This window comes from Maribacter polysaccharolyticus, from assembly GCF_028882255.1.
GTDB classification, from domain to species: Bacteria; Bacteroidota; Bacteroidia; order Flavobacteriales; family Flavobacteriaceae; genus Maribacter_A; species Maribacter_A polysaccharolyticus.
The window spans coordinates 239,317-296,987 of sequence record NZ_JARBUY010000001.1; the positions used below are offsets into that span (position 1 = coordinate 239,317).

The 57,671-nt window shown below is 41.2% G+C and carries 46 protein-coding genes and 2 pseudogenes (1 of these 48 running past the window's edge); 21 read left to right on the forward strand and 27 right to left on the reverse strand.

All coding sequences use genetic code 11. The annotated features are described in order from the left end of the window. Positions 1-261: 261 nt before the first annotated feature. From PHU20_RS01130 to PHU20_RS01185, 14 genes and pseudogenes are all read right to left on the reverse strand, one after another. Positions 262-1,053: a DUF6090 family protein gene (locus PHU20_RS01130; RefSeq protein WP_274823494.1), complete on the reverse strand. Its 792-nt coding sequence runs from the start codon at positions 1,051-1,053 to the stop codon at positions 262-264. A gap of 87 nt (positions 1,054-1,140) precedes the next feature. Further along, positions 1,141-1,767 carry a Pycsar system effector family protein gene (locus PHU20_RS01135; protein ID WP_274823495.1) on the reverse strand — a complete coding sequence of 209 codons (627 nt, stop codon included), beginning with the start codon at positions 1,765-1,767 and terminating at the stop codon, positions 1,141-1,143. A 28-nt stretch (positions 1,768-1,795) separates the two neighbouring features. Continuing rightward, positions 1,796-2,836 (reverse strand): adenylate/guanylate cyclase domain-containing response regulator, encoded by a 1,041-nt coding sequence (locus tag PHU20_RS01140; protein WP_274823496.1) that lies wholly within the window; start codon positions 2,834-2,836, stop codon positions 1,796-1,798. Then, positions 2,836-3,210: a response regulator gene (locus PHU20_RS01145; protein WP_274823497.1), complete on the reverse strand. Its 375-nt coding sequence runs from the start codon at positions 3,208-3,210 to the stop codon at positions 2,836-2,838. The genes PHU20_RS01140 and PHU20_RS01145 overlap by 1 nt, the downstream gene beginning before the upstream one ends. A 53-nt stretch (positions 3,211-3,263) precedes the next feature. After that, entirely contained in the window at positions 3,264-6,914 is a 3,651-nt protein-coding gene (locus tag PHU20_RS01150; protein WP_274823498.1) for a sensor histidine kinase, read from the reverse strand. Positions 6,915-6,920: 6 nt separating this feature from the next. Next, positions 6,921-9,095, reverse strand: coding sequence for an ATP-binding protein (locus tag PHU20_RS01155; RefSeq protein WP_274823499.1), 2,175 nt, complete (start codon positions 9,093-9,095; stop codon positions 6,921-6,923). Beyond that, positions 9,088-10,128 (reverse strand): sensor histidine kinase, encoded by a 1,041-nt coding sequence (locus PHU20_RS01160; protein ID WP_274823500.1) that lies wholly within the window; start codon positions 10,126-10,128, stop codon positions 9,088-9,090. The genes PHU20_RS01155 and PHU20_RS01160 overlap by 8 nt, the downstream gene beginning before the upstream one ends. After that, positions 10,129-11,268, reverse strand: coding sequence for an FIST signal transduction protein (locus PHU20_RS01165; RefSeq protein ID WP_274823501.1), 1,140 nt, complete (start codon positions 11,266-11,268; stop codon positions 10,129-10,131). It abuts the gene before it with no gap. Between the two features lie 10 nt (positions 11,269-11,278). Next, positions 11,279-17,173, reverse strand: a complete 5,895-nt coding sequence (locus PHU20_RS01170) for a sensor histidine kinase (RefSeq protein WP_274823502.1) — start codon at positions 17,171-17,173, stop codon at positions 11,279-11,281. Between the two features lie 174 nt (positions 17,174-17,347). Beyond that, a pseudogene (locus PHU20_RS20125) lies at positions 17,348-17,731 on the reverse strand (nuclear transport factor 2 family protein); the annotation flags it as partial. A gap of 143 nt (positions 17,732-17,874) precedes the next feature. Continuing rightward, positions 17,875-19,044 (reverse strand): FIST signal transduction protein, encoded by a 1,170-nt coding sequence (locus tag PHU20_RS01175; protein ID WP_274823503.1) that lies wholly within the window; start codon positions 19,042-19,044, stop codon positions 17,875-17,877. A 2-nt stretch (positions 19,045-19,046) separates the two neighbouring features. Beyond that, positions 19,047-19,196: a hypothetical protein gene (locus tag PHU20_RS20130; protein ID WP_420828657.1), complete on the reverse strand. Its 150-nt coding sequence runs from the start codon at positions 19,194-19,196 to the stop codon at positions 19,047-19,049. Positions 19,197-19,219: 23 nt separating this feature from the next. Continuing rightward, positions 19,220-20,164: an FIST N-terminal domain-containing protein gene (locus PHU20_RS01180; protein ID WP_274823504.1), complete on the reverse strand. Its 945-nt coding sequence runs from the start codon at positions 20,162-20,164 to the stop codon at positions 19,220-19,222. A 13-nt stretch (positions 20,165-20,177) separates the two neighbouring features. Then, a complete protein-coding gene (locus PHU20_RS01185) occupies positions 20,178-20,645 on the reverse strand; it encodes a nuclear transport factor 2 family protein (RefSeq protein ID WP_274823505.1) in 468 nt (155 codons plus the stop codon). A gap of 627 nt (positions 20,646-21,272) precedes the next feature. On the opposite strand from PHU20_RS01185, the gene PHU20_RS01190 reads away from it, so the two are divergent. Beyond that, positions 21,273-22,115, forward strand: coding sequence for a 1,4-dihydroxy-2-naphthoyl-CoA synthase (locus tag PHU20_RS01190; protein ID WP_274823506.1), 843 nt, complete (start codon positions 21,273-21,275; stop codon positions 22,113-22,115). Between the two features lie 353 nt (positions 22,116-22,468). Here PHU20_RS01190 and PHU20_RS01195 read toward each other — a convergent pair whose 3' ends face one another. Beyond that, positions 22,469-23,797 (reverse strand): serine hydrolase domain-containing protein, encoded by a 1,329-nt coding sequence (locus tag PHU20_RS01195; protein WP_274823507.1) that lies wholly within the window; start codon positions 23,795-23,797, stop codon positions 22,469-22,471. A gap of 124 nt (positions 23,798-23,921) precedes the next feature. On the opposite strand from PHU20_RS01195, the gene PHU20_RS01200 reads away from it, so the two are divergent. Genes PHU20_RS01200 through PHU20_RS01215 form a run of 4 tightly spaced genes read left to right on the forward strand, consistent with a single transcriptional unit; the run spans position 23,922 to position 27,594 of the window. Next, complete coding sequence (locus PHU20_RS01200) at positions 23,922-25,013, forward strand: Gfo/Idh/MocA family protein (RefSeq protein WP_274823508.1); 1,092 nt, start codon at positions 23,922-23,924, stop codon at positions 25,011-25,013. A 44-nt stretch (positions 25,014-25,057) separates the two neighbouring features. Beyond that, positions 25,058-25,456 (forward strand): 3D domain-containing protein, encoded by a 399-nt coding sequence (locus PHU20_RS01205; RefSeq protein ID WP_274823509.1) that lies wholly within the window; start codon positions 25,058-25,060, stop codon positions 25,454-25,456. Between the two features lie 4 nt (positions 25,457-25,460). Further along, positions 25,461-26,123: a peptidoglycan recognition protein family protein gene (locus tag PHU20_RS01210; RefSeq protein ID WP_274823510.1), complete on the forward strand. Its 663-nt coding sequence runs from the start codon at positions 25,461-25,463 to the stop codon at positions 26,121-26,123. Position 26,124: 1 nt separating this feature from the next. Next, positions 26,125-27,594, forward strand: a complete 1,470-nt coding sequence (locus PHU20_RS01215) for a M14 family metallopeptidase (protein WP_274823511.1) — start codon at positions 26,125-26,127, stop codon at positions 27,592-27,594. 92 nt (positions 27,595-27,686) lie between these two features. On the opposite strand, the gene PHU20_RS01220 is transcribed toward PHU20_RS01215, so the two are convergent. Together PHU20_RS01220 and PHU20_RS01225 are read right to left on the reverse strand one after the other, a co-directional pair. Further along, the gene (locus tag PHU20_RS01220) at positions 27,687-27,854 is read right to left on the reverse strand and encodes a hypothetical protein (protein WP_274823512.1); all 168 of its coding nucleotides are present in this window, start codon (positions 27,852-27,854) and stop codon (positions 27,687-27,689) included. Positions 27,855-28,022: 168 nt separating this feature from the next. Continuing rightward, the gene (locus PHU20_RS01225) at positions 28,023-29,114 is read right to left on the reverse strand and encodes a vWA domain-containing protein (RefSeq protein WP_274823513.1); all 1,092 of its coding nucleotides are present in this window, start codon (positions 29,112-29,114) and stop codon (positions 28,023-28,025) included. 225 nt (positions 29,115-29,339) lie between these two features. Here PHU20_RS01225 and PHU20_RS01230 point away from each other — a divergent pair, with 225 nt between their 5' ends. From PHU20_RS01230 to PHU20_RS01240, 3 genes are read left to right on the forward strand one after another with little or no spacing between them, the layout of a single operon-like run. After that, positions 29,340-30,350, forward strand: a complete 1,011-nt coding sequence (locus PHU20_RS01230; RefSeq protein ID WP_274823514.1) for an XdhC family protein — start codon at positions 29,340-29,342, stop codon at positions 30,348-30,350. After that, positions 30,350-30,958: a nucleotidyltransferase family protein gene (locus PHU20_RS01235; protein ID WP_274823515.1), complete on the forward strand. Its 609-nt coding sequence runs from the start codon at positions 30,350-30,352 to the stop codon at positions 30,956-30,958. Before PHU20_RS01230 ends, PHU20_RS01235 begins: the two co-directional genes overlap by 1 nt. Next, complete coding sequence (locus tag PHU20_RS01240) at positions 30,955-32,046, forward strand: amidohydrolase family protein (protein ID WP_274823516.1); 1,092 nt, start codon at positions 30,955-30,957, stop codon at positions 32,044-32,046. Before PHU20_RS01235 ends, PHU20_RS01240 begins: the two co-directional genes overlap by 4 nt. A gap of 13 nt (positions 32,047-32,059) precedes the next feature. On the opposite strand, the gene PHU20_RS01245 is transcribed toward PHU20_RS01240, so the two are convergent. After that, entirely contained in the window at positions 32,060-32,206 is a 147-nt protein-coding gene (locus tag PHU20_RS01245; RefSeq protein ID WP_274823517.1) for a hypothetical protein, read from the reverse strand. A gap of 148 nt (positions 32,207-32,354) precedes the next feature. Here PHU20_RS01245 and PHU20_RS01250 point away from each other — a divergent pair, with 148 nt between their 5' ends. Together PHU20_RS01250 and PHU20_RS01255 are read left to right on the forward strand one after the other, a co-directional pair. Next, on the forward strand, positions 32,355-32,843 hold the full coding sequence (locus PHU20_RS01250; protein WP_274823518.1) for an RNA polymerase sigma factor: 489 nt from the start codon (positions 32,355-32,357) through the stop codon (positions 32,841-32,843). Between the two features lie 3 nt (positions 32,844-32,846). Continuing rightward, entirely contained in the window at positions 32,847-33,446 is a 600-nt protein-coding gene (locus PHU20_RS01255; protein WP_274823519.1) for a hypothetical protein, read from the forward strand. A gap of 26 nt (positions 33,447-33,472) precedes the next feature. Here the strand turns inward: PHU20_RS01255 and PHU20_RS01260 are convergent, their stop codons facing one another. Next, the gene (locus PHU20_RS01260; RefSeq protein ID WP_274823520.1) at positions 33,473-34,105 is read right to left on the reverse strand and encodes a GntR family transcriptional regulator; all 633 of its coding nucleotides are present in this window, start codon (positions 34,103-34,105) and stop codon (positions 33,473-33,475) included. Positions 34,106-34,451: 346 nt separating this feature from the next. On the opposite strand from PHU20_RS01260, the gene PHU20_RS01265 reads away from it, so the two are divergent. The 5 genes from PHU20_RS01265 to PHU20_RS01285 all read left to right on the forward strand — a co-directional run bounded on the left by PHU20_RS01265 (position 34,452) and on the right by PHU20_RS01285 (position 40,309). Then, positions 34,452-36,557, forward strand: a complete 2,106-nt coding sequence (locus PHU20_RS01265) for an elongation factor G (protein WP_274823521.1) — start codon at positions 34,452-34,454, stop codon at positions 36,555-36,557. Positions 36,558-37,319: 762 nt separating this feature from the next. After that, on the forward strand, positions 37,320-37,823 hold the full coding sequence (locus PHU20_RS01270; protein ID WP_274823522.1) for a hypothetical protein: 504 nt from the start codon (positions 37,320-37,322) through the stop codon (positions 37,821-37,823). Positions 37,824-37,834: 11 nt separating this feature from the next. Further along, positions 37,835-38,203 carry a GerW family sporulation protein gene (locus tag PHU20_RS01275; RefSeq protein ID WP_274823523.1) on the forward strand — a complete coding sequence of 123 codons (369 nt, stop codon included), beginning with the start codon at positions 37,835-37,837 and terminating at the stop codon, positions 38,201-38,203. Between the two features lie 227 nt (positions 38,204-38,430). Beyond that, positions 38,431-38,886 carry a cold-shock protein gene (locus PHU20_RS01280; RefSeq protein WP_274823524.1) on the forward strand — a complete coding sequence of 152 codons (456 nt, stop codon included), beginning with the start codon at positions 38,431-38,433 and terminating at the stop codon, positions 38,884-38,886. A gap of 502 nt (positions 38,887-39,388) precedes the next feature. Continuing rightward, positions 39,389-40,309: an EamA family transporter gene (locus PHU20_RS01285; RefSeq protein ID WP_274823525.1), complete on the forward strand. Its 921-nt coding sequence runs from the start codon at positions 39,389-39,391 to the stop codon at positions 40,307-40,309. A gap of 31 nt (positions 40,310-40,340) precedes the next feature. On the opposite strand, the gene PHU20_RS01290 is transcribed toward PHU20_RS01285, so the two are convergent. From PHU20_RS01290 to PHU20_RS01320, 7 genes are read right to left on the reverse strand one after another with little or no spacing between them, the layout of a single operon-like run. Further along, on the reverse strand, positions 40,341-40,952 hold the full coding sequence (locus PHU20_RS01290) for a rhodanese-like domain-containing protein (RefSeq protein WP_274823526.1): 612 nt from the start codon (positions 40,950-40,952) through the stop codon (positions 40,341-40,343). Between the two features lie 13 nt (positions 40,953-40,965). After that, entirely contained in the window at positions 40,966-41,622 is a 657-nt protein-coding gene (locus PHU20_RS01295) for a rhodanese-like domain-containing protein (RefSeq protein WP_274823527.1), read from the reverse strand. A gap of 12 nt (positions 41,623-41,634) precedes the next feature. Continuing rightward, on the reverse strand, positions 41,635-42,225 hold the full coding sequence (locus PHU20_RS01300; RefSeq protein ID WP_274823528.1) for a YeeE/YedE thiosulfate transporter family protein: 591 nt from the start codon (positions 42,223-42,225) through the stop codon (positions 41,635-41,637). Between the two features lie 21 nt (positions 42,226-42,246). Beyond that, positions 42,247-42,777: a YeeE/YedE thiosulfate transporter family protein gene (locus tag PHU20_RS01305; RefSeq protein ID WP_274823529.1), complete on the reverse strand. Its 531-nt coding sequence runs from the start codon at positions 42,775-42,777 to the stop codon at positions 42,247-42,249. Between the two features lie 16 nt (positions 42,778-42,793). Then, on the reverse strand, positions 42,794-43,735 hold the full coding sequence (gene nrfD, locus PHU20_RS01310) for an NrfD/PsrC family molybdoenzyme membrane anchor subunit (RefSeq protein ID WP_274823530.1): 942 nt from the start codon (positions 43,733-43,735) through the stop codon (positions 42,794-42,796). Positions 43,736-43,744: 9 nt separating this feature from the next. Continuing rightward, positions 43,745-44,278: a 4Fe-4S dicluster domain-containing protein gene (locus PHU20_RS01315; protein ID WP_274823531.1), complete on the reverse strand. Its 534-nt coding sequence runs from the start codon at positions 44,276-44,278 to the stop codon at positions 43,745-43,747. After that, a complete protein-coding gene (locus tag PHU20_RS01320) occupies positions 44,275-46,518 on the reverse strand; it encodes a molybdopterin-containing oxidoreductase family protein (RefSeq protein ID WP_274823532.1) in 2,244 nt (747 codons plus the stop codon). The genes PHU20_RS01315 and PHU20_RS01320 overlap by 4 nt, the downstream gene beginning before the upstream one ends. A 184-nt stretch (positions 46,519-46,702) precedes the next feature. Here PHU20_RS01320 and PHU20_RS01325 point away from each other — a divergent pair, with 184 nt between their 5' ends. The 4 genes and pseudogenes from PHU20_RS01325 (at position 46,703) to feoB (ending at position 52,661) form a co-directional block, all read left to right on the forward strand. Beyond that, positions 46,703-48,604 (forward strand): hypothetical protein, encoded by a 1,902-nt coding sequence (locus PHU20_RS01325; protein ID WP_274823533.1) that lies wholly within the window; start codon positions 46,703-46,705, stop codon positions 48,602-48,604. A gap of 192 nt (positions 48,605-48,796) precedes the next feature. Beyond that, a complete protein-coding gene (locus tag PHU20_RS01330; RefSeq protein ID WP_274823534.1) occupies positions 48,797-49,453 on the forward strand; it encodes a metal-dependent transcriptional regulator in 657 nt (218 codons plus the stop codon). Then, on the forward strand, positions 49,450-50,469 hold the full coding sequence (locus PHU20_RS01335) for a metal-dependent transcriptional regulator (protein WP_274823535.1): 1,020 nt from the start codon (positions 49,450-49,452) through the stop codon (positions 50,467-50,469). Before PHU20_RS01330 ends, PHU20_RS01335 begins: the two co-directional genes overlap by 4 nt. Positions 50,470-50,472: 3 nt before the next feature. Further along, positions 50,473-52,661, forward strand: a pseudogene (gene feoB, locus PHU20_RS01340) (ferrous iron transport protein B). Positions 52,662-52,681: 20 nt separating this feature from the next. Here the strand turns inward: feoB and PHU20_RS01345 are convergent. After that, positions 52,682-54,874 carry an amino acid permease gene (locus PHU20_RS01345; RefSeq protein ID WP_274823536.1) on the reverse strand — a complete coding sequence of 731 codons (2,193 nt, stop codon included), beginning with the start codon at positions 54,872-54,874 and terminating at the stop codon, positions 52,682-52,684. Positions 54,875-55,291: 417 nt separating this feature from the next. Between PHU20_RS01345 and PHU20_RS01350 the strand changes: the two genes are divergently transcribed. Together PHU20_RS01350 and PHU20_RS01355 are read left to right on the forward strand one after the other, a co-directional pair. Then, positions 55,292-56,104, forward strand: coding sequence for an RICIN domain-containing protein (locus PHU20_RS01350; protein ID WP_274823537.1), 813 nt, complete (start codon positions 55,292-55,294; stop codon positions 56,102-56,104). A gap of 2 nt (positions 56,105-56,106) precedes the next feature. Then, on the forward strand, positions 56,107-57,671 hold the 5' portion of the coding sequence (locus PHU20_RS01355) for an adenylate/guanylate cyclase domain-containing protein (RefSeq protein WP_274823538.1). Its footprint extends 271 nt past the window's final position; 1,565 of the gene's 1,836 nt are visible here — the first part of the coding sequence; the start codon lies at positions 56,107-56,109; the stop codon falls past the right edge of the window.

Here is a 57,671-nt window from a genome sequence, read left to right on the forward strand (position 1 = left end):
TTCATTTAGCCATAGTTGGTTCAGCGAATTGCAACCCAATTCGTTGAAGCAAGTCCCAAAATCGTATATGGTCTGCCAAGTATCCGTACGTACTATTTGCACATCTTCATTTTCTTTGGAAGAAATTGTTTTCGCTGGTCCACCGATAACCCAAGTTTCTTATTCCATAGAGGTTACGACGGCTATTTTTGATTATGGACATATTTGTACTTACCGGTTTTACCTTCTTTGAGCCGGTTTTGGTGAATATTTCTAAAGAATTCAATAATTGCCGGTCAGTTGTTTTTTAATCTGCTTTAAAGCGAATATTCTTTGGTCTATTTTACCTATGGTGTTAGAGGTTCTGCCCATATCACCAATAAGATAGTTTTCGAAATTTGGGTTTTGCATTAAGCTTTCGTATGCTATGGTCAGGTTCCGAGTATCTTTAATAGCGGCTATTTTTTCATAAAAATCTTGTACATCCTCTTCTTGGACAACCAAACTTCCTGTTTTTAAAGTTATATAACTCTCTGGAATTGTAGCCATTATAGGTTCTAGCTGACTTTCAGTGAAAAGGCGCGATGAATCAAATTGTGCCTTCACTATAATAAAATCCGCATAATATTGCGCCAAGTGTTTAAGCAGATCTTTTTTACTGAACGTATTAAAGGCTCCCAAGGTTTTGGCAGACTCGAATGTCGCAGAATAGTTGGTCGCGTTTTCGTTATAGTAGAGCGGTTCTACATACATCCCGAATTTTTCGATACCCATTGTACGGTGCGGATTCCTTACATAGGTTAACAGCGTATCCAAACACATCATTCTGTTGCCAAGGAATTTTTTATAATAGTTGAGCTTCTGCTCATCTTTTTCTAGATCTAGAAGCACGTTTGTAAAAAAGTTGTTTTCCAATTGTGCGTCTTTTCTATTCTCATTCCATGTATTAATGCTTAAGGCTATCAAAATCCCAATGACCACGAGGATAATTTCACCAATAGCGTACTTGAAGTATTGGGTGGTTTTGCCTTCGTTAAGCAAGTTTTGTCGGATTTTACGGAAGAATTTCATCATAGCTATAAAATATTCCCCTCTTAGTATAGGGTCCAGAGGTGGGTTTTACTTTCATAATGCAGTCTTGTAGTTCTTCTAAAACTAAGGTTATACAATCCTAAGCAATCCAAAATACACTGCGGTCACAAACAATAAAACAAGACTGATTACCAAAAAACGTATAGATCGTTGTACGTTCCTAAATTTCCAAGCAGCTATTTTGGAATTGATATAGATCTGCTCCCCCAATTGCTCAAATACCTCTTTTTCATTAATACTGACCTCATAAAATTTCTTGGAAAACTCTTTGATCGTACCAAACTTTTTGATAACATCCCCAAAATAGAACACGTTATCATCATAATTGCCTTCCAATTTTGGGATAAAACAACGAACGCTATAAAAAATCGAAATTACGGTTGCTATGAACCATAAACTTGTAAGGACATACAATGGGATAGGGTTAGCTTCTGAACGCAATACGGTTTCGGCACTTTGATAAATGAAATTCAGGATTATCCCGTAAAAGGATAGAATAAGTCCGGCTTTTAGCTCAGAAGCCTTTATAAGGTTGGAAACATAGTTGATGGTACCCCAATAGTGATCCACCAATTCTTCAGCATGTCCTTTACTTTTAAGTTCATCAAGGAGCCCTTTTTCGAAAGTGGATAACGGATTTTGTCCTTCCTTGGATTCGGTGTTTTTCTGGTTTCCGGATTTTACTGGTTTGGTCATAGTTTGTAATTTAAAGACTCCAAAAGAATTATTCTAGAACATTATATACTGTAAGCGGTTTTGTTTTGTTTTTCATGGTAATACTGCCTAGATTCTCACATTTAAAAGCCTCTTTGACTTTTTCATAGCAATTTTCACAAATGATGATTTGGTTTTCCTTTGCTGCATCTTGTAACCTAGCGGCGGTATTTACGGTGTCCCCAATAACCGTATAATCCAACCGTTTAAGCGTTGCAGAACCTATGTTACCTGAAATCATTTCCCCACTTTTTATTCCTATGGAGACCTTGGGTTTGAAATTTTCCTTATCGGCTATATTGGGAAATCCGTTTACTTGATTTCTGATGGCAAGGGCGGCATCGATGGCACGGTCTAAATGATATTCCCCCCTAAAAACCGCCATTACGGCATCGCCTATAAATTTATCGATAATGCCATTGTGTTCCATAATTTCCTTGACCATGGCATCAAAATAGGTGTTCAACATGGTGACTACAACATCTGGACTTGTCGTTTCGCTAATTTTTGTGAATCCACATACATCAACGAACATAACCGTGCCTTCAATGCTTTCGTTTGCCATGATCTTGGACTCGTATTCCCTATTGCACATGAAATTAAGGACATTTTCATCTACATACATCTTAAGTATGTTATTTTCCTTGATCGCCTGTAAGGTTTCCTTGATTTCCCTGGCGTGTTTCAAGGTTTTTTCCATGGTAAGGGTAAGATCTTCAAAATTGATGGGTTTGGTAATAAAATCAAACGCCCCACGGTTCATGGCCGTGCGAATGTTATCCATATCCCCATAAGCCGATACGATGACCGATTTTATCAACGGACTCAACTCATTGAGTTTGGTCAACAGCGTAAGACCATCCATTTCGGGCATGTTGATATCGCTCAGAACAATATCCACCTCTGGGTCTTCATCGAGTTTTTCGAGCGCATCCCTACCATTTATGGCAAAAAGAAATTCGTATTCCTTTTCCCGTATTTTCTTCCTGAACTTTTGCTTGATGAGCGTTTCCAAGTCCGCCTCATCATCCACTACCAATATTTTTGCCATCACTTACTCTGTATTAATTTTTCCTTTAACAATTTAAAATCGATGGGTTTGGTCAAAAAATCATCGGCCCCCAAACGTTTGGCCGTATTGAAATTCTCTTCATCGCCATAGGCCGTCACCATCATGACTACCGGGGGAGGAGCGAGGTAGTTCTTTTTAATGGTCTCGAGCAATTCGAGGCCGCTCATTCCCGGCATATTTATATCCGACAGGATCAAAATCGCCTCCTGTTCCATTTTTTCCAAGGTTTTCAGGGCTTCCTCCCCAGAAAAGGCAAAAACAAATTCCAATTCTTCCTTGCGTATTTCCTTTCTAAAACGCTGCTGGAACAACACCTTTACATCTTGCTCATCGTCTACTACCAATATTTTCATAATCTAATCTTTTTTTAATTAATCAATCATATAATGGGGAACATTTGACGGTATCAACCCAGGGGTATCGAGATGGTAAAGGTGCTACCTTTCCCAGGAGCTGTTTCCACATTCAATTCCCCTCCGTGCACTTTTACTATATCATAGCTTAATGATAAACCGAGGCCTGTTCCTTCCCCAGACGGCTTTGTCGTGAAAAAGGGTTGGAAAATCTTATCCAATACATCCTTGGGTACCCCGTTCCCATTGTCCAAAACCGAAATCAATGCCATATTCCCTTGTTTTTTCGTTCGCACCGATACCGTGGGCTCATAACCATTCGGATGCTGTTCTTTTTTCTTTTTGACCACATAAAAAGCATTGGTGATCAAATTCAGTATGACCCTACCCATATCTTGGGGAACGATATTTATTTTACCAATGGAATCATCAAAATCGGTATCCAAAGTGGCATTGAAAGATTTGTCCTTGGCACGCAAACCATGATAGGCCAGTCGCAGGTATTCATCCGACAAGGTATTGATGTCGGTCGGTTCTTTTTGCCCGCTGCTGCTTCGGCTATGTTGCAACATCCCCTTAACGATCCCATCGGCACGTTTGCCATGAAAAATGATTTTGTCTTCGTTGTCCGCTACATCCTTTGCCAAAGCCTTTACTTCGTCATAATTGCCATTTTCAATTTCTTCTTCCAATTCTTCCAAAAGTTCTTTGTTCACTTCGGAAAAGTTATTGACGAAGTTTAGCGGATTTTGGATTTCATGGGCAATACCGGCGGTCAATTCTCCCAAGCTGGCCATTTTTTCGGATTGGATCAATTTGGACTGGGTAGATTTCAATTCATCGATTTTGGTTTTGAGCTGAATCGTTCTGTGTGAAACCCGTTCTTCAAGAATTCTATTCTCTTTGGTCAACTTTCGTGCCCTGAAGACAATATAGGCCCTCAAAATACTGGCTGCTATTAAACCGAATAACAAATATGCCCACCAGGTTTGCCACCAAGGGGGATTTATCTTGAAGGATAGGGTATCGGGAGGTGACCAGCTGCCATTTCCATTTCTAACAGCAACTTTGAAGGTATAATTACCGGGTTTTAAATTATAATAGTTTTTGGTCTTGGTGCCATGGGCAGCGTAACTCCAATCTTCATCTTCACCGTCTAACACAAAACGATAGTTTAATTTATCCCTGTTGAATATAACATTACTTCCATAGCTAAAACTAAGGCTGTTCTGGTCAAAGGGTAGGGTAAGCCCTTCGGGAATATTATAAGGGCTTTTCACAGAATCCCATTTTATATTGTTGGTATGGGCATATGATGAAGCTTGCTTCTTTGTTGAGTCGATCTCAATATTCAACCCGAACCCGGGGTTTTCATCCATGACGAACATATTGTTGATTTTAACATTGCCTATGGTACTATCCTGTTGAGGTTCGGAATTAAGAACAAGAAGTTTCCACTCATTGGAAACACTAGTGATGCCAGACCAAAATTGACCGTTTTTCAGAAATCTAGGTGAATTTTGTAAATAATCATTCGATTTAAAACCAAGTCCGCCATTAAAATTATAAAAGCCCTTGGAGGTCGTTTTCGCAGTTGCTTTTTCCAGGGGGATCAAACCATTACCACTGGCAGCATACATCCTATTCCCTTTTTCTGCCAGATCATACAAATCTGTAGGTTGTAGTCCGTTTTCCTTCTTTATCGTAGTCAGCGTATGTTGTTCTAAATTAAGTATACCAAGACCATTTGTGGTAGCCAACCACAGCTCACCTTCCTTTGAAAAGTAGGCAGCTGCCACATTATTGGCACAAAGACCTTGTTCTTCCCTAAGATAACTTATAGTGTTCGTCTTTAAATTTACTTTGGCCAAACCATTGGTGGTGGGGGTCCATAGTATTTCTTTGTCATAAGCCATTATAGATCCACTACCGGCCTTTAAAATATCAGGGTCGTTTTTGGAAACCGCTTTCTTAATGGTGTTGTTTTCAATATCAAAAATATACAGCCCAGAATTCGTGTAGTTGGCAAAAGTATGCTCATTCAAGATGGAAATTCCTGCAGCGAAAATATCGGAAGAATTGGCATATAAGGTAAGTTTGTTTTTTTTACGATCAAGTATGGAAAAGCCAGGTCTAGAACTTATATAATAAATATCCGGCGATATTTCTTTAATAAAATTGATTGTATTGGGCCTACCATTCATTTGCTCAGGACTAAGGGCTTTTATCGTTTTTTCCTTTAAATCGATAATATTGATTCCTCTAGCTGTTCCAAGCCATACCTCACCTCTGGAGTCTTCTTCTATTTCCCAGATTTCATTATTTACCAAGCCTCTTGTGGTATCAAAATATTCAGTTTTTAAGGTGAAATTATTGGCGATGAGCACACCTTTGTCCGTTGTAGCTATCCATAAAGAACCATCATTCCTTTTTAAAGGTCTGGGTATTTTAAGGGAACCTTGTAGCGTACTGTTTAGGGTTATCGTTTTGTGCTTTTTCAGGTTATTACTTAAAATGAACGCTTCTTCAGCTCCCAATATCCAAAAATTACCTTTGTTATCTTCTTCCATTTCGGAGCCCGTAACGTTATAGCCATTGACAGCTCCCAATACCTTTACCGTTTGTTCTTTTGGGGAGAGACGTAAAAGCGTAGGATGTGCTATGTTATTGGTGGCTGAAGGGTAAGGTAAACTGAGCCAAATGTTACCCGATTGATCTTCCGTAATATCCCAAACGATGGAATTCATTTCAATATCCGCAATACTTGGGAATGTTTTAAGTACTTGCCGATCTTTGTCTAGCACCCCAAGATGATTGGTAAAACCCAACCATAGGTTATCATTACTGTCCTCTAAAAGCCTCCACGGTTTAGAACTATTGACATTTGTAACTTTTTGCAAACTATTCAATTCCGAATCCATGGTGTAGAACCCTTCATTGAGTGAGGCGATGTACAAGGTGCCGGTATGGTCACATAGAATATCAAAAGGGGTGAAATTTTCGGTTTGGGTAATCGTGTATTCAATGTCATTGCTAAAATCCAATATGGTAATCATACGGTCCGCTGGCCTAACCAACCAAAGTTTGCCTTGGTTGTCGAATGCCATATTGTAGACGGCATTGTAATTAAATGTAAATGCATTTTCACCGTCATAAAGCGTTAATGATGATGAGGAGGAAGACGACCCTATCCAAATAGCACCATCCTCGGTTTCTACGAAAGAAGTGATATCATCGCTTATTAACCCCTCATTCGTAGAAAGTTGGAGTAAATTGACATTCGTACCACCCATCACCCCTGGTGGTTTCATTTTTTTAATGGTAGGCTTTTTAATGTTGGATTTGGTTACAGTAAATGGAACAGATTCCAATGTTATTTTTTCTGTTGGAAAATTATCCCAATCTAGCTCATATTCTTTCATTGGTGACTTTAGCGGTTTAAACGTGTTCAATTCAAAGGGTTTGCTAGGCAGGGCATCCACATCCAAATCGTAAGTTACCGGGGTTATCACCGAATCAATGGTAATGTTCTCCCATTCAAAGGGTTCCGGATCCGTAAATTGCAAAGGAATGGTTTCTGGGGCCTTATAATTCCCAACGGTGGTTTCGGATTCCGACTTGCTGTTTTTTTTACAGGAAACAATCAATAGGCAACACCCTAGGCCCATTAGAAGTAATTGCAGCACTAAATAAGTTTTTTTCATACCGATCTATTTGTTGGTTGTATTTGGCAATTCGATTATAAATGTGGTTCCCTTATTTTCTGTTGTTTCCACCATTAATTTCCCTCCATGCCCTTTGGTGACGATATCATAACTCATACTAAGTCCCAAGCCCGTACCTTGCCCAGTAGGTTTGGTGGTGAAAAAGGGCTGGAATATTTTCTCTTTGACTTTTTCAGGAATGCCATCACCATTATCAGAAACACTTATGGTGATATGTTCATTAGTTTTTTTAGTGCTGACAGCAACTATGGGCTTAAAATTAATAGCCCTTTGTTTTTTCTCGTTTACGGCATAAAAGGCATTCGTAATCAAATTTAGAATTACCCGCCCCATGTCTTGTGGTATCATATTTACTTTTCCAATGTTCTCGTCAAAATCGGTAATGAGTTCGGCATTAAATGATTTATCCTTGGCACGAAGACCATGATAGGCCAAGCGCAAATACTCATCGGCCAATACATTAATATCAGTTGGTTCTTTAGTACCGCTGCTGCTTCTAGAATGTTGAAGCATACCTTTTACAATATTGTCCGCACGTTTACCGTGATGGTTTATCTTTTCTAGATTTTGTTTAATATCCAATGAAATGGCCTTTACTTCTTCAAGATCTCCTTTATCCAATTCCTCGTTCATTTCATCAATAAGTTCATTACTTACTTCAGAAAAATTGTTGACGAAGTTTAACGGATTTTGAATTTCATGGGCAATGCCGGCAGTTAACTCTCCAAGGGAAGCCATTTTTTCAGATTGGATAAGTTGGGATTGGGTGGCTTTTAATTCTTCTAAAGATTGATTTAATTCTGATGTTCTTTCTTTTACTTTTAATTCTAACTTTTCATTTTGTGAAGTAATTAGCGCACCCTTTTCAGCTTCGACCTTTACAAGTTCCATTGCATTTTGACGCATATTCTCATTTTTCTCTCTCATGCGATAAGCAACAAATGCCAACATGCCTAAAAAGAGAATGGCTTTACCGATCGTATCACTATAAACCATTATTAACCTTAGACTAAAATCATCTGTTAAAGAGGATTGTCTTACCAAAAATCCAACAAGAGAAAAGACATAAGAAAATGTTAAACAATAAAGAAGTATTCTAGCAGATAAAACTTTATTCTTAGACTTTATGGATAGGTAGATTAAGAAAATGCCAATACTGATTTGAAATATAAAATATAGGAAACCCCCTATATCGTTGGTTGCAAAGAAGAAAAATAATGGTACAATCAAACTTGCCAAAATAAGCCATTTAGGAACTTTTCCGTAATAAATTTTATAGGCGAACAAAACGCAGAATAAGTAAAAACATAATTCTAAATAAAATCTGCAATAGGCAAACATTATCATGTAATGAGATGGTATAGTAAAGTACAAACTATCACCACCATAGAAAGCTGTGCTAATATTCGCTAATAACATTATAGTAGAAAAAAGAGCGATAAAGAGTAGTTCACTTTCCTCTTTAATAAGGAAATAAAGAAGCCAGAAAAGAATGAAGAAGATGAAAGAACTCAATAAGTCAAATAAATGTTTATACCCTATAAAACTCATGTAGTCAAAATAGTCATTGGTAACAAATCTGGTAGAGCCCAAAGGAAGCCATTTAGCAATGCCCCAATAGGTACTATAGTCAACATAATGTATGGCTAATGTATATGTAGTGTCAGGCTCTAAAAAAATAGGAGATCGTATCTCAAAATCTTGAATGTGTTCTTTAAATGAGGCTCTGTCATTCCCTTTTTCTCCAAATTGACGGAACAACTTTCCATTTATATAAATGTCTTCTGCTGCATGGTCTTCTTTATCCAAGTAGAGTGGAAGCTTTGCAAAAGCACTATCAATGGTAAATTGCAACCTAAACCAACCTTCAAATTTGCCAGAACTATCTGCCATATCATTGGTTATCTGAGAGGGGTTTAATCGTTCCCAACCAGCTAAATCAATGTCTATAGGAGACGCATCTTGCTTATTTCCTGATTTAAAAATCCAACCTGCTTTCCTTGTTAACCTTAAACCAAAAATTGAATCTAAATCTGCTTTCGTAAAATGCACGATTGTATCAAGGGCCAATCCATTTTTATCTACAGGGTTTTCTTGTCCTCTTACTGTAAATAGTATACAGAAAAATAGCGTGATGAATAGTAGGGATTGTTTAATCATTGATTCTTAGGTTAATTATGAAAGTTGTGCCTTCACCTTCTTTTGTTGTCACTTGTAATTCTCCTCCATGCCCCTTGGTTACAATGTCATAGCTCATACTTAAACCCAAGCCCGTACCTTGACCTGTTGGTTTGGTGGTAAAAAAGGGTTGAAATATTTTATCTTTTACCTTTTCGGGAATGCCATCACCATTATCAGAAACACTAATGCTAATATGGTTACCTAGGCTTTTAGTACTTACAGAAACTATAGGTTTAAAATTAATATCCCTTTGTTTTTTCTCGTTCACGGCATAAAAGGCATTCGTAATTAAATTGAGAATAACCCGCCCCATGTCTTGAGGTATCATGTTTACTTTGCCTATGCTCTTGTCAAAATCGGTAATGAGTTCGGCATTAAATGATTTATCCTTGGCCCGCAGACCATGATAGGCCAAGCGCAAATATTCATCGGCAAGGGCATTGATATCCGTAGGTTCTTTGGTACCACTGCTACTACGACTGTGCTGTAGCATCCCCTTTACAATATTGTCGGCCCGTTTACCGTGGTGGTTTATTTTTTCAAGGTTTTGTTTGATGTCCGACGCAATGAATTTTGCCTCCTCAAAATCCCCTTTATCCAGTTCCTCGTTCATTTCGTCAATGAGCTCGTTACTCACCTCACTGAAGTTGTTGACGAAGTTTAACGGATTTTGGATTTCATGGGCGATACCGGCGGTTAGTTCTCCCAAACTTGCCATTTTTTCGGATTGGATAAGCTGGGACTGCGTTGCCTTTAAATTTTCCAAGGATTGTTGTAAGGCTGCGTTGGTTTCCTCTATAGCTTTTCGTTTTTGTTCGAGCTCCTCAATGGTCTCTTCCAATAAAATAGCGGTAGTGCGCTTTACTTTTTCCGTTCTTTCCAGTTTGAATGCTGTTATGGTCAATTCATAATCCGCTTTCTTGACCGCATTTATGAGCACCTCCTTTTCTTCGATGGAAATATTTTCATTTCCTTCAATGGTTTTGAGTATCGTTTGAAGTTGTTGGTTCATTTATTTTTCTTTTAAAGCAATGGTACATGTCGTAAGGTTATGCATTTCCAAGTTGCCTCCCGTGGCCCTTCCCAATTCTGCATTGCTGAACATACCGACCATTGGCACCTTCCATACGTTTTTTATCCCTTCGATTTCCTGGTTCATCAATGGTCCTAGCGACAAAATCCTACCGGCACAACTGAATACGACCACAGCATCCGCAACCGGCATTTTCGTGGCCTTTAAATCCGCAACACCTTTAACCACTTTTTCCATCACATCAAAATCGGGGGGTAGTGAAAAACGGACTTTTGAACCTTGGGGTACCGCGCCGCTTGTATAATAAGAACGGTCGTTCCAGTCAACCACCAGTCCCGGTCGCATCACCGGATCTCCTTTTTCCCGCTGTAATTGCAACGGAAAATTGGCCGCTATTTCTATGAGTAAACCATTGTTTTCAGGTGTCACGTTTTGAATACCGCCATATTTGGCCGTAAGATCCAGTACTGGGAGATCATCTACGGTGTACACATGGTTTCCTTCGCTTTTGGTCACGGTCTTTTCGGTACCCACTGGTTTCCAGCCACAAGTTGCAATTCCATTTATTTCGACTTTTGATTCATCGATTGCAATACATAGTAGGGCATTGCAACTCTCTTTTGCATTTGTAAAGACAAAGGTTTCCGAAAATGAATAATCATCACCGGCACTGCCTCCAAAGGCGTTTACGGCTGCACCGGCTACTTCTTCGATTCCACGAAGTATTTCTTCCCCATCGGTCGAAGCATCACTTATCCCGATTAAGAAGGCAGGTTCAGCAAATTTTGATTTAGCTTTTTGTGCCATGTTTTTTGCTACATCACGGTAATTTTTTTCAGGATATTCTTCAAAATAGATATGAAAATAATCCTTGTTCATATCCATTAATAGAATGGCTGCAGAACCTTTTTCCGGATCTTCATCAATGAACTCCCCATTGGTCGTACAACCAAAAATACCGATGTCCGCTGCCCCCAATAAGTCACTGATCGCCTTCCTATCCATAATTTTTGAAATAAAACAAATCGCCAGGGTAGGGGTAAAACCGTCCGCCGCACTTTCTGCGAGGGCTGCCCTAATTTCCTCGGTGGACTTTCCTTTTATTGATTTCGCTTTCATACGTATCCTATTAATGGTTAATGGGTAAATGAATACTGAACCCGGTTCCTTCGTTTTCTTTTGACACTACTTCCAGTTTTCCGCCGTGTGCCTTAACAATGTCATAGCTCATGCTCAATCCCAAGCCCGTACCTTTGCCCGTGGGTTTGGTGGTGAAAAAGGGCTGGAATATCTTATCCACGATACCTTTGGGGATTCCGTTTCCATTATCGATGACTTTTATTTCCATGGTATCACCCTTTTTTTTGGTGTGAACAGAAACGGTTGGTCTATAGCCCTTCGGGTTTTGCAGTTTCTTTTCATTCACGGCATAAAAAGCATTGGTAATCAGGTTTAAAATTACCCGGCCCATATCCTGTGGAATAACATTGATGGGCCCAATGTTATCGTCAAATTCGGTTTTTAGTTCCGCATTGAAGCTTTTGTCCTTGGCGCGTAATCCATGATAGGCCAATCGCAGGTATTCGTCTGCAAGGGCATTTACGTCTGTCGGTTCCCTTCGGCCACTGTTATTACGGCTATGTTGTAGCATTCCCTTAACAATGGCATCGGCGCGTTTGCCATGGTGGTTTATTTTTTCAAGGTTTTGTTTGATGTCCGTAGCAATGAACCTTGCCTCCTCCAAATCGCCTTTATCCAGTTCCTCGTTCATTTCATCGATAAGTTCGTTACTGACTTCCGAGAAATTGTTGACGAAGTTGAGTGGATTCTGTATTTCATGGGCAATACCGGCTGTCAATTCTCCCAAGCTTGCCATCTTTTCAGCTTGGATGAGTTGCGTTTGGGTTTGCTGTAATTCGGATAAGGCATTCTCGGCACTTTTTTTCGCCAATTGCAGGTTTATTAAATCTTCCTCGGCTTTTTTGGCTTGCGCTTCAGCAACTTTTAAATCCTTAAACCGGGTGTAGGTCAAATTGAAAACGGAAGCAAAACGCTCTAACAAATCGATGGTTTCTTTTGGTTGTTCTTCTGGCGCAGCCATTCCAATTATACCTCCCGAAAAATAGGCTAGGGTCTGAACTCTTCGTTTTTGTTTCAAACCATCGGTAAAAGGAATCTTTAAATCATTGTTCAAGTAGTGGAAATAGGCTTCCAGTTCCTTTCCTTTCATATCAATGACAAGAGATTTTTTTTGCTGTTTCCAGCCATCCAACATTTTTTTTATGGTTTTGTTTTTTGATGCTTGTAGCGTGAATTGGCTGGCAATTTCACTGCCGTCTTCATTGGTAGCCCATGCTTCTATAGATGCTCCTTTTTCTTTGATAATCCCAATAAATAATCGGTTGGGTGCAATCCCCAATGCAACGAGTTGTTGAAAAACAACCATAGAGGTTTCTGCTAATTCTTCAGAGGATTGCATGGCAAGTGTTCTGCTTCGTACACGTTCCAATGCCATATCAATTTGAGTCTCTCGTGCCCTTTCTTCCGCTTTTTGTAAATCCATGAAACGGATATAAGCTTGTTCAAAAACCTTGGCAAAGCGTTTAATGATTTCGGCATCATTTTCCGAAGGGACGGCTTCTGTTAAGGAAGGGATGATAATTGCCGAATTTTTTGACCAAGCGGCCGAGAGATAGTGTTTGTCAGCTTTGAGTACAAACTGTTTATAATCTTCTGGCATGTGCTTATAATCACTATTTTCAAAGGCTTGTTTAAAAAAATCATTTTTAGCTGCTACAGGAAATTCCTTCGAGAAATAGGCATCGCCTCTCATTTTGGAATCCCAAGCATCATTAAAAATAGGATTATCGAAATAGGGTACTAAATATCTTCCCGAAGTTGAAAAATCATCAACCGTAATCCAGTGCACAACATCTTTGTTGTCTGGGAAGTAGGTGCAAAGAATTACACCTCCTGCATCGTATATAACGCCTAGTTCCTTTAGTTTTTCGGCAACTACAGCAACTACTTCCTGGAGTTCCTTTGGTTTGTGCATGGCGAGCGAACGTGAACGTACTCTTTCCAATGCTGCCTCAATCCGCGATTCCCGCGCTTGTGCTTCTGCTTTCTGTAAATCGAGAAAACGAGTGTAGGATTGTTCGAATACTTGTCCAAAACGTGCAATGATTTTGTTTTCAGCTTCTGTATATGGAATTGAGGCATAGTTTGCAAGAATCAACATAATATTAGGATTGATGGCTATGGAACGTGCCATTCCTTTACTTTGCATATACTCATTGTCTTCTTTCGAAAAAACATTGGCGCGTTTATCATTTTTAAGCAAATGTCCGTGCCATTGGTTATTCTCTTTTTGTGTTAGGATATCCGTAAAAAATGAAGAAGATCTTTTTTGAGCTGCTATTATATTGTTGAACATTGGTATGTCTTTATAAGGCACAACAAACCGCATAGGTTTTGCCATACCTTTTGCAGCGGTCCAAAATCTATACGTCTCATCAATATTGTTATGGGCAAAACTTACATGATGAAATCTAAAACCCAATGCAAGTAATTGTTCTGAAACCACGGTAATAACCTCCAGGAGTTCCTCGCTTTTATGCATGGCCATACTTTTGGCACGAACTCTTTCCAATGCTGCCTCAATCTGTGCTTCCCGCGCTTGTGCCTCTGCTTTTTGCAAATCCTCAAAGCGTTTGTAAGCCAAATCGAATGCCGCTCCCATTTTGGTGAGAATGGTTTCCATTTCCTCTGAAGGTGCATTTAAAGTATCAATGACCAGTTTGCCATTATTCAGTGTTTTTACGGCATGATGCAAATGTTCCAATTTTGTGGACCCAATAAATTCTTCAACTTCATCTGCAAATTTGTTTTCCTCATGTTCCCTAAGCCAAGCAATGATTCTTTTAAAGTCCTTGGTATTTTGTTTTTCCAAAAAGTAATCCTCCGGATTTTCCCAAATCCGTTTTATATAGAGATTTGGATCTCTTTTTTTAAGTTTGAACGTAATGTCGAAGGGGATTTGAAATCCATTATTATTTTCTTCAAGCGAGGAGAGGTCCCACATTCTTACGTTGTCTTCACCTTCATTTAAGAAAATACTGGCTGCAATCACATCCGGAATTTCCAATGACAAGACTTCTTCTTTCAGTTTAGCGACCACGGATAAGATGTCTTCTGACTTGTGCATGGCCAACGCTTTGGCCCTAACACGCTCCACGGCTAAATTTATTTGTGCAGTCCTGGTTTGTGCTTCAGCTTTTTGAAGATCTAAGAAACGTGTGTATGCCTGATTGAATGCTGAAGCTATTTTAGTTACGATCTTTTTTGTGTCTTCATTTGGTGGTGCTATAAGATCAATAGAAAAAAGGCCATTATTGTGTCGAGCAAAAGGATTCCATTGCTGTGAAAGTCTACCTGTTGTTATGGCATCTTTAATATCATTGCCAACAGCCTTATCTGCCAAAGACCATTCTTTAACTGCTTTATGTAATTTTTCCAAAGGATAATCCAATACAAAATAATCCTCCTTTAAATTTTTTAGAATTCGTACCGGTTCGCCGAGTATATCATATTTTGAAGCATCGTAAGCAACACTGTAGCTATTTGGATTACTTATGTTTCCTGGACTAGAGAGATCCCAGATTTTTACGTAATTATTTTTATCGACTAACCAAATACTCACTCCAGTTAAGCCGTTAATATCTAAAAGTTGTAACTGCTTATAAATTTCAGAATTTACATTTTTAAGATCATCTGGATGATGCATGGCCATAGATTGCGCCCTAATACGCTCAACCGCAACTTCAATTTGCGATTCTCTCGCTTGTGCTTCTGCTTTTTCAAGATCGAGGAAACGTGTATAGGTTTGCTGAAACACTTTGGTGAAACGCAACATCACTTCAATTTGTGTATTGGCGAGCTTTTCGCCACCAATAATCAATAAATAACCTTGCTTAAAGTTGAACGCATGAATGACAATTTCTTTTGGTGAAATTTCAACAAGTTCTTTTGCGGAAAAAGGGAAATTAATACCTTTTTCTGCCACAAAAGTTTGATGTGCAATGGTTTGTTTTTTCGTCAATTCGATAACGGATAACGGTTCTTCTTTTTTCCATCCAGCAAGAATTTTTCGCATCGGAGGAGTTTGTTGGTGTGGAATACCAATGGCTTGATCTAGAATTTTACCGGTTGAAGGATTAGGTGTGTAATTCCAGCCAATATCTTCATTCTCATCCATTAAAACATAACCACTTGTAAAGCATTCGATGCCTAATTTTGTAATTTCATTCCAAAGCAATTCTCCTGCTTCTAAAAGCTCACTACTTTTTTGCATGGCCATAGTACGCGAACGTACTTTTTCCAGAGACATTTCTATTTGTGCTTCCCTTGCTTGTGCTTCTGCTTTTTGAAGGTCTAAAAATCGCGTATAGGTTTGCTCGAAAACCTTGGCGAAACGCTTGAATATATCATAGGCATCGGGTACCGGTTCCCGGGTGATGAATAACAAATACCCATATTTGAAATACACGACATGGTCTATTTGATAGGTCGGGAAACCGTTATTGGTTTTCTTTAATTGTTTTAAAACATCGCCAATAACAGGGAGGGAGCTCATATATTCATAATGGGCCACACATTCATCACCTGAAAATTCTTGAATACATAGTGTTTCCCCATTTTGACCTCTGTCGTAATACTTTTTAAATATGCCGGCCCTTGGAACCGTGTAGGTGTGTAAAACCCCTGCTTCATTCCCGAACCATTCGGTAGATTCGTTTTCCCCATAAATATTAAAAGCACAACCCCAGGTTTTAATGCCAAGTCCTCTTACTTGTTCATCTAACAAGTAAGAAGCTTCTTGTAATTCATCGCTATGTTGCATGGCCATGGTTCTTGCCCGAACACGTTCTAAGGCGAGTTCAATCTCTGATTCTCTGGCTTGTGCTTCTGCTTTTTGTAAATCTAAAAATCTGGTATACGTTTGTTCAAAAACTTTAGCGAAACGTATAAAAATATCGTGTGCATCTGGTACAGGTTCATGTGTAATAAACATGAGATACCCTTTTTTAAAATAGGCACAATGAATAATTTGAAAAGTTGGAAACGAAAGTCCAGCTTTAGCTAATGCTTTCACCTCAGGTATAGATACCAAGTACTTGTAATGTTCTTCTAGTTCTTTTCCTTCCTGCTCTAAAACAAATAAAGCGTCTCCTCTTTTTTCTGCTTCGCGAAAAAGTAGATATACGTCTTCACTAGAATTTGTTCTAAATGGTGGTTGAAGTCTATCTTTACCTGCCATCCAAGCCGTAGCAAATTTCTTGTCTTTATCCCAAATGTTAAAACCACAAGCAAAGGAATTTATGCCTAGTTCCTCAACTTGTTGAAATAGAAGCAAAGCGGTATCTCTTAATTCATCACTTCGTTGCATACCCATAGTTCGGCTTCTCACTTTTTCAAGGGCGAGTTCAATTTGAACTTCCCTAGACTGCTTTTCAGCTTTTTGAAGGTCGAGGAAACGTTGATGGGCCAAATCGAATGCACTTGCGAATTTTACTAATATATCAACATCTTCTTTTGGCGGATTTTTAACGCTTCCGGGCAAGCTATACCCGATTTCCCCATGGCTGGTACGTGCCATGATAAATGTGAGTCCCCCAATATGCCGAATATCATCATGGGTAGGCGCTTGGGGATCGATATTTTTGAAATCACCCAAATTGACCATTTTATCTACATAGTCTATGGCCTCCCGTGCATCCATAGCATACACAACGGTTGGTTCTTTACTTTTTTCCCACTTAGCCAACAGTGGAATATCACCATGGATGTGCCTTGGCAATTCCATTACGAAACCAATGCGGGTCCCATCACCGGAAGTCATGGCTTTTTCATATTTATCGGGCAACCACATCATATGCCAGAAGTAGTGTGCCTCATGCCCCAATTTTGTGAATTCATTGCGCATGGCCACTACAATATCAAGCAAATCCATTGATTCTTTCATGGCAACGGCTTGTGCCCGAATGCGCTCTAAAGCTGTTTCAACTTCTAGTTCGCGATTTTTTTGTTCGAGTTCAAAGGTTCTTCGCTTTATGGCTTCCCGAAGCTCTTGGTTTTCCTCATTGATTTTTTCAAACCCTATGGTTTCCCCCTCATCCGTTTTGCCATCGGGGGTAGAGAAATGTTGGTAAATAAAGCGCCAACCGTTCTTGGTTTCTTTTAAGGTATTGGCAAACCGGAAACGGCCGTAATATGTATAATCATCCCCATTTTTAAACCACGCATCGAACAAGTGTGTTATGAAGACCAATTCACCAAATTTTTCTATGATTCTGTTCTCATTTCTTAAGGCGCATTTTCCTGCCAATTGGTCTGCTGTTTCCCTAAAGAAATTGGTCGTGTCTTTTTTACTTAGGAATTCTTCATTATTGGTAGAACCTATAAAATGATAGTCTTTTTCCAAATAGTTGTCATAGGTTTGAACATCGCCGTTAAGGTAAGCGTCTAACCAGGTATTATAGACTTGCCAAATTTCATTTTCTTGTTTTTTGGTCAGTTTCATGCCTTAGGATATTGGTAATGTTATCATGAATGTTAAGCTTTCATTTCATCAAGGGAAAAGTGATTTGGGCTTTCGATAAAACCGAAACTATGGTTGAGGGGTTGATTCATATTTATTTCTCGAAAAAGCGAGCATCTTATTTGTTAGTTATTCGTTTCTTTTTCTTTTAATGTGACCCAACAACAGGCTCCTGAATGAAAATTTTGTTTGCCGTTGAGTACACGGCCAAATTCTCCATACGTAAAAAAACCAGCCATAGGTGAATTCCAAACCCTCGCAAGACCTTCGTTTTCTTCAGTTGCCAATGGTCCAAGAATGGGTTGTCGGCCTGCACAGGAAAAGACCAATAAGGCATCTGCTTGTTCTCCTGTGTCTTGTTTTAACTGGTTCGCTTTGTCTATGACTTCTTCAACAATATCGAATTCCGGAGGGTTGGTAAACCAAAAATTCAAACCTTCAGACATTGGTATGTCCATCACTAAAGCTTTCTCCTTAACGTCAATCCTCATAGGTGTTTTTAGCACTGTTTCGTTCGCGTCCCTTTCAACAATAAATGGATACTCCATTGATACTTCTTCAAAAATGTTATAATTGTTTTCGGTCATTTTATCTTCCTTGCCCAAATATTTCAAATAAAGTTCCAAGGCTGGTTTTCCATCAATTTCATACAATAAATTGCCTTTACTTTTGGTAACCGTTCTTTTAATTCCCAACGGTTTCCAACCGGTGACCGCCATTCCTTTTAAATTGATTTTATCCCCGTCAAGAACTAAAGCGACCAGGCCATCGTCTGTTTCTTTCGAATTGGTAAATACAAAACTTCCTTTAAGCGTCCAATCATCCCCAGCCATACCCCCAAAGAATAATTTATCAGGTCCAAGCTGTTCTTTTAAATAGTTCACCATTTCTTCACCTTTAAAGAATTCTTGTTTTTGGTTGATCCCTGTACTACAAACAATAAGTGAAGGATTGGTAAATTGCTTTAATGCAGTATGGGCAAGTGTAGCAGTTGCGGTTTCTAAAGTTCTCTCTCCAATAGCTTCAAAAAGAATGGTGTAATGCGTTTTTGGCAATTCTAAAAGCAGTATGGCGATTTCACCTGTGGTTTGGATACCATTAATGAATTCGCCTGAGGATGTTGCGCCAAAAACATCTATATCTTTAGCGGCTAACCATTGACAGATTGCTTTTCTATCTTGTTTTATCGAGATGAATATTATGGCCAAGGTTGGTTTGAACCCATCACTGATGGTGCGATCCAAAGTTTTTTGAATGTCATTGACAGATGTACCATGAATTGATTTAGCTTTCATTTCTATTTTTCTTTAATTGCCACCCAACTTATGGTAGTACCATGAAATTGGGTAGTACCCGCTTTTGTCTTTCCAAATTCTCCCATGCTGAAAAATCCTGCCATGGGCTTATTCCAAATTTTCTGTATGCCCAATACTTCTTCGAAAGCCATGGGGCCCAATGAAACTTTTCTGCCTATACATGAAAAACAAGTACAGCATCGGCATCCGACAATTCATTTTGTTTTATTTCCTGTGCACTTTCCACAACCGCATCAACGACTTCGAAGTCGGGTGGGAGTGAAAACCTGAAACGTGATCCTTTTATTAAATTACCGCCACATAAAACCGCATCAGTTTTTGGGTCATACTTTAAGAATGGACGCATAACCGGAGCCCCTTTTTCCTGTTGGATCTGTATGGGGAACGTAGTGCCTAAATTAGAGTAACCATCATCCAATACATGTTCATCGATTTCCAATCCGGTGAATTTTTTAACGACTTCCATAGCCGGTTTATCGTCGATGGTTTGAATCCATGGACCCTCACATTGCGTTATTATTTTTTCAGTACCAACTGCTTTCCAGCCCGACACGGCCTCTCCTGCCAGCGTGACTTTTGTTTCATCGATAATCAGTGCCAAAACAGCCTGTTTACTTTCTTTGGCATTGGTAAAAACAGCATCACCGGCCATTCCGCCTATGACTGTTGTTTTTTCATCCAATTCATTGCGTATGCCCTGCATTATAAGTTCCCCTGGCCCTTCCATATTGGAACCGGAAATAATAAAGGCAGGTTGTTTGAAGGTGGATTTTCCGAAATTTCCGATATAGCGACCAGAGTTAAGTGCTTCCCCATACGGATAATCCTTAATAACTATTTTGAAGTACTCCGGATTCATGTCAAGTAGCATGATTACAATATGCTTGGAAGTAACTCCCTCTTCAGTAAATTCACCAATGGTTGTAGCACCAAAAACGGCTATTCCATTCTTATCCAAAAAGGAGGATATGGTGTGTTTGTCAAGTTCTGCCGATATAAAAACAAAAGCCAAGGTCGGTTTAAAACCATCGGATGTTGCCTTATCCATTTCTTTGATGATGGCTTCGGTGGAACTGGCTTTTATTGTTTTTGAAATCATTTATGTCAATTGATTATATATCATTGGATGTTGCTTCTGCTTCTGGTGAGCACATGGTTTGTTTCAAACCCAAGGGTTTCCCCTTCTTCAGTTTTGGTATCGGGCGTAGCGAAATATCGGTAAATGAAGTACCAGCCTTTCTTTTTACTTCCAAGGCACTTATCAACCTGAACCTGGTGTCGAAATTCCTATCCCTGTACAGGTTGAACCTTGGATCGAACAAAGGGGTGATGAAAATAGAATTCCCTAACTGTTCCATGGTCAAGGTTTTATTTCTTAATTCACATTTTACGGCAAATTGGTCAGCCGTATCGGCCAAAAATTGGGTGGTAGCCGCTCTATCTAGAAAATCTGCATTTTGGGTAGTACCTATAGAATGACAGGCATCATCAAAATAGGAGTCATAGGTTTCAACATCCCCAATTAAATAACGGTATAACCATTTATCATAAACTTGTATTACCTGTTTGGTTGGTTTCATAGGATGTTTTCTATAGTACTACAATGATGAACGTAGATCCTCGGTTATCTTTAGCGTTTAGAAGACCGTACCATTGGTTGGCATCGGGTCAAGATCCATAAGGCCTACCATAGTTTCTTCTTAACGGGAAAACAATGGTACTACCTGTACAAACCCAAAAATCCCAATACTCCTAAAATTGGTTTACAATCTTTTATTTAGTGCTAAGGCTTCCACGAATAACAGGCACGGCTTTTATTCGCTCGGATACTTCTTTAACAAAGGATTTTAAAATGGGGGAGGTACTCAAATATAAAAAAAATTGGCACACATAGCACGATCATCCATTGATTCCTGATTTTTAATGTGCTGAACCGGAAATACATAAAGAAACCCATACGCTGGGGACTATCGAAAACAGCCATGGTTGACAAGCCTTTTGGGTGCTGGCGACCTTCAACCGATTACCTACACTTTCCCAATATGGAAAATTAGAGCGGTTCTAGGGATTACGATAGCTAGCCATGGTTATCACCCAGTGGGCATAAAGCCGATTTCCCGTATAAGGAAGCTCTCGGGTAGTCCATATTTTTCCAAATTGTGTTACTTTGCAGTCGTTAATCATGATGCAAATCAAAAATCGGAAAAATGTCAAAAGCCAATTGGGAAACCGCTATAGAATTTGAGGATATCACCTATAAAAAATGTAACGGGGTAGCCCGTATCGCCTTTAACAGGCCCAATGTACGCAATGCTTTTCGGCCCAAGACCACCAGTGAGCTGTACAAGGCTTTTTATGATGCCCAAGAGGATACCTCGATAGGGGTGGTCCTGCTTTCAGCGGAAGGCCCCTCAACCAAAGACGGGGTGTATTCTTTTTGTAGTGGAGGCGACCAAAAGGCACGCGGACATAAAGGTTATGTAGGGGAAGACGGTATGCACCGCCTCAATATCCTTGAAGTGCAACGTTTGATCCGTTTTATGCCCAAAGTGGTCATCGCGGTTGTTCCCGGTTGGGCCGTAGGGGGCGGACATAGTCTGCACGTAGTGTGTGATTTGACCTTGGCCAGTAAGGAACATGCCCTTTTTAAACAAACCGATGCCGATGTCACGAGTTTTGATGGGGGATATGGCTCTGCCTACTTGGCCAAAATGGTTGGACAGAAGAAAGCTCGGGAAATCTTCTTCTTAGGACGTAATTATACGGCCCAGGATGCTTATGAAATGGGCATGGTAAACGCTGTGATCCCCCATGATGAACTGGAGGATACCGCTTACGAATGGGCCCAGGAAATCTTGGAAAAATCACCCACCTCGATAAAAATGCTGAAGTTTGCCATGAACCTTACCGATGACGGCATGGTCGGACAGCAGGTTTTTGCCGGGGAAGCCACCCGTTTGGCCTATATGACCGAAGAGGCCAAAGAAGGTCGCAATGCTTTCTTGGAAAAACGCAAACCCAATTTTGACAAGAATAGTTGGATCCCTTGATGGAAACGGACCAAGGTAGGAGAGAACGCATCCTGATCGGTTTAACGAACCCATGGGCGATATAATGGCCTATCGCCATTACCCACGGTTTCTCTTATTTGAAATAGCGATATTTCAAACAATAAACCCTTAAACTAAAAAGAGCCCTATCGAAGACCGACAAGACTCTTTTACGAGAACACTATATGAAAATGAAAAAAATTATTTACTTGATTATTACGATGTAAATGTAAAACGTTCTTGCAGTACTTGCCAATTATTGTTGTGTACCAAGGCAGAAATGTGGTAAACTCCCCATAATAGGTTTTTTGACATAAAACCAATCCTTTAAAAAGGTCAAAAAGGTCCGATAGCTACTTGATCGCTGCTACGATTCCGCTTAAGAAGGTATTTACATCAAATTCCGGAGACTCTGCCAGGCCGGTACGTACGACTACCAAATCCTTGCTAGGTATGACAAACACATATTGCCCTTGATAGCCATTGGCGGAATATAGGTCTTTGGGTACATCAGGGTAGTTGCCTTCGGCATTTAACCAAAAATGGGGCCCATAGGTGCCATCGGACAATTTGGTCGGAGTGGTGATATAATCGACCCATGAAGCATCAAAAAGCTGCTCCCCGTTCCAGTGCCCCTTATTAAGATACAACAGCCCGAATTTCGCCCAATCCCTCGTGGTAGCCCAACCATAGGACGAACCTACGTAATTTCCCTTCATATCGGTTTCGATAAGCATGGAGTGCATGCCGATCCTATCGATTAAGGCCTTGTAAGGAAAATCGAGGTATTCCTGATGGGTTTTGAAACGATCCCTTAAAATGCCCGAGAGAAGGTTGGTCGTACCTGAAGAATAGTTCCATACCTCCGTAGGTTCGGCAATGGCTTTTTTAGTGACTTGGGTCAACGTCATATCCTCTTCCAAAAACAACATACGGGTAACATCCGAAATTTTCCCATAATCCTCTTCCCAGGCCAATCCGCTCTGCATTCTCAGTAAATGGTTCAACGTAATGTTTTTACGTTCATCATTTTGCCATGGTTTTATAGGGGCCGGGTCGTTCAAATCGATTTTTCCTTCATGTTCAAGGATCCCAAACAGGGTAGCCAAAACACTTTTGGTCATCGACCAACCTAAAATGGGGGTTTCCGCACTAAATCCGTCGACATATTTTTCCCCTATTATATGGTTTTTATAGGCTATTAGGACGGTCCTTGTTTTTTGTACCTCGGCATTCGCAAAAGCACCTTCAATGGCCCCTTCCAATCGATCGTAATCAACATCTTCAAAAATAGTATCCTTGGGTTCCAAATTCCCAAAGGGAAAAGGCAAAGCTATTTCCTCCTTATCGCGTCGAGGTAAAAAACCAAATGATCCCGTATCGTAATCGTCATTTACCAGTACGCAACCAACTCCTTCATTGCAAATGGCCTTTCGTTCCATAAAACCATAAACGGTGGCTGTTGCTCCATCGTTGTATGCCTCGGCCTCGGCCAATTCGATCATCGGGACCTTATGGTCGTTCGCTGCAATCGATTCCGGACTGCGATGGGCAACAAAATGGTTCGAGGCCATGCTTTTTGCGGTAAAGCCGGAAATAATGTTCAATTTAGGGTAGTTGATATACACTACAACGCTCAGGATGACCAACGCTGCAATTGAAAGGCGCTTTACTATTTTCATGGGGTTAAATAACTTCAAATATATAAATTGAAATGGATTCCGTTATGGATTTCCGAGAACAATTACTTAGGACTCATGAAAATTCTTTAAATTACGTAAAGTAAGTCGCTTAAAATTCACTGCCATGGAAAATAGACGGTCATTTTTAAAGAAATCGGGAATGCTGCTTGCCGCCAGCACATTGCCGACCCCCATATTTTCGACACCATCGACAAAAGATAAACTTGGCGTTGCCCTAGTGGGATTGGGGTATTACAGCAGGGATTTGTTGGCACCGGCACTTCAATTGACCAAACATTGCGAATTAAAGGGAATCGTAACCGGTAGCCCCGAAAAAATACCTATTTGGAAACGAAAGTATGGTCTAAAGGACCGCAATATCTACAATTACGGGAACATGCACGCCTTGGCCAACAATGATGAAATAGATGTGGTATACATCGTAACGCCCAATACCCTCCATAAACCTTATGCGGTAATCGCGGCAGCGGCAGGAAAGCATGTTTGGTGTGAGAAACCCATGGCAACTACCGTTGCCGATTGTCAGGAAATGATCAACGTATGTGCAAAAAACAAAGTGCAATTGACGATAGGGTATAGGATGCAGCACGAACCGGTCACCCAAAAAATAATCCGATGGGCAAAAGAAAAACCCTACGGTACGATTACCGATTTGTATGCCGAAGCCGGATTTAGACATGGGGGTCATGATCGTAGTCATTGGAAATTATATAAGGAACTGGGTGGGGGCGCCATGTTCGATATGGGGGTTTATCCCCTAAACGCCGTAAGGTATGCCACTGGCATGGAACCTTTGGCGGTAAGCGCAACCCAGCCCAATTCCAGGCCCCATATTTTCAAAGCTGATGAAACCACTCTTTTCGATCTAGAATTTCCGGAAGGAATCACAGCACAGTGTAAAACGACCTTTGCGGAAAGTATCAACACCCTTAAAGTAAATTGTGGGGAAGGCTGGTACCAATTGCGCCCTTTCCAATCCTATGGCGGGGTTCAAGGCATCACCAGTGATGGTCAACGGTTACAGCCATTTCAAGGAAACCAGCAGTCGAAACAAATGGATGATGATGCCCTTGCGATCAAAAACAAAAGACCATTTGACGTATTGGTGCCCGGAACCGAAGGAATGAAGGATATTAAGGTCGTGGAGGCCATATTTGAGTCGGCAGCACAAAACGGAAAACGGATGATCCTATAATGAAGTTCCGCTTTATTTCAATGGTTTTTATAACCTTCCTTTCGATGGCTTGCAAGGAAACTACCACCGAGAAAATCGATCCTTATATATGGGTGCCTTTAGAAGTTACGGCAACGGCCTACAATTCAATCCATGATCAAACTACGGATAATCCCCATATCACGGCTTGGGGCGATACCTTGGTCCCCGGAATGAAATCCATTGCGGTTTCCAGGGATTTGATAGCAAAAGGATTGTCCTATGGCACATTGGTGCGGATAGCCACTTTTCCCGACACCTTCCATATTAATGATAAAATGCATCGAAGATGGACCAATAGGATCGACATTTATATGGGGGAAAATACCAAGAAGGCAAAAGAATGGGGAAGAAAAAAGATATTAATTGAATATGCCGTTAAAAAGAAAGAATTCGATTCTTTAACTTTATCCCTACAAAACTGAAAAAATGAAAAAATCCTTACCACTGCTTTTGGTGGTGCTCTTTACTGCTTGTTCTACCTCAAAAAACATTGTGGACAAACCGATTATTTTCAATGATGAACGCAATGAACTGACTTTGGAATATTTAAAAGACCGGTACGGCCTGGACCGGGAAATGACTACCATTGTACCCAGGATGATTGTCTTGCACTGGACGGCCATTCCAACATTCAAAGGGTCTTTCGATGCCTTTTACAATGCCAAATTACCAAATTGGCGACCTGATATTGAAAATGTCAGTGGTTTGAATGTTTCCACCCATTTCTTGGTAGACCGGGATGGTACCATCTATCGGTTAATGCCGGAAACAACCATGGGAAGGCATGTGATAGGGCTCAACCATTGTGCCATAGGCGTTGAGAATGTAGGTGGTACGAAAGAAACCCCTTTGACCAATGCACAACTGAAATCGAATATTTGGTTGGTAAAGTATTTAGCCGAAAAATATGATATCGAATATGTCATAGGACATCATGAATACACCCTGTTCGAAGGTCATGACCTTTGGTTGGAGCAGGACGAAGGATACCGGACAACAAAGACCGACCCTGGGGAAGAATTTATGTCCAAAGTCCGTAAAGCCACAACACAATTTGAATTTAAACCCCTACCCAAAACCAGCAAATAACATGAACATAAAGTTGACCTCCCTTTTTCTTTTGCTATCGATAGCCCATTTTGGATTTTCCCAAGATTCGGAACTTACCTCAGAACTCTATGAGACCTATGAAAAATATAAGGAAGAAAAACTAGATCATCGCCGTATAAAGCATCATGAACTGCAGCCTTTGATAAAAAAACATGCCGTAAATCCCCTTTTTACGGTTAAAAAGGTAGGGGAATCCATAGAAGGGCGCGATTTGAATTTGATCAGTATGGGTACGGGAAAGACCAATGTGTTCCTTTGGTCACAGATGCACGGCGATGAACCCACGGCCACCCAGGCTATTTTCGACATCCTTAATTTTTTCGAAAGTGATGATTTTAAGGACGAAAAAATCGAGATCCTGAATAACCTTACGCTTCATTTTTTACCCATGCTGAATCCCGATGGGGCCGAGCGCTATCAACGAAGGAATGTATTGGGGGTCGATATAAATCGGGATGCCCTTCGGCTACAATCCCCGGAAAGCAAAACCTTAAAACGGGTAAGGGACAGTCTGAATGCCGATTTTGGCTTTAACCTACATGACCAAAGTACGTATTACAATGCGGAACGCACCGATAAACCCGCCACTATTTCCTATTTGGCCCCTGCCTATAATTATGAAAAGGAAATCAATGAAACCCGGGGAGATGCGATGAAAATCATCGTCTATATGAACAATATCATTCAAAAATACGCTCCGGGACAGGTAGGGCGTTACAATGACGATTTTGAACCCAGGGCTTTTGGGGACAATATACAAAAGTGGGGTACAAGTACTATTCTAATTGAATCCGGAGGATATGCCAATGATGTGGAAAAACAGGAAATCAGGAAATTGAATTATGTATCCATACTTTCCGCCATTTATACCATAGCGGAACAAAATTACAAAGGGATCCCCCTAGCCGAATATGAGAAAATTCCTGAAAACGACCGGAAATTGTTCGACTTGAAAATAAAGAATGCCACTTATGGAATTTTAGGCACCGATTACATTATCGACCTGGGCATCAACAGGTTGGAAGTCAATAAGGAAGATAATAATGATTTTTGGTACAGCAGCCGTATATTGGACCAAGGTGACCTATCGACCTATTACGGATACAAAACCTTCGATGCCGAAGGCTACACCATAAAGCAAGGCAAAATCTATCCAAAGGGGTTTTCAACCCTAGAAGACCTAAAAAACATCGATCCCTTGGAATTGTTAAAGCAAGGATATACGTATATACGTATGGCCAAGATACCGATGGAGATGTTGGAATCGCCGATTCCCATGAATATCTTGGGCAGTACGTATGAATTGCCCGAGTTTCAGCTGCAAGTCGGTATCAACCCTACATTTCTCTTGGAAAAAAATGGGAAACCGGAATTTGCCGTAATCAATGGGTTTTTATTGGATTTGACATCAGGTAAAGGGCAATTTAAGAACGCGATGATCTACCGATGATTTCAGGGGTAGTCGTTACGACGGTGCATTGGGGGGAAGAACCGCATCCCGATCGAAATAAACAACGGTCATTTCGTTTCCGTTTTTTATGTTCAATACCCAAACTGTATCCTCATATACGGACTATAGGTGAATAGCATCACAAGCATGACCAACAATACCGATACAATAGTGGAAAACAATAGTAAAACAAGGTTTTTATACACTTTGGATAATTGACCGGCCGCACTGTTCTGGATAATTTCGTTGATTACATCCATAATTCTACATCTTTAAAAAATTCGTTTCCATGGTTTGGGATGTGGGGCATTCCTTCATTGGGTGTTCCTTGATAATAAAACAACTTGAAAAACAATAACCCTACTTGTAAAGGCAAAAAAAAGCACCCTTCGAAGGGTGCTCTTAAAAACGATATATGGTTTTGCCTTTTATTCGCAACCACCTGTGAATCCATCGGCACTGAATTTGGTTTGTACCGCACCCTGTAGGTTGCCATCAACCACTTGGATCACTAAATTGTTATCCCCGCTACCATCGCGTTTTGGACTGCAATATTCAAAGAGGTAAAAGCTATTTGCCCTTTCGGATATCTTTAAGGAGATATCGTTAAAGGTATTTTCCAATTCCTCGGCATTCCCGGCGAAAACACTATAGGTCTTCCCGATTTCGGATAATACCTCCGTGTCGATTTCAGTTCCCAAACCAATCGTAAAAAACGATATATTGGCACTGGCATCATCGACCTTATCCAAGGCTGCATCCTTGGTATACCGGGAAGCTTGATCCGTACCATCGGTGAAAATGACCACGGAAGCGGCCCCGATGATATCTTCCTTTATACTTTCCTCCAAAAGGTCCTCCGCAATATCCGTAGATTTTATCACCGCCCCATAAAGGTCTGTTGATGGATCATCGCTAATATCGTCAGAAATGGAATTGATGGCATCGATCAAATCCTGTTTAACACTTGTCAGGTCGTTCAACAGATGTAATTCATCTTCCCCATCGAACCAATAAATCGCCATTTTATATGACTCATCGGTGGTCGTTGGCATCACATTGTTCACAAAACTCACCGATGCCGTTTTCAATTCGTCAAGGCTACTGCTCAATACACTATTACTCAAATCCAAGACCAAAAGGGTATTTGCATTGAAAATCTGTGAATTCGGGGAAATCCGTGCATAAGATTCCGATGCGGAAATGGTATTAAAGCATTCATCATTCCGGCCTTGTTCATAAATCGTAAATTGATCTGCCGTCAGTCCGGATACAGGGTTTCCATCGGTATCGGAGACCTTGAAAAAAATGGATACTTTTCCGGGAAGGGTAGTGTATTGCTCCTGAATGGAAAGTACTAAATCGCTCTCGGGAAAATCGAGGCAATCGTCAACCGTTTCCCCTAATCCAAGTCCGTCCCCGAAATCCAAATCGAGTTCAACATCATCATCGGCATTACCGCATGAAAAGGACAATAAAAGAAAACTAAAAATACCAAAATAAGTAGCTAATGATTTCATTTTCGTTGTTTAGAGGTTCAACTCACAGAACGTACTTTTTGCTCATAAATTATGCCACAAAAATAAAAGTTTGTTAAATCTTGTTAAAGTAAAAATCAATATATTAATATCCTTTAAATTAGAAGGAATTAAAGCTTGGATACCAACATATGGAACTTGACCTTAAGTCCTTATAATTCCCGATCTTGGAACAGCGATGAATTGCTTTAATGAAAAACACACCGAATGACCCATGAGTTCAAGCACATTGTAAAGGCCTATATCCAGGCCAGGAAAGCACATCATAAAACCGTTTTGGCAACCGTAGTGGCCCTAGACGGTTCTTCTTACAGAAGGCCCGGGGTTCGTATGCTGATTTTTGAAGATGGCAGGGCGATCGGTGCCGTAAGTGGCGGTTGTGTGGAAAAGGAGGTAATCCGACAAGCGCAAAGTGTTTTTAAGGAAGATACGCCTAAAATGATGACCTATGACGGTAGGTATCGCTTGGGTTGCGAAGGGTTGCTTTATCTATTGATCGAACCTTTTCGACCTACCGATATGTTTTTAACGGCTTTTGAAAAGCAATTGAAAACCAGGCAGCGATTCGCCATACATTCGTATTATACAAAAACCCAAGGCTCCAATAAGGACTTTGGATCCATCATACGTATCGGGAATACTGATTTTTCCTTTGGTCCGGGATTTCCTTCCAAGGCGGGTACGCTGGTCTTTACCCAAGAACTGGAACCTTGTTTTAAACTACTGATCATCGGTGCAGAACATGATGCGGTGCAATTGTGCAAATTTGCGTCATTGACCGGATGGGAAGTCACTATAGTGGCACCCCCTTCGGCACATAAGGTAGTGACCGATTTTCCTGGGGCCCAAGAAATGCTTTATGTTGATGCAGGGAATTTGAAGGTCAACCAAATCGACAATCAAACCGCAGTTCTTATAATGACCCATAATTATGTAAAAGATCTAAAATTCCTATTGAGGATCAAGGAGGCCCAACCGGCATATCTAGGTGTTTTGGGTCCTATGAACCGCCGAGAAAAATTGTTGGGAGATCTGATCGAACATCATCCCGAAATCGATGATTCCTTTTTCGATTCCATAAATGGTCCGGCAGGCTTGAATATAGGCGCAGAAACCCCACAGGAAATCAGTATTGCCATTTTAGCGGAAATCCTAACCGTGGTGCGCCGTAAAAAGCCGATCATGTTGAAACATAAATCGAACCCCATACACTTCTAATGGGTAGCTATTCGCACATTGCCATAATCATTTTGGCTGCCGGGGGATCCTCCCGTATGAAACAGCCAAAACAACTGCTGTCATGGGGCGAAAATACCCTTTTGGGCCATACAATGAATGTTGCCCTAGAAAGTGAAGCTGGCCAGGTTTATGTGGTCTTAGGGGCCCATATGGAACAAATCAAACCAAAAATCGACAATCCAAAAACCATTTTTATATCCCATAACGGTTGGAAGCAGGGGATAGGATCATCAATTTCCTGTGCGGCCCATTACATTTTAAATGCCCAAAAAGGGTACAAGGCCCTCCTTTTCATGCTTTGTGACCAACCCTTGATCGATGCTGAATACCTTAACGATATGTTGTGTGCATTTGATACGGGAAATAAAAAAATCATTGCCACGGCCTATAAACAGGGAAATGGGGTACCCGTCCTGTTCCATAAGAAGTACATCCCTGAATTAGCCGCCTTAGGGGGTGATTCCGGTGCCAAGGAAGTCATTGTGAACAACATTGAAGAAGTTTTGTCCCTTAAACCGAACGGAAAACAGATCGATCTTGATACTTTTGAAGAATACCAACACTTAAAAAACCAAACCAACCTATGAAAGTCAAAAACCTGACCCTCTGTATCACCCTATTATTCATGGCATTTTATGATATAACGGCCCAAAATATGGATTTTGAGGCCTATAATCCCCAATCGACCTTGGTAGTCCCCACCAATGAGATCAAAAAAGCCAAATTCCCCTTTATCGATGTGCACAGCCATCAAAGGGATATGTCTCCGGAAGCCCTAACGGCATTGATCAAGGATATGGATGCCCTCAACGAGGGTATCATGGTGAACTTAAGTGGAGGTTCGGGAGAACGCTTAAACGCCATGCTAAAAAGTATAGCGGAAAACCATCCTGACCGCTTCGCTGTTTTTGCAAACGTCGATTTTGAAGGGGTAGGTACCGAGGACTGGTCCGAAAAGGCGGTCGCACAATTGGAAACCGATATAAAAAATGGGGCCAAAGGACTTAAAATATTCAAGAGTCTCGGTTTGCGTTATACCGATATCCAAGGAAACCGATTAGCGATCGATGACCCCCGATTAGATGCCATTTGGCAAAAATGTGGAGAAATGGGGGTACCCGTATTGATCCATGCTGCAGACCCCAAATCGTTTTGGGCACCTATGGATTCTGGAAATGAACGCTGGCTTGAACTAAAGACCCATCCCCGAAGACAAAGGTCGGATACCGATCCCGCACCTTGGGAACAGATCATTAAGGAGCAGCATACTGTATTCAAAAAACATCCGAACACGAAATTCATTAATGCCCATATGGGCTGGTATGCCAATGATCTGAATAAATTGTCCGGGCTATTGGACGCCATGCCGAATATGTACGTGGGCATAGGTGCGGTTATTGCCGAATTGGGAAGGCAACCCCAAAATGCACGTGCCTTCTTTATAAAATACCAAGACCGAATCCTTTTTGGCAAGGACAGTTGGAAGCCTGAAGAGTTTCCTACGTATTTCAGGGTATTGGAAACCAATGATGAATATTTTCCCTATTACAAGAAATACCATGCATTTTGGGCCATGTATGGCCTTAACCTACCTGATGAAGTATTACGGAAAGTATACTACAAGAATGCGTTGAAACTCATTCCCGGACTGGACAAAGGACTTTTCAAGGAGTAAGTCCATTAAACCCCTAAGGTCTTTTATCCGGGTTTTCATCTGTATTATCATGGTCATATTCCTGAAAAATGCCACAAGAATATACTTTTTTCACCAAAGGTGCTTTTTTCTTGATTTTCCGTTTCGACAAGGCTTCAATTTGTGGAGACAAATAGTTCATGGTATAATGCTTAGTGTTTAATACTATAACAAATAACGTATAAAAAGTGAAATTAATATAAGTTTTCACGCTATCATAATATTTTTTTAACAAATGGTGTGATTTTTTCGATAAATGGACCACTAATAAATCAAACCAAAACCAGTACATGGATCGAGAAGGTGAATTTATACAGGTCATCAAGGAAAACGAAGGGGTTATTTTTAAGATAACCACGATTTATACCGATAACAGGGAGGATCAGCAGGATCTATACCAAGATATCGTCTATCAACTTTGGAAGTCTTTCGAGTCTTTCCGTGGAGAGGCAAAATTCAGTACTTGGATGTACCGTATTGCCTTGAACACCGCACTTACACATATAAAACGGAATAAACGCAAAGGACATTCCGTTGCTATTGAAGAGGTGGTATTGCAACAAACCGAACTCTACGATACGGCATTCGAACAGCGTATTAAAATACTCTATAAGCACATCCATCAATTGAATGTTCTCGAAAAAGGACTGATGTTATTACTGCTGGAAGGAAAAAGCTATTCGGAAATTTCGGAAATAACGGGGTTGACCCCATCCAATGTTGGCACACGTCTATCCCGTATCAAATTAAAATTAAGGTCAAAAATCGAAAAAAAATAAGTCATGGAAATAGAAGAACTACAAGCCACATGGACAGCAATGAGCCAAGAACTTGATAAACAAAAGCGATTAACCGATAAAATCATTTTGGAAATGACACAACAGAAATATAAAAGTAAATTTCACGGGATAACCCTTTATGAAACGATGGGCTCGGTCATATGTTTTGCGACCGCCCTATTCTTGGTCTTCAATTTTTATAAATTGGACACTTGGTATCTAATGCTTTGCGGGATTATCACCTTGGCATTTCTAGTGATGCTTCCTATTCTTACGTTAAGCACGCTTGGGAAGTTAAAAAACCTGGAGATTTCCGAATACAATTATAAAGAAACCCTCCAAAAATATACCAAGGTAAAGAACAGGCTATTGTTGGTCCAACAATTTGGGGTCTATGCCAGTTTTCTTTTGTTGTTCACTACCTTACCGGTGGCTTCCAAGGTATTATCGGATAAAGACTTTTTTCTTATGGAAAAAGATGTTTGGCTATATGTTTTTATCGGGGTGGTAGTCGTATTCCTGGTTTTCTTCGCAAGATGGGGGTATGGCTGTTATAAAAATATCACCGATTCTGCAGAGGATATTCTCAAGGAAATGGAGTAGGGGTGAATTAAAAACCACCGCTGTACTTAAATAAAACGAAGTTGTTTTTGAATATAATCCAAGATCAACATCCAATTCATCTTTAAGATAAGGGCGGCCGTTGGTACGTTATCATCCTCAATGGCAGAAATAATCCCATCGTGCTGGTTGTCGGATTTCGCATAGATGGAATCGTCTGACATAAAAGCCCTTTCGTAAAAAATGATCCTTGTTTTTAAATCGATCAATATTTGCTGTGCAAGTGCATTTTTATAATGCTGGGTAAGTATTTTATGAAATTCGAGTTTATGGTGAATGCGGGACAAAGTGTCCGTTGCATTCTTGAATTTGATCTGGGTCTGTTTCAAACCTACGATGGATGCCTCGTCGAAAACGGAATTTTCCAAAGCCAAAACTTCAAGATCAGCCACCAATTCATAAAGATCCTTAGCCTCGGAATAATTCAATTCCGAAATAATGAACCCCCTATTAGGAATGGCTTTGATCAACTTGGATTGCTGCAATTGGGTCAAAGCCTCCCGAATTGGGGTAACACTGACGCCCAGTTTACGGGCCAAGGCAGCCAAGTTGATCGTCTTACCAGGCTCCAATTTCCCATGGGTCATTTCATTCAATAAATGTTCCCGTACCTGATCGCGTAATATAATTTTTGAAATCATCCCACTAATATACTATATCGTATACGATTTAACGTATAATAACGCGGCTTCGTATCCCAACCCCCTTAAAAACAAACAGGAATAGGCGTGAGACCCTATCCCATTAGGCCGATCCATTACCCAATAACCCCATCACGAAAGATCATTTCGCAAGGCCACGAAAATGGGCCTTGGAACTTCGTGGAAAACTTTAGGAACAAAGAAGGTATACTGCTATGAATCAAGGGGTCTTAAGACAAAACCAACTGTTATAATACGACAATTTTCACATATAAAAGCTAACAAAAATCATGTTATTGAAGATCGTGTACGATTAGCTTTGTAATACATCCAAAACCAAAACTCCATGAAGATTTACGACGACAAACATATAAAGAATGTTGTTCTTGTAGGGGCTCACAACTCCGGTAAAACAACACTGGCAGAGACCATGCTCTTCGAGGCGGGATTGATCAATAGAAGAGGTACCATTGAAGGTTTGAATACGGTATCGGATTATCATGAGATAGAACATGAAAGGGGCAATTCGGTTTTTGCGACCCCGATGCATACCGAATGGCGGCAGTACAAGATCAACATCATGGATACGCCTGGTTTGGACGATTTTATAGGGGAGATCATCTCCTCCATTCGTGTGGCCGATACCATTGTTACGGTCATAAACGGACAGTATGGTGCTGAAGTAGGCACAGAGATCATTTGGAATTATATTGATAAATACCAAAAACCGACCTTGTTTGTCATCAACCAAATAGACCATCTGGGCCTTAAATATGATGAAAGTTATAACAGCCTAAAGAATTTGGTGGGCAATAACTTGGTCAAGGTACAATATCCCCTAAGGCTCGATGGCGCCCAATGCATTATCGACGTGCTAAAGATGAAGATGTACAAATTCGGTCCTGAAGGAGGAAAACCGGAAAAACTCCCAATCCCTGAGGATCAAAAGGAAATTGCGGCCCAATTGCACAATGAATTGGTCGAGAAAGCCGCGGAAAATGATGAGGAATTAATGGAGTTGTTCTTTGAAAAAGGAACCTTGAACGAAGATGAGATGCGGCAGGGAATCAAGGCCGGAATGCTTAACCAGGAAGTATTCCCCGTATTCTGCACATCGGGCATCAACGATATGGGCAGTGGTCGCTTAATGGGCTTTATAGACAATGTTGCCCCTTCTGCCATTGATGTAAAACCGGAACAAAGTGTTGAGGGCCAAACCATAACCCCCACGAAAGATGCCCCGACCTCACTTTTCGTATTCAAGACCATACACCAACCCAATCTGGGCCAGATTACGTTTTTCAAAGTGATGTCCGGTGAAATCAACCAAAATGATAAATTGGTGAATTCGAGCAATGGGGAAACCGAGATATTGAATCAATTATTCATCATGGACGGTAAAAAAAGGGAACCGGTTCCAAAACTTACCGTTGGGGATATCGGTGCCACCTTAAAATTAAAATATACCGAGACCAATGACACCCTGTACGAAGCGGGTCACCCCATCACGATTCGACCCATTCAATTTCCCGAACCAAGAACAAGAAAATCCATTTCGGCCGTAAATAAGAAAGAAGAGGAAAAATTAAGTGAGGCGTTGAAGAAAATCCATAGCCAAGACCCTACGGTCGTGGTATCGTACTCCAAAGAACTAAAACAATTGATCCTAGGCTGCCAGGGAGAACTCCACCTGGCTACGATCGATTGGACCCTAAAGAACGTTTATGGTATAGAAGCCAAATTTGAACGACCTAAAATTGCCTATCGGGAAACCATACAGCGGTCTGCCAATGCCAATTATAGACATAAAAAACAATCGGGTGGGGCAGGACAGTTTGCCCAGGTACATTTAAAAATAGAACCTTGGTACGAGGGCATGGCCGAGCCTGAAGGTTTCAATATCCGGGGAAAAGAAGAGGTGGATCTGCCCTGGGGCGGCAAACTGGTATTTTATAATTGTATTGTAGGAGGTGTCATCGATTTACGATACTTACCTTCCATCATGAAAGGAATCCTGGAAGTTATGGAGTCGGGACCACTGACAAAATCCTACATCCGTGACGTTAGGGTAATGGTGTACGACGGTAAAATGCATTCCGTTGACTCCAATGACATTTCCTTTAAAATTGCTGGTGCCCATGCGTTTAAAGAGGCCTTCTTAAATGCCGATCCCAATCTATTGGAGCCGGTGCAGGAAGTTACGGTCAGGGTTCCCGAAGAAATGGTGGGCAATGTCATGACCGACCTGCAATCAAGACGTGCGATCATCCAAGGAATCGAACCCAAAGATCAGTTTCAGGTTTTAAAATGTATGGTGCCCGCTGCGGAATTGTATGGGTATTCAACCAATCTAAGATCAATGACCCAAGGTAGGGCAACTTTCAATGCCGTATTCTCTTCCTTTCAGCCCGTACCAAAGAACGTTCAAAAAGAATTGGTTCAACAGCCTTAACGTTAAATCACTAACCATCCAAAAAGAGGACGCACTTTTGACAAGTACGTCCTCTTTGATTATTTAGATACGGGATCAAAATTATTTGAAGTGTCTAAATGTCGCCCATTGCACCCTTTTACTATTTTTAAAATTGGAAAAATAAGTATGTGTACGGGCTTCTGTTGGTGTTTCTAAGTGAATTGTTGTTCTCATGATGTTTTGTTTTTGAGTCCTGAAATGAATTCAGGAAATGATTGATGATGATTTTATCCTTATCGCTTATCTGTTGAAGCTTCTGTATTCGGCCCAACGGACGCGCTTAGTGTTCTTTAAACTAGAAAAAAATGTATGTTTTCTTGCTTCTGTCGGTGATTTACTTAATGTTGCTTTCATGTTGTTCGTTTTTAGTTATTGTTGTTGTTTTCAATGTTAATGTGATAAAGTCTATCCGTTTGCCAACCGCTACCCATCTCATAATATATTTTAGGCCTTAATTGATGTGGATGTAATGTTTCCATTTTTTGGTTCTTTTTAATTGACTTACACAGAATAGACGAGGAGGGTATTATTTTGTTACAGTACTATGTATAAAAAGGTACTATTTTATATAATATTTAACAGAATCCATTGCCCAGAATTGGGACATATACCACGTAACTAATTGATTTTAATATATTTACATAATTTATATTGAAAATATTAGAAAAGTGTTAAAATATGTATCGGTGATCCAAATCATTGTAAAAAGATATTCTGATAGCTTCTTTTGCACTAAAACAAATGATGTGGTTCTTCATTGGCTCCTTACTTATCGCTGTGATCATCGTATACCTGTTGTTCCTAAAAATGAAGCTATATATCAATACGGATACGCGGCAGTATTATCTCCAGGTCGTAGGCATTGTAAAAGCCAGTGTTGAAGCCGACAAAGAGCGATTGGTTCGTATACATATCAGAACCTTTTTCATGAACTTCTATGTTTATCCGTTAGAAGCCGGAAGAAGACCTAAAAAGAAAAAGAAAATTTCAAAACCAAAAGTAAGCAAGGGCAAATCTTTCAATTACAACAGGATTTTGCGAATCATCCGCACCTTTAAGGTCAACCGATTGGTTCTTGACATAGATACCGGTAATTGTATTACCAATGCCAAACTATATCCTCTTTGCGGCTTATCCCATCTGACCAATGGGCAGTTCAATATTAATTTTCAAGGAAGGAACCAACTGATACTTCAATTGGATAATAGACCCATACGGATCATAAAAGCATTTATTAACAATTAAATAAATTTACCATGGAACTACATTTGGAAGAATTATTGGGAAAGATCACAGACTTTATGAAGTCCGAAGCCAATACGGAAACGGTTGTTGGCAAACAATTTGACCTTGGGGAGTTTAAATGTGTACCGGTTATCAAGGTAGGTATGGGATTTGGTTCCGGAGGTGGCGAAGGTACCGATTCAAAAATCAAAAAAGGTCAAGGTATGGGGGCCGGAGCTGGAGTGGGCATTGAACCCATAGGTTTCTTGGTTACAAAAGGTGATCGAATTTCTTTTTTGGAAGCCGGAAAATCCCACGGATTGGCCGCAGTTTTTGAAAAAATACCGGAGTTGATTGAAAAAATCTCCGTTAACAAGAAAAAAGAAGAGGCAAGTGTTTAAACCATCAAAGTGGGAAAGCCCCCAAGAAGCATCCCCACCTTGTTGTGAAAATCACATCGATGGCTTATCCCATTTAAAAGCAATATCTTATATTTGCTAAAATTTTGGAATTAGGGATTACTTCTCAAAGATGTAATAACAGGTTTTCTTCTAGATTGTTTTCTTATAGCACGATTTATTTAACCCCTTTTTCTTAAATTAGCAACAATAATATACGGTAATAAAATATGGCGAAGTCGCAACAGACATTTAACAAAAGTGAAAAAGAAAAAAAGCGTTTAAAAAAGCGTGAAGAAAAGCAAAAGAAAAAATTAGCCCGAAAAGCTGCTTCAAAAGAGAGTGGTGGAGGTATCCAGTTTGCGTATGTCGATTATAATGGTAATTTGACAGACACACCACCGGATCCATCGCAAAAGATTGAAATAGACGCTGAGGATATTGTTTTGGGAATACCGAAAAAAGAAGAGGGTGATGAAGAAAAATTCGATCCGGTAAGAAACGGTAAGGTTTCTTTCTATGACTCATCCAAAGGGTTCGGTTTTATCATCGATAGCGTTGATCAAGAAAAGTACTTCACCCATGTAAGTGGTTTGATCGATGAAATCGCCGAAAACGATAAGGTATCCTTTGAGTTGGAAAAAGGACAACGGGGAATGAATGCCGTAAGGGTAAAGAAGATCTAGGATTTTAATTCCCGTAAATTTGATAGTGAAGACCGCAATGTTATTGCGGTCTTTTTTTTTACTTTTTTTTTGGCACCATTTACTTGGATAAATAAATACATGGTTTGGGATGTAAAAAATGCCCACTCGTCCTTTTTTATCCCACACAATACCGATAAATCACTTAATTACCTGAAATTGGTGATTCTACCCCCTTTTTCCAATAGGTAGATTCATGATTTAAGCGAAATAGACGATTTAAATTTCCTGTAGTACCTGAAGAAATAAAAAGAATTTAGACTCAAGTTAAAAGAGTTTGAATTAGTAGAAGGAAGAGGGCCCATGGCCCTCTTCTTTATTGGTATAGTGGCAGTTAGTCGTAACCCCATCCTAAAAATCGAATTCAAAAAACATGTACAATACGATTTTAGTTGCAAAAAAATCATCAATATTGATTATTCCTTATAGATAATTCAAGGCATATGATTAATATTGACACTTAATTGATTTTTTTTGAATATCCATGACAAAAGACCAAAATCCATTATTGATCATCCTGGCTTTTTTCGCTATCTATGTGATTTGGGGATCTACCTATTTGCTGAATAAGATTGCCGTAACGGACCTACCACCTTTTATGTTGGCTGGCATACGTTTTATCATAGCAGGTGTTCTTATTTTCATTATTGCCAAAATAATGGGAAAGAACATAAAAATAAGCTGGCGCCAAATCAAAAACACCACCATTGCGGGTTTCTTGTTTTTAACGATCGGGAATGGGGTAGTGGTTTGGGCACTGAAATTCGTGGATAGTGGGTTCGCTGCTTTGGAAATATCGGCCCAGCCTTTGATCGTGCTACTCCTTATGCGGATTATCCAAGGGAAGAAAATACAAATGATGTCCGTTGTGGGGGTCATCTTAGGTTTGATCGGTATTTACTTGTTGGTGAGCCAAGAGCAAGTCCTTGACCAAGAAAATTCCATAGTGGGTATGGTAATGATTTTTGCTTGTATGTTAAGTTGGGGATATGGCAGCCTTTTTGTCGGCAAAGCCGAATTGCCCAGAAATTATTTTGTGAATACCGGGTATCAAATGCTTTTCGGGGGTATCATGTTGATGGTCATGAGTCTGCTCTTTGGGGAAACATGGAGTTCCCCTTTGACTTGGACCCGCCCTGTCCAATATGCCGTGATTTTACTAATTGTATTCGGGAGTATCGTTGCTTTTACGGCATTCAATTATTTGTTACAGGTCGTTTCTCCTGAAAAAGTGGCTACCTCAACCTATGTAAACCCGATTATAGCGATCCTTTTGGGGTGGCAATTCTTAGACGAAAAAGTAACGGTTCAATCCATCATTGCTGCCGTAATATTGCTTACCGGAGTATATTTTATCAATACCAAGCGAAAATTCACGGTCATACCCCGTTTTTTTAAATCTTGAGCCGATTTTACCAGTTTACAAAGGCTACTTACTAACAGCCCCCTTCTGGTTTTCGTTTTTTCTTTTTCTGGATGACCATTACCTTTTTAGGTGTTTCGGGTACCGTACTTTGAACGGAATTGGAATCTCCCGTCTTTCCTTTTTGGAAAATATCGAGATAATCGGGAATCGGTTTTTCAACCTCATAACCGGTGATTTGAAAGTCATTGTCGACCAACCGTGTTTCGTTTTCAAGGATTTTTATGTTCCCATATCCCAATTGATATAAGATCATCCAGGCCCTGTTCGCCTCATGTGGATTTTTTCCGTACAAAACAATGGTCTTCCCACTGTCCCTTAATTCATTGAATATGGATATACCCGTATCCTTTAGAATCTCCACTGTGGGAATATTAAGGGCATTATCCAGATGGCCTTGGGAATAATCGAATTTATCCCGAATATCGATCATAACCGATTGGGAACGGTCAATTTCGGACAAAGGAACCAGATAATCCCGGGTTGTTAGGGCCTTCAAGGTCTCCGCAGTGGTTTTTTCATATACATTGGAGGGTTTTTTGAATGTCAATATGCCAATGACCAAGACCAATATAAATACGACCGTGGATATTGAGATGCGTTTTGTTCTTTCCAATTCTTTCATATCAAACAGATTTTTAGCATCCCCCTTCGGGTTTACGTTTTTTCTTTTTCATAACAGGAACCACTAACTTTCTCGATCCTTCTTCCTCTGCGTCCTTATCTTGCAAGGTTTCACCCCCAACACCGAAATACATTGCAGCGGCCAGCCTGAAATCATAGCGATCAAAGGCTTCTTTAGGCATGTTTTCCGTGGGTTTCAAAGGATTAAGGATCGTGTTGTACCATCCATTGATCCCCCCATCCAGAACGTGTAAATTTTTATAGCCCTTTCTCGTAAGTAAAATCCATGCCTGATCGGCGGTAAGGTTTTGGTTGGAAAACAATACGATATCGTATTGATCCTGATTTAAATAGCCTTCACTTTCCGGATCTAAAATTTGGTCTAAAGGAATATTGAACGCCCCAGGCATGGTATATTCGTTATATTCATTTTCAGACCGTAGATCGATCAAAAGGATCGATGGATCCTTGGCTATTATTTTTTCCGCGAGTTCATCGGAAGTCATATACCGTTCCGGATTCACCACTTGGGCCAAAAGGTCCTCTGCAGTTACCCGTTCATTTTTTTTATAGCCCGGCAAAACCAACAACCCCAAAGCCGCAATGAAAAGCAATGAAGCTAATATGACATACCTATTTGCAAGGATTTTCGCAAGTTTCCTATTGATCATATCGGTATTTATTTAATAAAATACTTTTTTAATACGTTTTCGTACGATGTCGGAGACAAAGAAAGCAGCAAGGGCAATTACGGTGACACCGAAAATAATCCAACTGGCGGGTATATCAAAACTATCCACCAAGGTAATGTTGCCTAAAAAAGAACCGTTATAGAGTCCTTCGAACACATTATATGCCTCGGAAAAAACAAAAACCCCGATCATAATACCGAAGACATAGATCCAGGCATCCAATTTACCGATGGCAACGGCACATAGACTGGTTCCCGGACAAAATCCGCCGGCGACAAAACCGACCCCCATAATGGCCCCTCCGATAATCGCCGCCCAAACATAAGTCGGGTGCACATAGAGCATGCCCATTTCTATCCAGCCCAAATAATCCATATAATACAGGCCAATTACCGAAACTACCGCAGCGGTAAAAAACACTTTCAAAACCGCGAAGTCGTACCCATAAAAAACGCCTGCCAACTTACGGGAAGAAGAAAATCCCGAAGCTTCCAGAATAAAACCGAAAGCCAACCCGATCAGCACCGCAATGATGATGTTCCATTCATCTGTCAATATCCCATTTGGAATCAAAGGTCCCATACACTTATTTTTTTTAATTCGTTATATCCAGTTTTTTCTAAAGAAATACGCAAAGAGGTAGGCCGTACCGAAGATGGCCAACATGGTAATAAATCCACCCGTCGATAACACTGCCATTCCGCTCAAGGCCGCCCCACTGGTACAGCCCCTTGCAATCTGTGCCCCGAGTCCGAAAAGGACACCTCCCGTCAACGCAAATACCAAACGTCTGCGTGAAGTGATCTTAGGGGAATGTTGCACCCTAAATCCTATGCGGCCCGATAATGACCCCGAAATAAAGGCCCCTGCAAGTACACCAAGGCTTTCAAAAACCAACCAAGTATTCATGGGCGATTCATCACCTTGAACGAACTTACTGTAATAGCCGTTATTGACCGTATGTTCATGGGATACCTTGTCTACCAAGGTAACCACACTACTTTTCATGGCACCACTGGCCCCAAGGCCACGCCCGGTCATATAAAAGGTAAAAATGATCAATAGCCCTAAAAGGAAACCGCCGAAATAGGGGTTCCAATAAACATGTTTATTATTTTCACTTGCTTTATCCATTCGATTCAATTTTAATTTAATATAGATATCGGGTTAATTGTCCTGCCTCGACCATGACAAATCGGAATACCAGACCGCCTATCAAAATAAGGATGGCAGGGACGACGACCGGAACTTTATACCCCCTTAATTCCATGATTTCCAAAAGTCCGGGAAGGAGTAATCCCAGTATTACCACAAATACAAAGAACATTACCGTAAACTCTCCGTTTACCAATAGTTGCATGGCCTCCAATTGCACTTCAGAACCAGCCCAATAACCCATGATCATATGCACGATAAGGGCCAATTCTATAATGATGAGACCGATATCGATTTTACTGAAAAGACTTCGTTCGCTATGCGATTTTGAAAAAAGAATAATGGTCGCCGCTGCGGTGGACAACCCTGACACCAAGAACAATGGGCCTAAGATCGCGTTGTTCCATAAGGGACGTGCATTAAAGGCAGAAAGCAGAATACCCGTATAGATACCTAGGACCACGGAAAGGGGAATGAGGGCATACGCCATATTCATTCGATTCTTGACCAAAAAAGCTTGGAATTTATCCAAAAAGCCGAATTTCAATCCCATATTCGGGAACAATTCCTTCCAATAACTAAAAACCCATAGCATGGACAGGGGAGTGGTCAGGAGCAATACCCAAGCCCCCCAAGACATGGGTGACTCTATTCTGATCGTCGTGTATAATCGCCAAAAATAGATCTTATGGTTAAGGTCATAAAACAAGGCCATTAAACCGACAACCAGGGCCATAGGCGCTATCATTACCGCATACTTAACCGCTGCCGGGGTTTCCCCGTCTTTTTTAAGTACGGTAGAAACTGCGGCAAAGAACAAAAGGCCGGCTGCCAGTCCACCCAAAAAAAGATACAACGAAATTGGCCAATGCCAAATTTGCAAAGATGGGTCGATATTCGGTATGTTTCTACCACTCGTGAACAGTTCTTCTTCCATGTTAAAGGCTTATATTAAATAATAAACTTGGGGTTTGGTTCCGGCTTCTGGAGCCAAGGTTTTATGTTTTCTTTCTTTAAGCAATTGTGACACTTCGCTGTTGGGGTTATCCAAATCCCCGAAATACATGCACTTGGTAGGACAAACCGAAACGCAGGCAGGAAGTTGGCCTTTTTCGAGCCTATGGTGACAAAATGTACACTTATCCACATACCCTTCAGGATGTTGGTATCTGGCATCATAAGGACATGATTCGATACAGGCCCCACAACCGATACATTCATCAGGGGTCACCAATACGATGCCACCATCGATGATATGACTTGCCCCAGTAGGACAACAGCGTACACAGGGTGCATTTTCGCAATGATTGCAACGTTCGGATCGTAATTCCAATTCAAGATTGGGGTAGGCCCCTTCAACCCGTTCGGTAATCCAATCCCTGCAATAGCCGATAGGAACATTGTTCTCTGTTTGGCAGGCAACAACGCAGTCACTACAACCTACACACTTTTTGGTGTCTATGACCATGGCATATCTCATACTTCAACGGTTTTAAATGGATTTTCTTTAAGAATCTTGACAAAGTTCCCACGCATGCCCGTACCTCCCATTATGGGATCTATGGCCACTTGGCTGATCAACTGGGTATCACTGGCCCCTTTACCATGTGCACGTCCCAATTTTTTGTTGTTATGGCCAAAACCATGGACCATATAAACGGAATCCCATCGGATCCTTTCCGTAACACGTACCCGAATGGGGAATGAGGATTGCACCCCGTCCTGATTCTCCAACCAAACATATTGTCCCTTTTTCAGATCTAAAATCCGGGCGACCCTGGGGTTTACCCAAAGATCGTTCTCACTCTTTAGATCGTTTAGATTGGGATTGTTCACGGTTCTACTAAAAGTATGCATGGGCGAACGACCATAATTCAATCGATAATATCCGGGAGCGGGTTCCGGATGTTTCGTATACTTTGGCATGGGGTCGAAACCTTGACTTTCCAAATCCTCCGAGTAAAACTCGATTTTACCACTACTGGTATAGAATTCATAATCCTGACCCTCCTGCAAATACATGGGTCCGGACGTTCTCGGGAATTTTTTCACCCCTATTTTTTCCATTTCCTCCAAGGAAGTCCCCATTTGTTCCAATTGCCAAGCTATGACCTCTTTATAATCCTCATATTTAAAATAGTCGTGCAAGCCCAATTTTTCACCCAATTGTTTTGCAATCCACCAAGCGGGTTTCGAATTGAATCTTGGCTCCACGGCGGGCATGCGCAATGCAATTGAAGGCTCACGGTTCGTGGCCGAACGAATTCCGTCATAACGTTCCAGATAGGTACATTCGGGCAGGACAACATCGGCGTAACCGGTAATTTCCATCGGCATGGTATCTACGACCACCATAAATTCAAGGGCATCGATGGCTTCTTCCAATAATTTCTTGTTCGGAATGGAATTGTTCAAATTGGTTCCGGCCACCAACCAAGCTTTTATAGGATGCACATTATCCGCTGAAGGTAGCGAGGCCTTTATCAATTCATTGGTAATTCCCATTTCGGCAAATGGGTATTTTTCACCGATTTCTTTCCAGCCCCATTTCGGGGTAGGATAGGGAGGATGTGGAAACTTGGGGATACTTATTTTTTCTTTAAAATAGAATCCTCCCCTACGGCCCCATGACCCCAAGAGACCATTCAATATGGCCATGGCCCTTGCCCTTTGGGTGTCATCGCCATACCAGGTAACATGCCGTCCCGGATGGATTATGGTCGAAGGGGCAGCTGCCGCCATGATTCGTGCCGTTTTCCTGATTTCCTCAGGTTTTATGGTAGTGACCCCATAGGCCCATTCCGGGGTATATTGTTGTACATGATCTTTTAACTCCTCAAATCCCAGCGTATACTTTTCCACATAGTCCTTATCATATAAACCCTCATTGATGATCACATTCATCCATGCCAGTAAAAGGGCAATATCGGTCGAAGGCTTAATGGCCAACCAGTGTTGTGATTTGCTTGCTGCCGTTGAAAGGCGGGGATCCACGGCAATGATCGTGGCCCCATTATCAATGGCATCGGACATCTCCTGCACTTGGGTGTTATGCATATTCTCACCAATATGCGATCCTATCAGAACCAAACATTTGGTATCCCTAATGTCGGTAGGTTCGGGGGAACCCACCCAGGAGCCAAAGGTCAAGGCAAATCCTGCTTCCCTTGGTCCACGACATTGGGCGTATGCCGGCTCCGCTATACTATCAGAACCATAGGCCTTGAACAAATGTTCAAAATGCGAACCTGGGGAACCGTGTTTCAATAAACCCATGCTCTCTGCACCGTATTTTTCCTTTATTCCTTTCATTTTTGTGGCAATCAAGGTCAATGCCTCGTCCCAACTGGTTTCCACAAAGGTTTCTTCCCCATTTACAACCTTCCGTACCAAGGGTTTTTTTAATCGATCATTGTCCGAATACATACCAACCCCACCTGTTCCTCGAGGACATAACCTACCATTGCAATGGGGATCGATATCGTTACCGATTATCTTATGAATGGTGCCTTTACTATCGGAATGCACCCATCCGGCACATTTCCAGAAACAAACTTCACAATATGTTGCTGTCTGTCTTAATTTTTCAAGGGAATTTTCCAAGGCCAATCCCTCTAAATAGGAGTTTATCCCTAAGGATTCCATCGAGGAAGCCGCCACTGCAACCCCTCCAAAGCCCAATGCCGAAATCTTAATAAATTTTCTTCTTGACGTACCCATAAAATCTTCTATCAAATTCCAAAGTGCATTATTGCATGCGAAACGATGTAAATTTACATGTCGCCCCCCTATGAAATAATGATAATTATCATATTTACAACAAGTTAAGTGTAACAAATGTTACATAAGAACCATTTGTCATCCTGATTTATATTGTAATTTTGAGGAGGGAAATCGGTATTCCATGAGAAATAAAAAGGCACTTACGAACCTAAAAAGAATTGGCATTGTATTGGCCATCACGGTTTTACTAGGCGCCGTTATCACGATCAAGTACTTTGGCTTTGGTAAAATGGGAAGCACGGCAACCCCGGAATATGTCCAGATTTCCCCTTCATCTGAAACTTGTATACAATGTCATTCGATTCCCAGTGGATTTTCGGAGTACCATAATCCGGAAGCCATAGGTTGTATAAGTTGCCATTTGGGTAACGGGCAAGTCTTGGAAAAGGAAAAATCCCATGAGGGTATGGTTTTGATTCCCGGAAATCTCAGTAACGCAACGGAAACCTGTGGGAAATGCCACCCTAACGAACTTTCAAAAATCGAAGCCTCCCTGATGACCACGAACAGTGGTATCGTGGCCGTGGATAAATTTATTTTCGGGGAAGCCGAAACACCGAATGATCACTATCATATTCAAGAAATAAAGCATTCGGCCTCTGAAAAACATCTACGGGACCTCTGTGCCAATTGCCATTTAGGAGCCGAAAAGACCACGTTGGGCGAAATAACCCCATTGAGTCGGGGCGGAGGGTGCATTGCCTGTCATTTAAACTATGGGGAGGAGGCCCATACCGATCTGAAAAATTATATGCAAACCAATAAGGAATCGCTGCCAAAGGTCCACCCCTCAACCGATATTTTCATGAATGACCAACATTGTTTCGGATGCCATAGTCGATCTAGCCGCATATCCACGAATTATGAGGGATGGCAAGAAACGTTATTGGAAGGGGAGGAGGTTAAAGACAACCCTGATTACCGTATCTTGGAAGACTTAAGGGTCTACACCAAAAAAGAGGCCGATGTACACCATGCCAATTCGATGTTGTGTATAGACTGCCATTCGAGCCATGAGGTTATGGGCAATGGTAAATCCTATACCCATGAAGAACAAGCGGTAACCCTGCAATGTTCCGATTGTCATTATAAGGAAAATCCAAAGACCATCCCTTACGATTCGTTGGACCAAGAGTCCCTGCTCGTTTTCATGCATCGAAAATATACCCATAACGACAAACCGATACTGATAGCCCAAGAAGATGGGCACCCTTTGGTGAATACCTTCTTAGAAGGGGACCAAGCGTACTTGATAGGAAAAAAGGATGGTCGGCTCCATACGATAAATCCGCAGTCCAAAAGCTGTTCAAGGGACAATGCCCATAAGAATGTCAGTTGTGCCACCTGCCATTCTTCCTGGACCAATAAATGTATCGGTTGCCATAATGTATATGACAAAGATGACCCCAACGGATATGACCTATTGGACAAAAAGGATGTTACGGGCCAATGGGTTGAGCATGTTGCCGAATTCTTGACCGCTTATCCATCACTGGGCGTACGGGAGACATCCCATGGTAAAATCTATGAGCCTGCCATCCCCGGGATGATCATGACCATTGATAAGGGCAGTTTTGAAAAGGGTCGAAAAGGAGAGGATATCTCCTTTCATCGACTATATGCCCCCAATGCACCACATACCACGACCAAAGCCGTTAGGGACTGCAAATCATGCCATTCAAGTCCGGAAGCCTTGGGTTACGGCAATGGAAAATTAACCTATGAAACAAGAACGGGTTCGGGAGTTTGGCAATTTGACCCCGAATATGCCAAGAATCCCAATGACGGCTTACCGGAAGATGCTTGGGTAGGCTTCATGAATGAAGGAAACCAAAATAAAATCAATACCACCCGCACCGATTTTAGGCCTTTAAGCATAAAGGAACAGCAGCGAGTGTTATTGGTCGGGGCCTGTCTGCAGTGCCATTCGGGTACTTCCGAAGTCATGCAACGGAGTTTGGATAATTTTCAATCATTACTCCAAAACCTAGATCCACAATGCATATTGCCAAACAATCCATAAACGATAGGGTTATTGGATCATTGATTAATTACCCTCCAATACCCATAACCTTAGGGATCATTCTGTAAAGAGCTTCCCAAAACCATTGAATCCATCCCTTTTTTGAACCTATTATAGGAGACATCCGATTCTTTTAATCTTTTTTTTAGATAAGCCTAAAAATATTTTATAATTTTGTAAAAAATTGTGGCCATGTTATCACAAGCTGAAGAAAATTATTTGAAGGAAATCTATGCCCTAGGGGAAGAAACCGAAGAATTGCTGAGTACCAATTCCATTGCAAAGAAAATGAGGACCAAGGCCTCTTCGGCCACAGACATGCTTCAAAAACTTGCCGGTAAGGGCTTGGTGGATTACACCAAATACAAAGGCACCAGACTTTCTAAAGAAGGGGAAGCAAAGGCCATGGCCATTGTAAGGAAACATCGTTTATGGGAAACTTTTTTGGTAGCCAAACTGGGGTTTAGTTGGGATGAGGTACATGATATTGCGGAACAATTGGAGCATATTCAATCAAAGACCCTGACCAATAGATTGGATGCTTTCCTTGAATACCCTTCCCATGATCCACATGGGCACCCCATTCCCAACACGAATGGAAAAATCGTGGCCTCGGAGGGTATCATCCTTGCCGATTTAAAGATCAACGAAAAAGGGGTCTTGGTAGGGGTAAAGAATGCCACCGATAGTTTGTTGAAATATTTAAACAAGATAAACATCACCATCGGGGATACCATCAAGGTACTCGACATTGAGCCTTTTGACGATTCGGTGACCATCGATAACAATGCGCAACAGATCACCATCTCAGGAAATGTGGCCAAAAACCTTTATATAAAATACAGATGAACACCTATAATCCGTTTAACGCCCTATTGATATTCCTTGGTATTTGCCTTTTGGGATATCTGTTTTTTAGACCCAAACACGGTTGGTTTTGGCTTATAAAAAACAATTCCACAACGACCCAAAAAGTTGTGGCCGAAGATATTCTGAAACGTTTGTACCATAATGAAAATGCAAGCAATTACCTGAATATCAACGATGTTGTGCGTATATTGAAACAAGACGAAAAAATGGTCGTTGAAAGCATCGACAAGATGGTAACCCTGGGCTGGGTTAAAATGGAAGGCGATATCGTACGATTGACCAAATCGGGAAGTGATTATGCCTTACGGATTATCAGGGCCCATAGATTATGGGAACGGTACCTTGCCGATAAAACGGGATTCAACAAATCGGAATGGCATCAACGTGCGGAAAGAAAAGAACATGAACTGACTATAGATGACACCGATTTACTGGCCAAAACCCTGGGAAACCCCCAATTCGACCCCCATGGTGACCCAATACCTACCATTTCGGGAAAAATGGCAAAACTTAAAGGGGTACCGGTATCGGAGTTAAACACCCGTACGATCGGAAGGATAATACACATCAAGGATAAACCCGATATCATTTACAAACAAATAATGGCGGAAAACATCCATATAGGGTCAATTATCCGAATAGTGGAAAAATCCCCCGAACGCATCGTATTCCATTCAGAAGGGGAGGCATTTAAATTAGCCCCGATAGTGGCAGGGAATATAACCGTTTCCGTTTTGGAAAAAGATGTCTCGTATGAAGAGGACATCCTTCGCCTAAATAGCCTTAAAAAAGACGAAATCGGGAAAATCATAGGTATTTCCAAGGAAATAAGAGGCGAAAGCAGAAGACGGTTATTGGATCTCGGATTTGTAAAAGGTGCCGATGTCAGCATCGATTTACTGAACCCCTTGGGCGAACCCAAAGCCTATTTAATAAAAGGTACGAGTATCGCCTTACGAAACAATCAGGCATCAAAAATTTTAATCAAAAAATAGGCCATGGAAGTAAAACCTAAAAGTGGATGTGAAACCTGTGCCCATTTTAATGCGGCAGGTTTAAAAAAACTGGGGGTGAACACCACCTCCTTTGATCATATCATCGCCTTGGCGGGCAACCCGAACACCGGCAAGAGTACGGTATTCAATGCCCTTACCGGTCTACGCCAACATACGGGCAATTGGCCAGGAAAGACCGTGACCCGGGCAGAAGGTGCATTTGAATACAATAACGAAAAATACAAATTGGTCGATTTACCCGGCACGTATTCCTTGTTGTCCACCTCGGAAGATGAAGAAGTGGCGAGGAATTTCATACTCTTTGGCAAGCCCACGGTAACCGTAATCGTGGTAGATGCCAGTAGGTTGGAACGCAACCTGAATTTGGTATTGCAAATATTGGAGATCACCGATCGTGCGGTCCTGTGCCTTAACCTTATGGATGAGGCCAAACGTAATAAAATAGAGATCGACAGCCGATCTTTGGCGCGGGATTTGGGAATTCCCGTAGTACCCACCAGCGCAAGGTTCAATCAAGGGATTCCCGAATTGATACAGACCATTAGTGAAGTTGCAAGTGGTGCTATCGTCTGCAAACCCCATCGGATCAAGAACATCCCCAAGAACATTGAAAAGGCCGTTGAGCAATTAAGTGAAGAAATAAGAAAGGAATACCCCGACATTCCCAATAGCAGATGGATCGCATTCCGCCTTTTGGAAGGGGATCAACATATTATCGAATTACTGAAATCCGGTGAATTTGAAGAATTTATGGCATGAAGCAAAAAAATATAGATAATATCATTGCATTATCCAATGATCTCAGATGGCAGATCGGGGATGAATTCCACGACAATCTGGCGGAAGGGATTTATGCCGATGCCGCAGAAATCGTAAAAGGTTCCGTTCATAAACCAAACGGAAACAAAAGACTGCGATTGGATGCGAAGATCGACAAGGTCCTCACAAGTAAAACCTGGGGGTTTCCCCTCATGTTCCTAATTCTTGCGGTGGTACTTTGGCTGACCATAGTCGGTGCCAACTACCCGTCTTCCATGTTGGGAAACTTGCTACTCGATACCATTCACCCTGCCTTGAAGGGCTTTGCTTCGGGGATCGGGCTTCCTTGGTGGTTAGACGGCTTCCTGATCGATGGGGTTTATTTGGCGGTAGCGTGGGTCATTGCCGTGATGTTGCCCCCTATGGCCATATTTTTTCCTTTATTCACCCTCTTGGAAGATTTTGGATATTTACCCCGTGTAGCTTTCAATTTGGACCATTTGTTCAAATTATCGGGAGCCCATGGCAAGCAGGCCCTAACCATGAGTATGGGATTCGGATGTAATGCCGCCGGAGTTGTCGCCACACGTATTATCGACAGCCCAAGGGAACGGTTGATCGCGATTATCACGAATAATTTTTCACTCTGCAATGGCCGTTGGCCTACGCAAATTTTGATTGCGACTATATTCATCGGGGCCGTAGCACCCGCCTCCATGGCCGGAATCGCCTCTTTGGGTGCGGTCATCGGTATTGCGGTACTGGGTATCTGTTTTATGTTCTTGGTCTCTTGGGCCCTATCAAAAACCGTCTTAAAGGGAGAGGTTTCTACCTTTAATCTTGAATTACCACCTTATAGGCCGCCAAGGTTTTGGAAAACCATCTATACATCGATCATCGATAGAACGCTGATCGTTCTTTGGAGGGCGATTGTCTTTGCTGCCCCCGCGGGTGCATTGATATGGCTGATTTCAAACATATATGTAGGGGATTTGAGTCTTGCCGCATGGCTGATCCAATCCTTGGACGGATTCGGATTCCTTTTAGGGTTGAATGGGGTGATTTTGGTCGCCTATATCGTCGCTATCCCTGCCAATGAAATCGTAATTCCTACCATATTGATGTTAACCGTGTTGGTTACGGGCATTTCAGGAGGAGAAGGGGCCGGCGTAATGTTCGAATTGGAGTCGGCTAGCGCTACCGGGGACATCCTAAGAGCTGGCGGATGGACGCTATTGACGGCGGTTAACCTAATGCTGTTCAGCTTACTGCACAACCCCTGTAGTACCACCATATATACGATTTATAAGGAAACGAAAAGTACGAAATGGACCGTTATCGCATCCATCTTACCGGTCATTCTAGGGTTCATAGTCACTTTTTTGGTCGCTCAAATATGGCGCTTGTTTTAGGCCTTGGGTAAACATCGAATCTAGGCTAAAATGCTCTCATGGCCCGAATCTTTTACGAATAGACAGGAGCTTCCGGTTTTTTCATTTAATTCTTGGACAAATTCGAACCGTAGATTGCCTTCCATTCCAAAAATATTCAGATCGGCGGGAGGGGCCGTTTTTACAATTTCCTTGAAATCACCGATAAATACCTGGGTCAAGGTTTGGGGTAAACGGGCAAGGTTGATCAAGTTCATCAGAAATTGCCGGGCATTTTCCTTTTCATTTTCATCATCTATAACGATTATCAATCTAATCTTGGCATCCCAATTCTTTTTTAGTTTATAAGCCACTAGGATCGAGAGGTCCAGATTTCCGATGTTCCAACCCAAATCCCAATTATCTTTTCGGTCCCTTACCCATACATTGATCATGTCCCGTTCTCCCAATTGGGCTTTGGGATGTCTTAAATATAGAAGCACCCCGATTTCCAATCGAATGCATTCCTTGATCACGGGACGCAACTCCGTTTCATAATCATCATGCTGTTGAAGATTAAGAAAAACGATATTGGGTTTAAAGAAGGCTCCTTGAAGGGCCTGATTCCCGTAATTCACCCCTTGTGTGAAATTATCGCTATGGATGACCGTCCATGACGAAAAAACCCCTTTTTTACGAAACGATTCCGAAAGATCGGCCAATTTATCCCGAAAGATATTGTTTTCGGTAAAAGGTTCTATGCCAAGGAGTTTTATAGAGCCTTTAGGACTGGCAATATCCCGCAGGAATTGGAAATTACCTTTAGCCCCATGAATGTCCCTGATCGGCACCATCAGATTCGGCTTCCATGCCCTTTGCTGCATCCGTTTCATGCCCCAAGTATGCTTTGCCGCCCATTCAGCAAAAGAAACGAACAATCCCGACCGAACATCCTCAAATGGGGTTTCCAGATTTTGTCTTGACAAGAACCAATACACCACGAAAACGATACTTATCGAAAAAAGGCTTATGGTAGGATTGATGATGAACATGGCCAAAACCGAGGATGATAAGCCCACCCAAGGCACCCATTTATACACCTTGAAAACAGGTCTATAACTTATCAGCCCCAAGCGTTGCTCAATGATCACCACCACATTGATCATCGCATAGGTTATAAGAAAGAACAAAGTAACCAAAGGCGCAATGGCATTAAGGTCTCTCAAAAGCATTGTGCCGAATATGACTATCCCCGTTACGATCATGGCATTTCTCGGTTGGCCGTTTGCACTTTTGCCCGAAAGAAAACCACCATAAGGCAAAACCCGGTGTTCCCCCATGGCGAACAAAATCCGTGAAGACCCGACCAAAGAAGCCAAGGCCGATGAAAAAGTAGCCCCGAGGATGCCTGCCAAGACCAAAGGACCCACATAGGACTTTTCCACAATAATGTAATAATTGGTGATCAATTCTTGTTCAGAAGCCGTTCGTGCCAGCCAATAAGCCAATAAGATATATATGACAAAACTCACCCCTATGGCCCAAAGGGTACCTTGCGGAATACTTTTTTTGGGATCCTTAAGCTCTCCCGACATATTTGCCCCTGCCATAATACCCGTGGCCGCAGGGAAAAATACGGCAAAAACCAGCCAAAAACTACTTCCTTGAAAGCCATTCTCCATAGAGCCTTTAAAAGTTCCCCAACGGATCGCATCCTCGGTAGGGATGTACATCGATCCATTATAAGCTGCCAAGACAATGGATAACAAGGAGAGAAAAATAATGACAATTATGAAAAACTGTGTCTTTATGGCCAGATCGGCACTGATATAGGCTATGGTCAACAATACCGCAAAAACAATGATATCTACCAGAAAGGGGTCATGTGTCGGGAAGATACTCAACCACCCCTCCCTAAAACCGAAAATATACATGGTAACCGCTAAACCTTGGGAAACGTATCTCGGGATGCCAAGACTACCGCCTACTTCCAGACCAAGGGCCTGTGAAATTATCGCATAGGCCCCTCCGGCACCGATTCGGATATTGGTGGTTATCGCCGACATGGACAAGGCCGTGGTAAGGGTAATAAGAAAAGAAACGATAATGATGAGCCAAGCCCCCAAAAGTCCGGCGTTACCCACAACCCAACCCAAACGAAGGTACATAATGACCCCGAGAATCGTCAGTAGGGTCGGAGTAAAGACACCCCCGAACGTTCCAAACTTTTTAATATTTTTTTCTTGATGATCCAATTATGACCCCTATATTGTTTTTTGAAACGGATTTCCTGTACTAAAAATTCGTTGATTTAATAAATATAGAATAAAAATCCCTACTTCGAAGAAATATTCACACCTCGCCCTAGTGGCGTTGATCATTGCTTCATGTGCTTCTCCCAAACAATACAAAACACTGAGGCTTCACACCTATGCCAATCCGTATGACACCAAAACAAAGCCCATCGAGTACCAAGAAAAAGGCTTATTTACAACTAGGGAGTATGACCTACATATTAACAGCAACCAAATAAGCCCTGATAAATAATTAAGACCTTTCGGATATCAATACTGCATCTTCGTCCTTAAACCCCATGGGATATGGATAAACCAAGTTATTTTAATCATCCTAAAAAGGGATGATAGATCCATAAAACAACTAAAACCCATACTATGTCGAATACAACCGATTTAAAATTTCAAGTGAAAAGTAGTGGACAATATCTGAATATATTATATGGAGGAAATGCCAACGGAACCAGTGCCTGTCAAGGCAACACACCTACTACCGATAATTTTGTATGGCAAATACTCGAAGCCCCTAACAATCCAGGATGGCACTTGATCAAGGTTAAAAGCAGCGGACAATATTTGAATATTTTTAATGGAGGAAACGTAAATGGTACAAGGGCCTGTCAGGGCAATATACCAACAACGGATAATTTCCTATGGAAGTTGATAAATGCACCCAATAATCCCGGATGGTGTCTATTACAGGTAAAAAGCAGTGGACAGTATTTGAATATTTTGAATGGCGGCAACGTTAATGGTACACTGGCCTGCCAAGGCAATACGCCAACCACCGATAATTTTCTATGGAAATTGGATTTTATAGGGGCCTCGCCAAACCTACACACGATTACCGTAAGTGCAACAATACAGGAGCCATTTCCTCCAAGTTTATCCGATGATGAAGGGCATCAAGCCAATACGGGACCGGGTGATACAGCCATGACCACGGAAGTAGGTGCCGGGGATACCGTAAAATGGGTAAAAGGTGGGAATATCTCAAGTTTGGATAATGTTTTTGAGACCGCTGGAACTGATTTATTCATTGTTGACCCTTCACAGGAAAACAATGGGACCTGGGTAGGAATCGTGGGAACAATGCCTCCAGGTTCTGAAGAAGAATACAGTATAACCTATAAGGTAGGAAGAAATACGTATACTCAGGATCCTAAAATTAGGGTTAAAGCAACACAATAACTATGCTGTTTAAAACAAAGGCCTATTTTTTAATAGGCTTTTTTCACTTAATAATCTGCGTTGTATCAAGCCAGGACCAAAGGATCGCGGACAGCCTGAAAAATATTTATGATGCAGATACTATCAAAGGTGTGGAGAAATTGGAACTTCTCACAAACCTTTCTTTCAATGAAATAAATGACCTCAATCTTGGTTTACAATTTGCTGAGGAATTAATCAACCTTTCAAATCAGAAAGGCAATTACCCCTATCTATCCCAGGGTTATTTGCAAAAAGGAAATGCAAAACAATTAATGGGTGATTTGGACGAAGCTATGATAGCTTATTTCAAAAGTGCAGAAATAGCGCTTAAGGAAAACAATATTACACTTGAAGGGGCAGCATACGGAGCGATTGCCGATATTTATTCTATTTCCAATAATCATAAAAATGCGATGCTTTATTACAATAAAGCTATTTCTTCCTTACGAAAGGCAAGAGATACTATTCCATTAGCTTCTTTTATTTTAAATGCCGGAGATGACCTACTTAACAACCAAAAATACGATTCGGCCTTAGTGTACTTCAATGAATCCGGGGCACTTTATGAAAAAGCCAATTATGATATTGGCAAGGCCTATAATCTAGGCAACATTGGTATGGTATACGCCCATACCGGAAAAAACGAACTTGCTGAAAAGAACATCAATGAAGCCATTCAAATCTTACAAGAATCTGGCGATTATCATCCCATCTGTGTGTATCTTATTTATATGGCCGATATCTATTTGGACAAAAAGGAGCACCAAACCGCAATAGATTATGCCGAGAGAAGTCTTATGCTTGCAGAACAATATGGTCTAAAAGAACAGATTGGTGAAGCCAACCTAAACCTATCCGAATTGTATGAAATAATGGGTGACCTAGAGACATCCTATAAACATTATAAAGATCATATCGCATACAGGGATAGTGTAAATAATATCGCAACGGTACAGCAATTGGCCAATCAGCGTACCAACTTTGAGGTTTCCCAAAAACAAATTGAGGTAGATCTGGCCGAACAACGTGAAAAAAACCAGCGGAACATTGCCATTGGTACCGGTGTCGCCCTATTCTTAATCGGGCTCTTGGCCATAGGTCTGTTCCGGCGCAATGCGTTTATTCGAAAAACAAAACAGATCATCGAAGAGGAGCGGGATCGCTCGGATAATTTGTTGCTCAATATTCTACCGGAGGAAACCGCAGCAGAATTAAAGGCCAATGGCACCGTGAAAGCTAAAAAATATGAAGCTGTCACCGTATTATTTACCGATTTTAAGGGTTTTACCAGTTATTCGGAAAAATTATCCCCAGAGGCCTTGGTAGAAACCGTTAGCTTTTACTTTTCAAAGTTCGATGCGATCATGGATAAATATGGCCTGGAAAAAATCAAGACCATTGGCGATGCCTATATGTGTGCCGGGGGCTTGCATGACAATACCATTGACCACGCCCATAGAATGGTTTCGGCAGCCTTTGAAATCATTGAATTTGTCGAAGCGACAAAAAAGGATGATGCATCCAGTGAATTGACTTTTGACATACG

Bases quoted from the DNA above. Each gene is read 5' to 3' on its own strand.
- PHU20_RS01130 (WP_274823494.1), bottom strand. From the start codon at position 1,053: ATGATGAAATTCTTCCGTAAAATCCGACAAAACTTGCTTAACGAAGGC.
- PHU20_RS01135 (WP_274823495.1), bottom strand. From the start codon at position 1,767: ATGACCAAACCAGTAAAATCCGGAAACCAGAAAAACACCGAATCCAAG.
- PHU20_RS01140 (WP_274823496.1), bottom strand. From the start codon at position 2,836: ATGGCAAAAATATTGGTAGTGGATGATGAGGCGGACTTGGAAACGCTC.
- PHU20_RS01145 (WP_274823497.1), bottom strand. From the start codon at position 3,210: ATGAAAATATTGGTAGTAGACGATGAGCAAGATGTAAAGGTGTTGTTC.
- PHU20_RS01150 (WP_274823498.1), bottom strand. From the start codon at position 6,914: ATGAAAAAAACTTATTTAGTGCTGCAATTACTTCTAATGGGCCTAGGG.
- PHU20_RS01155 (WP_274823499.1), bottom strand. From the start codon at position 9,095: ATGATTAAACAATCCCTACTATTCATCACGCTATTTTTCTGTATACTA.
- PHU20_RS01160 (WP_274823500.1), bottom strand. From the start codon at position 10,128: ATGAACCAACAACTTCAAACGATACTCAAAACCATTGAAGGAAATGAA.
- PHU20_RS01165 (WP_274823501.1), bottom strand. From the start codon at position 11,268: ATGAAAGCGAAATCAATAAAAGGAAAGTCCACCGAGGAAATTAGGGCA.
- PHU20_RS01170 (WP_274823502.1), bottom strand. From the start codon at position 17,173: ATGAAAGAATCAATGGATTTGCTTGATATTGTAGTGGCCATGCGCAAT.
- PHU20_RS01175 (WP_274823503.1), bottom strand. From the start codon at position 19,044: ATGAAAGCTAAATCAATTCATGGTACATCTGTCAATGACATTCAAAAA.
- PHU20_RS20130 (WP_420828657.1), bottom strand. From the start codon at position 19,196: ATGGCTTTCGAAGAAGTATTGGGCATACAGAAAATTTGGAATAAGCCC.
- PHU20_RS01180 (WP_274823504.1), bottom strand. From the start codon at position 20,164: ATGATTTCAAAAACAATAAAAGCCAGTTCCACCGAAGCCATCATCAAA.
- PHU20_RS01185 (WP_274823505.1), bottom strand. From the start codon at position 20,645: ATGAAACCAACCAAACAGGTAATACAAGTTTATGATAAATGGTTATAC.
- PHU20_RS01190 (WP_274823506.1), top strand. From the start codon at position 21,273: ATGTCAAAAGCCAATTGGGAAACCGCTATAGAATTTGAGGATATCACC.
- PHU20_RS01195 (WP_274823507.1), bottom strand. From the start codon at position 23,797: ATGAAAATAGTAAAGCGCCTTTCAATTGCAGCGTTGGTCATCCTGAGC.
- PHU20_RS01200 (WP_274823508.1), top strand. From the start codon at position 23,922: ATGGAAAATAGACGGTCATTTTTAAAGAAATCGGGAATGCTGCTTGCC.
- PHU20_RS01205 (WP_274823509.1), top strand. From the start codon at position 25,058: ATGGCTTGCAAGGAAACTACCACCGAGAAAATCGATCCTTATATATGG.
- PHU20_RS01210 (WP_274823510.1), top strand. From the start codon at position 25,461: ATGAAAAAATCCTTACCACTGCTTTTGGTGGTGCTCTTTACTGCTTGT.
- PHU20_RS01215 (WP_274823511.1), top strand. From the start codon at position 26,125: ATGAACATAAAGTTGACCTCCCTTTTTCTTTTGCTATCGATAGCCCAT.
- PHU20_RS01220 (WP_274823512.1), bottom strand. From the start codon at position 27,854: ATGGATGTAATCAACGAAATTATCCAGAACAGTGCGGCCGGTCAATTA.
- PHU20_RS01225 (WP_274823513.1), bottom strand. From the start codon at position 29,114: ATGAAATCATTAGCTACTTATTTTGGTATTTTTAGTTTTCTTTTATTG.
- PHU20_RS01230 (WP_274823514.1), top strand. From the start codon at position 29,340: ATGACCCATGAGTTCAAGCACATTGTAAAGGCCTATATCCAGGCCAGG.
- PHU20_RS01235 (WP_274823515.1), top strand. From the start codon at position 30,350: ATGGGTAGCTATTCGCACATTGCCATAATCATTTTGGCTGCCGGGGGA.
- PHU20_RS01240 (WP_274823516.1), top strand. From the start codon at position 30,955: ATGAAAGTCAAAAACCTGACCCTCTGTATCACCCTATTATTCATGGCA.
- PHU20_RS01245 (WP_274823517.1), bottom strand. From the start codon at position 32,206: ATGAACTATTTGTCTCCACAAATTGAAGCCTTGTCGAAACGGAAAATC.
- PHU20_RS01250 (WP_274823518.1), top strand. From the start codon at position 32,355: ATGGATCGAGAAGGTGAATTTATACAGGTCATCAAGGAAAACGAAGGG.
- PHU20_RS01255 (WP_274823519.1), top strand. From the start codon at position 32,847: ATGGAAATAGAAGAACTACAAGCCACATGGACAGCAATGAGCCAAGAA.
- PHU20_RS01260 (WP_274823520.1), bottom strand. From the start codon at position 34,105: ATGATTTCAAAAATTATATTACGCGATCAGGTACGGGAACATTTATTG.
- PHU20_RS01265 (WP_274823521.1), top strand. From the start codon at position 34,452: ATGAAGATTTACGACGACAAACATATAAAGAATGTTGTTCTTGTAGGG.
- PHU20_RS01270 (WP_274823522.1), top strand. From the start codon at position 37,320: ATGATGTGGTTCTTCATTGGCTCCTTACTTATCGCTGTGATCATCGTA.
- PHU20_RS01275 (WP_274823523.1), top strand. From the start codon at position 37,835: ATGGAACTACATTTGGAAGAATTATTGGGAAAGATCACAGACTTTATG.
- PHU20_RS01280 (WP_274823524.1), top strand. From the start codon at position 38,431: ATGGCGAAGTCGCAACAGACATTTAACAAAAGTGAAAAAGAAAAAAAG.
- PHU20_RS01285 (WP_274823525.1), top strand. From the start codon at position 39,389: ATGACAAAAGACCAAAATCCATTATTGATCATCCTGGCTTTTTTCGCT.
- PHU20_RS01290 (WP_274823526.1), bottom strand. From the start codon at position 40,952: ATGAAAGAATTGGAAAGAACAAAACGCATCTCAATATCCACGGTCGTA.
- PHU20_RS01295 (WP_274823527.1), bottom strand. From the start codon at position 41,622: ATGATCAATAGGAAACTTGCGAAAATCCTTGCAAATAGGTATGTCATA.
- PHU20_RS01300 (WP_274823528.1), bottom strand. From the start codon at position 42,225: ATGGGACCTTTGATTCCAAATGGGATATTGACAGATGAATGGAACATC.
- PHU20_RS01305 (WP_274823529.1), bottom strand. From the start codon at position 42,777: ATGGATAAAGCAAGTGAAAATAATAAACATGTTTATTGGAACCCCTAT.
- nrfD (WP_274823530.1), bottom strand. From the start codon at position 43,735: ATGGAAGAAGAACTGTTCACGAGTGGTAGAAACATACCGAATATCGAC.
- PHU20_RS01315 (WP_274823531.1), bottom strand. From the start codon at position 44,278: ATGAGATATGCCATGGTCATAGACACCAAAAAGTGTGTAGGTTGTAGT.
- PHU20_RS01320 (WP_274823532.1), bottom strand. From the start codon at position 46,518: ATGGGTACGTCAAGAAGAAAATTTATTAAGATTTCGGCATTGGGCTTT.
- PHU20_RS01325 (WP_274823533.1), top strand. From the start codon at position 46,703: ATGAGAAATAAAAAGGCACTTACGAACCTAAAAAGAATTGGCATTGTA.
- PHU20_RS01330 (WP_274823534.1), top strand. From the start codon at position 48,797: ATGTTATCACAAGCTGAAGAAAATTATTTGAAGGAAATCTATGCCCTA.
- PHU20_RS01335 (WP_274823535.1), top strand. From the start codon at position 49,450: ATGAACACCTATAATCCGTTTAACGCCCTATTGATATTCCTTGGTATT.
- PHU20_RS01350 (WP_274823537.1), top strand. From the start codon at position 55,292: ATGTCGAATACAACCGATTTAAAATTTCAAGTGAAAAGTAGTGGACAA.